The sequence below is a fragment of the Pseudomonas knackmussii B13 genome (genome assembly GCF_000689415.1).
Classification (GTDB): Bacteria; Pseudomonadota; Gammaproteobacteria; order Pseudomonadales; family Pseudomonadaceae; genus Pseudomonas; species Pseudomonas knackmussii.
In genome coordinates, this window is record NZ_HG322950.1 from 3,336,716 (window position 1) to 3,393,684 (window position 56,969).

General features: G+C 64.7%; 55 protein-coding genes, 2 tRNA genes and 1 pseudogene (2 of these 58 running past the window's edge). 48 read left to right on the forward strand and 10 right to left on the reverse strand.

Annotated elements, in window-relative coordinates:
• From PKB_RS15495 to PKB_RS15510, 4 genes are all read left to right on the forward strand, one after another.
• Positions 1-1,898: the 3' portion of a TonB-dependent receptor gene (locus PKB_RS15495; protein WP_052355303.1), read on the forward strand. 703 nt of this gene lie to the left of the window's left edge; 1,898 of the gene's 2,601 nt are visible here — the last part of the coding sequence; the start codon falls outside the window, past its left edge; its stop codon occupies positions 1,896-1,898.
• Positions 1,899-2,008: 110 nt separating this feature from the next.
• Entirely contained in the window at positions 2,009-2,605 is a 597-nt protein-coding gene (locus tag PKB_RS15500) for a biliverdin-producing heme oxygenase (protein ID WP_043253086.1), read from the forward strand.
• 73 nt (positions 2,606-2,678) lie between these two features.
• On the forward strand, positions 2,679-3,092 hold the full coding sequence (locus PKB_RS15505; RefSeq protein ID WP_043253087.1) for a YbaN family protein: 414 nt from the start codon (positions 2,679-2,681) through the stop codon (positions 3,090-3,092).
• A gap of 71 nt (positions 3,093-3,163) precedes the next feature.
• Positions 3,164-3,517, forward strand: a complete 354-nt coding sequence (locus PKB_RS15510) for a YajD family HNH nuclease (RefSeq protein ID WP_043253088.1) — start codon at positions 3,164-3,166, stop codon at positions 3,515-3,517.
• 185 nt (positions 3,518-3,702) lie between these two features.
• Here PKB_RS15510 and PKB_RS30685 read toward each other — a convergent pair whose 3' ends face one another.
• From PKB_RS30685 to PKB_RS15525, 3 genes are read right to left on the reverse strand one after another with little or no spacing between them, the layout of a single operon-like run.
• On the reverse strand, positions 3,703-5,841 hold the full coding sequence (locus PKB_RS30685) for a methyl-accepting chemotaxis protein (RefSeq protein ID WP_043253089.1): 2,139 nt from the start codon (positions 5,839-5,841) through the stop codon (positions 3,703-3,705).
• Positions 5,842-5,880: 39 nt separating this feature from the next.
• Entirely contained in the window at positions 5,881-6,936 is a 1,056-nt protein-coding gene (locus PKB_RS15520) for an AraC family transcriptional regulator (RefSeq protein WP_043253091.1), read from the reverse strand.
• 12 nt (positions 6,937-6,948) lie between these two features.
• Positions 6,949-8,631, reverse strand: a complete 1,683-nt coding sequence (locus PKB_RS15525; protein WP_043253092.1) for an AMP-binding protein — start codon at positions 8,629-8,631, stop codon at positions 6,949-6,951.
• Between the two features lie 478 nt (positions 8,632-9,109).
• Between PKB_RS15525 and pbpG the strand changes: the two genes are divergently transcribed.
• From pbpG to PKB_RS15565, 8 genes are all read left to right on the forward strand, one after another.
• Positions 9,110-10,021 (forward strand): D-alanyl-D-alanine endopeptidase, encoded by a 912-nt coding sequence (pbpG, locus tag PKB_RS15530; protein WP_043253094.1) that lies wholly within the window; start codon positions 9,110-9,112, stop codon positions 10,019-10,021.
• 212 nt (positions 10,022-10,233) lie between these two features.
• On the forward strand, positions 10,234-10,767 hold the full coding sequence (locus tag PKB_RS15535) for a PaaI family thioesterase (RefSeq protein ID WP_043253095.1): 534 nt from the start codon (positions 10,234-10,236) through the stop codon (positions 10,765-10,767).
• Positions 10,768-10,794: 27 nt separating this feature from the next.
• On the forward strand, positions 10,795-11,931 hold the full coding sequence (locus tag PKB_RS15540) for a thiolase family protein (protein WP_043253097.1): 1,137 nt from the start codon (positions 10,795-10,797) through the stop codon (positions 11,929-11,931).
• Between the two features lie 367 nt (positions 11,932-12,298).
• On the forward strand, positions 12,299-13,531 hold the full coding sequence (gene mexE, locus PKB_RS15545) for a multidrug efflux RND transporter periplasmic adaptor subunit MexE (RefSeq protein WP_043253098.1): 1,233 nt from the start codon (positions 12,299-12,301) through the stop codon (positions 13,529-13,531).
• Positions 13,532-13,648: 117 nt separating this feature from the next.
• Positions 13,649-16,840, forward strand: coding sequence for an efflux RND transporter permease subunit (locus PKB_RS15550; protein WP_043253099.1), 3,192 nt, complete (start codon positions 13,649-13,651; stop codon positions 16,838-16,840).
• A complete protein-coding gene (locus PKB_RS15555; protein WP_043253100.1) occupies positions 16,837-18,228 on the forward strand; it encodes an efflux transporter outer membrane subunit in 1,392 nt (463 codons plus the stop codon). The genes PKB_RS15550 and PKB_RS15555 overlap by 4 nt, the downstream gene beginning before the upstream one ends.
• 215 nt (positions 18,229-18,443) lie before the next feature.
• The gene (locus PKB_RS15560; protein ID WP_043253102.1) at positions 18,444-19,898 is read left to right on the forward strand and encodes a mechanosensitive ion channel domain-containing protein; all 1,455 of its coding nucleotides are present in this window, start codon (positions 18,444-18,446) and stop codon (positions 19,896-19,898) included.
• A 58-nt stretch (positions 19,899-19,956) separates the two neighbouring features.
• On the forward strand, positions 19,957-20,703 hold the full coding sequence (locus PKB_RS15565) for a class I SAM-dependent methyltransferase (RefSeq protein WP_043253104.1): 747 nt from the start codon (positions 19,957-19,959) through the stop codon (positions 20,701-20,703).
• A gap of 90 nt (positions 20,704-20,793) precedes the next feature.
• Here the strand turns inward: PKB_RS15565 and PKB_RS15570 are convergent, their stop codons facing one another.
• Positions 20,794-21,519, reverse strand: coding sequence for a 2OG-Fe(II) oxygenase (locus PKB_RS15570; RefSeq protein ID WP_043253106.1), 726 nt, complete (start codon positions 21,517-21,519; stop codon positions 20,794-20,796).
• 124 nt (positions 21,520-21,643) lie between these two features.
• Between PKB_RS15570 and PKB_RS15575 the strand changes: the two genes are divergently transcribed.
• Positions 21,644-22,270: a class I SAM-dependent DNA methyltransferase gene (locus PKB_RS15575; RefSeq protein WP_043253109.1), complete on the forward strand. Its 627-nt coding sequence runs from the start codon at positions 21,644-21,646 to the stop codon at positions 22,268-22,270.
• Positions 22,271-22,369: 99 nt separating this feature from the next.
• Here PKB_RS15575 and PKB_RS15580 read toward each other — a convergent pair whose 3' ends face one another.
• On the reverse strand, positions 22,370-22,711 hold the full coding sequence (locus PKB_RS15580) for a LexA family protein (RefSeq protein ID WP_052355304.1): 342 nt from the start codon (positions 22,709-22,711) through the stop codon (positions 22,370-22,372).
• Between the two features lie 92 nt (positions 22,712-22,803).
• On the opposite strand from PKB_RS15580, the gene PKB_RS29630 reads away from it, so the two are divergent.
• A complete protein-coding gene (locus PKB_RS29630) occupies positions 22,804-23,127 on the forward strand; it encodes a hypothetical protein (protein ID WP_156958039.1) in 324 nt (107 codons plus the stop codon).
• Positions 23,128-23,245: 118 nt separating this feature from the next.
• Here the strand turns inward: PKB_RS29630 and PKB_RS15590 are convergent, their stop codons facing one another.
• A complete protein-coding gene (locus PKB_RS15590) occupies positions 23,246-23,461 on the reverse strand; it encodes a hypothetical protein (protein ID WP_043253112.1) in 216 nt (71 codons plus the stop codon).
• A 243-nt stretch (positions 23,462-23,704) separates the two neighbouring features.
• Here PKB_RS15590 and PKB_RS15595 point away from each other — a divergent pair.
• The 3 genes from PKB_RS15595 to PKB_RS15605 all read left to right on the forward strand — a co-directional run bounded on the left by PKB_RS15595 (position 23,705) and on the right by PKB_RS15605 (position 24,999).
• Positions 23,705-23,791: transfer RNA gene (locus PKB_RS15595), tRNA-Leu, on the forward strand.
• Positions 23,792-24,050: 259 nt separating this feature from the next.
• Positions 24,051-24,461 carry a LytR/AlgR family response regulator transcription factor gene (locus PKB_RS28770; RefSeq protein WP_052355305.1) on the forward strand — a complete coding sequence of 137 codons (411 nt, stop codon included), beginning with the start codon at positions 24,051-24,053 and terminating at the stop codon, positions 24,459-24,461.
• A gap of 184 nt (positions 24,462-24,645) precedes the next feature.
• Entirely contained in the window at positions 24,646-24,999 is a 354-nt protein-coding gene (locus tag PKB_RS15605; protein ID WP_043253113.1) for a hypothetical protein, read from the forward strand.
• A 512-nt stretch (positions 25,000-25,511) separates the two neighbouring features.
• Here the strand turns inward: PKB_RS15605 and PKB_RS15610 are convergent.
• A complete protein-coding gene (locus PKB_RS15610) occupies positions 25,512-25,733 on the reverse strand; it encodes a hypothetical protein (protein WP_043253115.1) in 222 nt (73 codons plus the stop codon).
• A gap of 599 nt (positions 25,734-26,332) precedes the next feature.
• Here PKB_RS15610 and PKB_RS28775 point away from each other — a divergent pair.
• Positions 26,333-28,525, forward strand: a complete 2,193-nt coding sequence (locus tag PKB_RS28775; RefSeq protein ID WP_052355306.1) for a putative bifunctional diguanylate cyclase/phosphodiesterase — start codon at positions 26,333-26,335, stop codon at positions 28,523-28,525.
• 581 nt (positions 28,526-29,106) lie between these two features.
• On the opposite strand, the gene PKB_RS15620 is transcribed toward PKB_RS28775, so the two are convergent.
• The 3 genes from PKB_RS15620 to PKB_RS15625 all read right to left on the reverse strand — a co-directional run bounded on the left by PKB_RS15620 (position 29,107) and on the right by PKB_RS15625 (position 29,881).
• Positions 29,107-29,349: a hypothetical protein gene (locus PKB_RS15620; RefSeq protein ID WP_043253117.1), complete on the reverse strand. Its 243-nt coding sequence runs from the start codon at positions 29,347-29,349 to the stop codon at positions 29,107-29,109.
• 121 nt (positions 29,350-29,470) lie between these two features.
• Positions 29,471-29,605, reverse strand: a complete 135-nt coding sequence (locus PKB_RS30355; RefSeq protein ID WP_277914507.1) for a hypothetical protein — start codon at positions 29,603-29,605, stop codon at positions 29,471-29,473.
• A gap of 202 nt (positions 29,606-29,807) precedes the next feature.
• Positions 29,808-29,881: transfer RNA gene (locus PKB_RS15625), tRNA-Cys, on the reverse strand.
• Between the two features lie 874 nt (positions 29,882-30,755).
• On the opposite strand from PKB_RS15625, the gene PKB_RS15630 reads away from it, so the two are divergent.
• The 30 genes and pseudogenes from PKB_RS15630 to PKB_RS15775 all read left to right on the forward strand — a co-directional run.
• A complete protein-coding gene (locus tag PKB_RS15630) occupies positions 30,756-31,511 on the forward strand; it encodes a hypothetical protein (RefSeq protein ID WP_003460276.1) in 756 nt (251 codons plus the stop codon).
• Positions 31,512-31,630: 119 nt separating this feature from the next.
• The gene (locus PKB_RS15635) at positions 31,631-31,843 is read left to right on the forward strand and encodes an AlpA family transcriptional regulator (protein WP_003460278.1); all 213 of its coding nucleotides are present in this window, start codon (positions 31,631-31,633) and stop codon (positions 31,841-31,843) included.
• Positions 31,844-31,886: 43 nt separating this feature from the next.
• The gene (locus PKB_RS15640) at positions 31,887-32,762 is read left to right on the forward strand and encodes a ParA family protein (protein ID WP_011489277.1); all 876 of its coding nucleotides are present in this window, start codon (positions 31,887-31,889) and stop codon (positions 32,760-32,762) included.
• The gene (locus PKB_RS15645; RefSeq protein ID WP_003460282.1) at positions 32,746-33,003 is read left to right on the forward strand and encodes a hypothetical protein; all 258 of its coding nucleotides are present in this window, start codon (positions 32,746-32,748) and stop codon (positions 33,001-33,003) included. The genes PKB_RS15640 and PKB_RS15645 overlap by 17 nt, the downstream gene beginning before the upstream one ends.
• Positions 32,996-34,636 (forward strand): ParB family protein, encoded by a 1,641-nt coding sequence (locus PKB_RS15650; protein ID WP_043253123.1) that lies wholly within the window; start codon positions 32,996-32,998, stop codon positions 34,634-34,636. Before PKB_RS15645 ends, PKB_RS15650 begins: the two co-directional genes overlap by 8 nt.
• 15 nt (positions 34,637-34,651) lie before the next feature.
• The gene (locus tag PKB_RS15655) at positions 34,652-35,212 is read left to right on the forward strand and encodes a DUF2857 domain-containing protein (RefSeq protein ID WP_011489279.1); all 561 of its coding nucleotides are present in this window, start codon (positions 34,652-34,654) and stop codon (positions 35,210-35,212) included.
• A gap of 3 nt (positions 35,213-35,215) precedes the next feature.
• The gene (locus tag PKB_RS15660; RefSeq protein ID WP_011489280.1) at positions 35,216-36,460 is read left to right on the forward strand and encodes an STY4528 family pathogenicity island replication protein; all 1,245 of its coding nucleotides are present in this window, start codon (positions 35,216-35,218) and stop codon (positions 36,458-36,460) included.
• Between the two features lie 330 nt (positions 36,461-36,790).
• A complete protein-coding gene (locus PKB_RS15665) occupies positions 36,791-37,570 on the forward strand; it encodes a PFL_4669 family integrating conjugative element protein (RefSeq protein WP_011489281.1) in 780 nt (259 codons plus the stop codon).
• The gene (locus tag PKB_RS15670) at positions 37,567-38,094 is read left to right on the forward strand and encodes a DUF3158 family protein (protein ID WP_003460292.1); all 528 of its coding nucleotides are present in this window, start codon (positions 37,567-37,569) and stop codon (positions 38,092-38,094) included. Before PKB_RS15665 ends, PKB_RS15670 begins: the two co-directional genes overlap by 4 nt.
• A gap of 73 nt (positions 38,095-38,167) precedes the next feature.
• Positions 38,168-38,608 carry a single-stranded DNA-binding protein gene (locus PKB_RS15675; protein ID WP_011489282.1) on the forward strand — a complete coding sequence of 147 codons (441 nt, stop codon included), beginning with the start codon at positions 38,168-38,170 and terminating at the stop codon, positions 38,606-38,608.
• Positions 38,609-38,886: 278 nt separating this feature from the next.
• The gene (locus PKB_RS15680) at positions 38,887-40,899 is read left to right on the forward strand and encodes a DNA topoisomerase III (protein WP_011489283.1); all 2,013 of its coding nucleotides are present in this window, start codon (positions 38,887-38,889) and stop codon (positions 40,897-40,899) included.
• A 536-nt stretch (positions 40,900-41,435) separates the two neighbouring features.
• Positions 41,436-43,037 (forward strand): DNA cytosine methyltransferase, encoded by a 1,602-nt coding sequence (locus PKB_RS15685; protein ID WP_011489284.1) that lies wholly within the window; start codon positions 41,436-41,438, stop codon positions 43,035-43,037.
• 244 nt (positions 43,038-43,281) lie between these two features.
• The gene (locus PKB_RS15690; protein ID WP_011489285.1) at positions 43,282-43,839 is read left to right on the forward strand and encodes a hypothetical protein; all 558 of its coding nucleotides are present in this window, start codon (positions 43,282-43,284) and stop codon (positions 43,837-43,839) included.
• 330 nt (positions 43,840-44,169) lie between these two features.
• The gene (locus tag PKB_RS15695; RefSeq protein WP_003290186.1) at positions 44,170-44,382 is read left to right on the forward strand and encodes a hypothetical protein; all 213 of its coding nucleotides are present in this window, start codon (positions 44,170-44,172) and stop codon (positions 44,380-44,382) included.
• Positions 44,383-44,403: 21 nt separating this feature from the next.
• Positions 44,404-44,796, forward strand: a complete 393-nt coding sequence (locus PKB_RS15700; RefSeq protein ID WP_011489287.1) for a hypothetical protein — start codon at positions 44,404-44,406, stop codon at positions 44,794-44,796.
• A gap of 172 nt (positions 44,797-44,968) precedes the next feature.
• Positions 44,969-45,655: a hypothetical protein gene (locus PKB_RS15705; RefSeq protein ID WP_011489288.1), complete on the forward strand. Its 687-nt coding sequence runs from the start codon at positions 44,969-44,971 to the stop codon at positions 45,653-45,655.
• Positions 45,656-45,734: 79 nt separating this feature from the next.
• A complete protein-coding gene (locus PKB_RS15710; protein WP_011489289.1) occupies positions 45,735-46,472 on the forward strand; it encodes a DUF5983 family protein in 738 nt (245 codons plus the stop codon).
• Between the two features lie 97 nt (positions 46,473-46,569).
• A complete protein-coding gene (locus PKB_RS15715) occupies positions 46,570-46,848 on the forward strand; it encodes a hypothetical protein (RefSeq protein WP_003290191.1) in 279 nt (92 codons plus the stop codon).
• Positions 46,849-47,134: 286 nt separating this feature from the next.
• A complete protein-coding gene (locus tag PKB_RS15720; protein ID WP_003290192.1) occupies positions 47,135-47,947 on the forward strand; it encodes a hypothetical protein in 813 nt (270 codons plus the stop codon).
• Positions 47,948-48,090: 143 nt separating this feature from the next.
• Entirely contained in the window at positions 48,091-48,444 is a 354-nt protein-coding gene (locus tag PKB_RS15725; protein ID WP_003290193.1) for a DUF3085 domain-containing protein, read from the forward strand.
• A gap of 145 nt (positions 48,445-48,589) precedes the next feature.
• On the forward strand, positions 48,590-49,432 hold the full coding sequence (locus PKB_RS15730) for a phosphoadenosine phosphosulfate reductase domain-containing protein (RefSeq protein ID WP_011489292.1): 843 nt from the start codon (positions 48,590-48,592) through the stop codon (positions 49,430-49,432).
• 47 nt (positions 49,433-49,479) lie between these two features.
• Positions 49,480-49,947, forward strand: a complete 468-nt coding sequence (locus PKB_RS30010) for an XF1762 family protein (protein WP_242411177.1) — start codon at positions 49,480-49,482, stop codon at positions 49,945-49,947.
• Positions 49,948-50,209: 262 nt separating this feature from the next.
• Entirely contained in the window at positions 50,210-51,127 is a 918-nt protein-coding gene (locus tag PKB_RS15740; protein ID WP_003290197.1) for a DUF3577 domain-containing protein, read from the forward strand.
• 57 nt (positions 51,128-51,184) lie between these two features.
• Positions 51,185-51,874: a DUF3275 family protein gene (locus PKB_RS15745; RefSeq protein ID WP_003290199.1), complete on the forward strand. Its 690-nt coding sequence runs from the start codon at positions 51,185-51,187 to the stop codon at positions 51,872-51,874.
• Positions 51,871-52,302: a hypothetical protein gene (locus tag PKB_RS15750; RefSeq protein ID WP_020207155.1), complete on the forward strand. Its 432-nt coding sequence runs from the start codon at positions 51,871-51,873 to the stop codon at positions 52,300-52,302. Before PKB_RS15745 ends, PKB_RS15750 begins: the two co-directional genes overlap by 4 nt.
• A 96-nt stretch (positions 52,303-52,398) precedes the next feature.
• Complete coding sequence (locus PKB_RS15755) at positions 52,399-52,806, forward strand: hypothetical protein (RefSeq protein WP_003460301.1); 408 nt, start codon at positions 52,399-52,401, stop codon at positions 52,804-52,806.
• Positions 52,807-52,822: 16 nt separating this feature from the next.
• Positions 52,823-53,083 (forward strand): hypothetical protein, encoded by a 261-nt coding sequence (locus PKB_RS15760; protein WP_011489294.1) that lies wholly within the window; start codon positions 52,823-52,825, stop codon positions 53,081-53,083.
• Between the two features lie 76 nt (positions 53,084-53,159).
• Positions 53,160-53,807: pseudogene (locus PKB_RS15765) on the forward strand (hypothetical protein); the annotation flags it as partial.
• A 67-nt stretch (positions 53,808-53,874) separates the two neighbouring features.
• Positions 53,875-54,984: a DUF6094 domain-containing protein gene (locus PKB_RS15770; RefSeq protein ID WP_011489296.1), complete on the forward strand. Its 1,110-nt coding sequence runs from the start codon at positions 53,875-53,877 to the stop codon at positions 54,982-54,984.
• 99 nt (positions 54,985-55,083) lie between these two features.
• Positions 55,084-56,969, forward strand: the 5' portion of a protein-coding gene (locus PKB_RS15775; protein ID WP_038457552.1) for a helicase-related protein. Its footprint extends 394 nt past the window's final position; the window shows 1,886 of its 2,280 coding nt (coding positions 1-1,886); it begins with the start codon at positions 55,084-55,086; its stop codon lies beyond the right edge, outside the window.

The window sequence follows — 56,969 nt, forward strand, 5'->3', positions numbered from 1 at the left end:
AGATCCTCCGTGGCCCGGCCTCGGCGCTGTACGGCAGCAACGCCATCGGCGGCGCGGTGAGCTACTTCACCCTCGACCCGGACGACATCATCAAGGAAGGCAAGGACGTCGGCGCGCGCCTGAAGACCGGCTACAGCTCCGCCGACGACAGCTGGCTGACCTCCGCCACCGTCGCCGGCCGCCACGACGACTTCGACGGCCTGCTGCACGCCAGCCAGCGCAACGGCCACGAGACCGAGTCCTACGGCAGCACCGGCGGCACCGGCCTGAGCCGCACCGAAGCCAACCCCGAAGACGTGCGCACCACCAACGTCCTGGCCAAGCTCGGCTGGAACTACGACGCCGGCGCGCGCTTCGGCCTGACCTACGAGCACTACAAGGACGACGCCGACACCGACCAGAAGAGCGCCTACGGCGGCCCCTACAGCAACGGCCAGCCGGTGATGCCGGCCAGCGTGCTGCCCGGCGGCATGTACCAGTGGCGCAAGGGCAACGACACCATCACCCGCGAGCGCTTCGGCCTGGACCACCAGTTCCTCGTCGACAGCGCCCTGGCCGACCACGCCAAGTGGAGCTTCAACTACCAGACGGCGAAGACCGACCAGAGCACCGAGGAGTTCTACTACCCGGTCACCCGCAAGGTCCTGCGCACCCGCGACACCCTGTACAAGGAGCGCCAGTGGGTCTTCGACCTGCAGCTGGACAAGGCCTTCGAGGTCGGCGACACCGACCACCTGCTGACCTACGGCAGCACCCTCAAGCGGCAGAAGGTCACCGGCTTCCGCGAAGGCAGCGGCACGTGCCTGGCGGTCGGTCGCGGCTGCAGCGCCATTGGCGCACCGAGCGCCAGCGATACTTTGGCGCGCAGCAGCGACTTCCCCGATCCGACCATCGATACCTACGGCCTCTTCGCCCAGGACGAGATCCACTGGAGCGCCTGGACCTTCCTGCCCGGCCTGCGCTACGACTACACCCGCCTGAAGCCGCACGTCACCGAGGCGTTCCTCAACACCGCCGACCAGAGCGGGGATGGCGACGTCAGCAGCGAGGACAAGACCTGGCACCAGCTCTCGCCCAAGCTCGGCGTGACCTACGCCATCGACGACAACTACCTGTGGTACGGGCAATACGCCGAGGGCTTCCGCACGCCGACCGCCAAGGCGCTGTATGGCCGCTTCGAGAACAGCACCACCGGCTACCGCGTGGAGCCCAACCCGAACCTCGACCCCGAGCGCAGCCAGAGCTACGAGACCGGCCTGCGCGGCAACTTCGACGCGGGCAACTTCGACGTCTCGGTGTTCTACAACAAGTACCGCGACTTCATTAACGAAGACGCCATCACCGCCGGCTACGACGAGCTGACCTTCCAGAGCAACAACATCAAGCACGCGACCATCAAGGGCGTGGAACTCAAGGGCCGCCTGGAACTCGCCCCGTTCGGCGCGCCAAACGGCCTCTACACCAAGGGCTCGGTGGCTTATGCCTACGGCCGCAACGACGACACTGGCGAACCAATCAACAGCGTCAACCCGCTGACCGGCGTGTTCGGCCTCGGCTACGACGCGCCCAGCCAGCTCTACGGCGGCCTGCTGAACTGGACCCTGGTCAGGCGCAAGGACCGCGTCGACGACAGCAACTTCTACGCCCCCGACGGCACCAGCAGCCAGTTCAAGACCCCGGGCTTCGGCATCCTCGACCTGACCGGCTACTACAAGCTGACCAAGGACCTGACCCTGAACGCCGGCGTCTACAACCTGACCGACAAGAAGTACTGGCTGTGGGATGACGTGCGCGGCTACGACAGCGTCGGCGAAGCCGCCGTGCTCGCCCCGGCCAACCTCGACCGCCTGACCCAGCCGGGCCGCAACTTCGCGGTGAACCTCGTGTGGGACATCTGACCGCCAATCCACGCCCTGAAGGAGCGGATCTCATCCGCGATGCATCCCTGCGCGGATGTTTCGCGGACAAGGTCCGCTACGAATTACCTGACACCCAAGGAACCAACTCCATGACCAACCTGAACACCCCCGCCCTGCGCTCGCAGCGCCTGAACCAGTCGACTCACGCGCCCCACGAACGCCTCGACCGGGCGGTGAAGGCCCACGACCCGTTCGCCAGCCGCGAGCACTTCACGCCCTTCGTGGTCGCCCAGTACCTGTTCCAGTCGGAACTGCAGGCGCTCTACCAGGACGCCGAACTGGCGGCGATCTTCCCTGACCTCGCCGAACGCTGCCGCGCTCGCCAGGCGCTGGCCGACCTCGCCGACCTGGGCGCGCCCGTCCCGGCGCCGGTGCCAGGCGCGGTGCAGCAACCGAGTCTCGGCGAGGCCCTGGGCTGGCTGTTCGTCTCCGAAGGCTCCAAGCTCGGCGCCGCCTTCCTGATCAAGCGCGTCGCCGTCCTGGGGCTGAGCGAAAGCTTCGGCGCCCGCCATCTCGGTGAACCGGCCGGCGGGCGCGCCGAGGGCTGGAAACACTTCACCCGCACCCTCGACACCCTGTCGCTGAGCGCCGAAGAAGAGGCCGCCGCCGAAGCCGGTGCGTTGGCCGCCTTCGAGCGCTTTGCCACGCTGCTGCAGCACAGCTATGCCATCGCGGCTCGCGCCTAAGGTCGCGATTGACGCGCATCCCGGCAGAAGCCAGGATGCGCCTGTCGTTTTTCCCGCCATCGCCGAAGCGCCCATGCCGTCCCGTTCGCGCACCGTCCGCCTGCTCTATGCAGCGCTCGCCTATACCAGCCTCGGCGTCGGTCTGGTTGGCCTGGTGGTGCCCGGTCTGCCGACCACCGAATTCGTCCTGCTCGCCGCCTGGGCCGCGGCCAAGAGTTCGCCGCGCCTGAGCGCCTGGCTGGACAACCACCGGCTGTTCGGCCCGATGCTCGCCAACTGGCGCAACGGCCGCTCGATCAACCGCCGCGCCAAGATCAGCGCCAGCGTGGCGATGCTCGTGGCGCTGGCGATCATGCTCGCCACCCTGCCCCACGGTTACTGGCTGTACGCGGTCGTACTGGGCATGGCGATCGGCAACCTGTGGATCTGGTCGCGGCCGGATAGCACCCTGACAGCAGAGAACAGCCGCGACGCCGACGACGCATAACCGCGAACGGTTACGCCACGTGCCCTCCGGGCTTATGCTGGAAACCTGTATCCCCCTTTCAGGTTTCCGCCATGACTACCACCAGCAAGGTCGACCAGCTCCTCGCCGAGGCACAGAAGCGCCGCGAGAGCAGCTACCGGGAAAAAGCGCTGAAGATGTACCCGTGGATCTGCGGCCGCTGCGGCCGCGAGTTCTCCGGCAAGCGCCTGAGCGAACTGACCGTGCACCACCGCGACCACAACCACGACAACAACCCCGAGGACGGCTCGAACTGGGAGCTGCTGTGCCTGTACTGCCACGACAACGAGCACCAGCGTCAGGTCGATGCGCACTACCAGGGCAACGACGCCGGCCGCGACAAGGGGCCGAAGGTCACGCACAAGGGGTTGGCAGGGTTGGCGGAGTTGCTGGCGAAAAAAGAATGATCGCCCCCTCCGTCGTTCCCGCGAACGCGGGAAACCAACGAGCAGCCGCGAAGGCCGGGCGGCGGATAACCCGTAGGGTTATTCGCCCTACGTGTCGCACCGAGCGCTCCCTGTAGGAGCGGGCCATGCCCGCGATTCGCGGACAACGTCCAGAAAGAACAAGGCCCGATCAGCGGGCCTTTTCGTTACACGCGGAACTGCCCCATCAACCCCTGCTGATGGTTGGCCAGCTCGTTCAGCGACTGGCTGATCTGCGCCGATTCCTGCGCCTGGCCGGACAGCGATTCGGTGACGTCGCGAATGCCCGCCACGTTGCGGTTGATCTCCTCGGCCACCGCGCTCTGTTCCTCGGCGGCGCTGGCGATCTGCAGGTTCATGTCGTTGATCACGCCCACCGCATCGCCGATGCGTTGCAGCGCGGCGACCGCCTGCTCGACCTGGCTGACGCTGCCCTGCGCCAGCTGGTGGCTGCTGTGCATCGCGCCGACCACTTCGCGGGTGCCGTTCTGCAGGCCTTCGATGACCTGGCGGATTTCCTCCACCGAATCCTGGGTGCGCTTGGCCAGGTTGCGGACTTCGTCGGCGACCACTGCGAAGCCGCGTCCGGCTTCACCGGCGCGCGCTGCTTCGATGGCAGCGTTGAGCGCCAGCAGGTTGGTCTGCTCGGCGATCGCACGGATCACTTCCAGCACCGAGCCGATCTGCTCGCTGCTCGCGGCCAGTCCCTGGACCTGGCTCATCGCCTGGGTCATGTCGGCGGCCAGGCTGTCGATCACTTTCGTGGTCTGTTCGATCACGCTCAGGCCGTCGCGGGTCGCACCATCGGCACCGCGTGCGGCGTCGGCAGCCATGGCTGCGCTGTTGGCCACGTCGTGGGCGGTGGCACTCATTTCCTGGGACGCGGTGGCGACCTGCTCGATCTCGCGGAACTGCTGCTGCATGCCGGCGCTGGTCTGGGTCGACAGCGCGGCCGATTGGTCGGCAGTGGCGCGGGCGTCCTGCACCGAGGCCTTCACGTCGCGGATGATCGGTTGCAGCTTGTCGAGGAAGCGGTTGAACCAGCCGGCCAACTCGCCGAGTTCGTCCTGGCCCTGGTACTTCAGGCGCTGGGTCAGGTCGCCCTCGCCGCTGGCGATATTGCGCAGCATGCCGGCCACGCCGAGGATCGGGCGGGTCACACCACGGGCGGTCAACCACAGCACCAGCAGGGCTACCAACGCCAGGCCGATACCGAAAGCGGTTTCCCAGAGCGCGCCGCTGGTGTTGCGTTCGTCCAGCTCGCCCTGCAGTTTCAGCGACGGCGCCAGCAGCACCTGGCGCGGCACTTCGAGGATCACGCCCCAGTTCTTCGAATCCGGGATCGCCTGCAGCGGCTCGACCATGCGCAGTTGCTCGTCGCCCATCAGCGCCTTGGTTTCGCCGGAAGCTTGCAGGGCGAGGATCTCGCTGGCGCCGGAAAGGGATTTCTCCAGCGGCAGGCCGAGCAGCTTGGCGTCGTGGCTGTCGCCGGCGAGCAGGCCCGCCGGGCTGACGATGCGCACCGAACCCTGGCCGTCGTACAGCTGGCGGCTGCCGTCCTGGCTGAGCTGCTGCAGGCGGCTGAGGCTGATGTCGGCACCGACCACGCCCAGTAGCTTGCCGTCCTGGATCAGCGGGAACACCAGGGTGGTCATCAGCACGCGCTGGCCGGAGGCGTCGTCGAAATAGGGGTTGAGTACGCAGGGCTTCTGGCTCTGCTTGGGGCACTGGTACCAGGTATTGAAGGGCGTGCCGTCGAGCATCGGGGTGGTGTCGGCGATCATCGCCTCGGTCACCGCCAGGCTGCTGTCGCCACTGGCCTTCTGCGCCCAGTAGGCGCCGAAGCGGCCCTTCTCGTTGCTGCCCAGGGTTTCCTGGCCGGCGAAGCGCGCGTCCTGGGCGTCCAGTGCGTCAGGCTCGAAGACCACGTAAAGGCTGAGCAGCGTCGGGTTCGACTTCAGCCCGTCGTGCACCAGTTGCACCAGCTCCTGGCGCAGCACCTGGGGGTCTACGCCATGCTTCGCGCTTTGCGTGCGCAGCTGGCCGACCTGGCGGGTGAACTGGTCGCCGAAGTGGTAGACGTCGGTGAAGAAGCGCTGGATGGTTTCCGCCTGCTGTTCGGCGCGCGCCTGCAGGCGTGCCTGCGCGGCGTCCTCGAGCATGCCCACGTTGGCCGACTTCACCAGTTCCAGGTTGTGGTTCATCCGCAGCAGCGAACTGCCGACCAGCAGCGCCACGGTGCACAACAGGCAGAGCCCGGCCAGCAAGGTGATCTTCCACTGGATGGAGAGGCGTGTCAGAAGCATTGTCGAGGGTCCTTGAGACAAAACGGCGGCATGCGTGGGTTATCGGCCCGACGGCGGTTTTCTGGAGGCCTGTTGCCAGGCATTTTCCGGCTGCATCAACTGGCGGTACTGGCCCGGCGTGGAGCCGGTCCATTTGCGGAACGCTTTATAGAAGGCGCTGGTGTCAGCGAAGCCGAGTTCCTCGGCCAGCTCGGCGAAATTGCCCTCGCCACGGTCGAGCCGGGCGATGGCCAGGTCGCGGCGCAGCTGGTCCTTCAGCGCCTGGTACGACTGCCCTTCCCCGGCCAGCTTGCGGCGCAGCGTCGAGGGCGCCATGAAGAAGTGCCCGGCCAGGGCGTCAAGGTCGGGCCAGCGCTCGCAGCGGATGCTGCGCAGGTACGCCTTGACCCGCGCGGTAAGGCTTTGCGGATCGCGATAGCGCACCAGGATGTTCGCCGGCGCGCCGGCCAGGAAGCGCCGCAGTTCGCGCTCGTCGCGGCGCACCGAGAGCTGCAAAGCCTCGGCGTTGAATAGCAGGCGCGTCTGCCGGCGGCCGAAGCGCAGGTTGTCGCTGAACATCACCCGGTAGTCCTCGATGTACTCCGGCTGCGCGCAGCGCAGGTCGATGGCGAGGATCGGAATACGTTGCCCCACCAGCCAGCAGGCCAGGCCGTGCAGCATGAGGAACAGGGTGAAATAGCAGAAGGCGCGCTGCGGCTCGCCCTCGCCTTCGTCGATCTGGATCGCCGCCACGCCCTCCTGGGTCAGCAGGCGCGGGGTCAGGTCGTCGAAGATCAGGCCGACGAATTCGAGTGCCCGCTGCAGCGCGGTTTCCAGGGTGCCTTCGCGGATCGCCGTGCGCGCCATGAAGTTGAAGCTGCCGGACTTCATGCGCCGGCGGTTCATGGCGAAGAACTCGTCGTCCAGCTGCCGCGCCAGGCGCAACCAGAGCCGCGAGTAGGACTGGATAGAAACGCGCGCGTAGGGTTTGTCGAACAGCTCGGCGGCTATCCCCGCCTCGGCCAGCAGCGCGGACGAATCGAGGCCCTGGCGGACGGAGTCGGCCAGGGCCTCACGGACCAGACGGATGGAGATGGTGCCCTTTTCTATCGGCATGGCGCCTCGCCGTCAGCCTGTCTTGCCAGCGCGCAACTCCTCGATGCTGATCTCGCGCATGCGGAACTTCTGCACCTTGCCGGTCACCGTCATCGGGAAGTCGTCGCAGAAGCGGAAGTAGCGCGGCACCTTGAAGTGCGCGATGCGCGCCTTGCAGAACGCCCGCAGCTCTTCCTCGACCACGCTATGGCCGGGGTGGAACTTGACCCAGGCCACCAGCTCCTCGCCGTACTTCTCGTCGGGGATGCCGATCACCTGGGCGTCGGCCACCGCGTGGTGGGTATAGAGGAATTCCTCGATCTCGCGCGGATAGATGTTCTCGCCGCCGCGAATGATCATGTCCTTGTTGCGCCCGACGATGCGCACGTTGCCGGCGTCGTCCATCACCGCCAGGTCGCCGGTGAGCATCCAGCGCGCCGGGCTGACCGCTTCCATGGCCGCCTGCGGGTTGTTCCAGTAGCCCAGCATCACGCTGTAGCCGCGGGTGCACAGCTCGCCGATGGTGCCACGCGGGACGATGCGGCCGTCGCCGTCGATGATCTTGCTTTCCAGGTGCGGCTGGGTGCGGCCCACGGTGGTCACGCGGATTTCCAGCTCGTCTTCCGGGCCGGTCTGCAGCGATACCGGGCTGGTCTCGGTCATGCCGTAGGCAATCTGCACCTCGGCCATGTGCATCTCGCCGATCACCCGGCGCATCACTTCGATCGGGCAGGTAGCGCCGGCCATGATGCCGGTGCGCAGGCTGGACAGGTCGAATTCGTCGCGGCGCGGGTGGTCAAGCTCGGCGATGAACATGGTCGGCACGCCGTAGAGCGCCGTGGCGCGCTCCTCGGCCACGGCCTGCAGGGTCGCCTCGGGTTCGAAGCTGGGCGACGGGTAGATCATGGTCGAGCCGTGGGTCAGGCAGCCGAGGTTGCCCATGACCATGCCGAAGCAGTGGTACAGCGGCACCGGGATCACCAGGCGGTCGTGCTCGGTGAGGCCGATGCTCTCGCCGACCATGAAACCGTTGTTGAGGATGTTGTAGTGACTGAGGGTCACGCCCTTGGGGAAGCCGGTGGTGCCGGAGGTGTACTGGATGTTGATCGGCTCGTCGAACTGCAGCAGCGCCTCGCGCTCGGCCAGCTCCTCAGTGCTTACGCCGGCGCCTATGGCTTCCAGCTGGTCCCAGCGCAGGAAGCCGGCCGGCGCCTGACTGGCCAGGCTGACCACGCCGCGCAGTTCCGGCAGGCGCGCGCTGGACAGCTCGCCGGGGCGGCAGTCGGCCATCTCCGGCAGCAGCTCGCCGAGCATGCCGTGGTAGTCGGAGGTCTTGAAGGCGTCGGCACAGATCAGCCAGCTGCAGCCGGACTGCTTGAGCGCGTATTCCAGCTCGTTGGTGCGGTACGCCGGGTTGATGTTGACCAGCACGGCGCCGACCTTGGCGCTGGCGAACTGGGTGATGCACCACTGCGCGCAGTTCGGCGCCCAGATGCCCACGCGGTCACCCTGGCGCAGGCCGAGGGCGAGGAAGGCTCGGGCGATGGCGTTCACCGTATCGGCCAGCTGGGCCCAGGTGTAGCGCAGGTTCTGGTGCCGCACGACCAGGGCCTCGCGATTGGCGAAGCGGCTGGAGGTGGCGTCGAAGGCAGCGCCTATGGTCATGGCCAGCAGCGGTTTGTCCTGGCGGCCACGGGTGTAGCTCGGGTGGTTCATGGCGATCCCTTGGTTGTGCTTGTTCTGGGACGTTGCTCGGGGCCGGGCCCACGGCAATGGGCGTGACCGGCCGGTCGGCGGCTTCGGGCCATGTTTACGTTAACGTAAAGGTAAACGCAACCCCGACCCTCTGCCGCCGTTTCATCCAGCATAGACCTTCAAGTTTCGCGCCATGAATTAGAAATCCTTTTTATTTCATATACTTATAATTACATTCGTGCTGCCGACGAACGGTCCGCCTGTCACAGTTCGCGACAAGCGGACGCGGTTTCCACGCTTGCCGACAGCGGCGCGCCGCCGGGCGCCTGGCAGCGTCGCAGCCCGTCTCAAAGTGATACACGCAGTAGCGTACGTAAGCCGTTGAAATTCCATCGGCCGGCGTGTCGCATACAGGTGCGAAGGTGTCGGCCATGGATTAGAATTTCCAGGAAATTACCTACACGGACGTAGCCCCTTTTCCTTACGTGAAATCCACGCCATGAACACACGTCGATCGATACTCGGCCTGATCCTCACCTGTTCCGCTGCCCTCTCCCTGCCTGCCCTCGCCGCCAGCAAACACGAAGCCACCCCCGGCACCCTGGTGCTGGCCTCCGGCAGCGCCCTGGTGGTCGACCTGGACTCGGACAAGGTGATCTATTCCAGCAAGCCCGACGTGGTCCGTCCGATCGCCTCGGTGACCAAGCTGATGACCGCCATGGTGGTGCTTGACGCCAAGCTGCCGATGAGCGAGCCGATCGACGTCAACATCTCGGAAACCGCTGAAATGAAGGGCGTGTTCTCGCGCGTCCACATCGGCAGCATCATCGACCGCAAGCAGATGCTGCAGCTGGCCCTGATGTCCTCCGAGAACCGCGCCGCCGCGAGCCTGGCGCACCACTACCCAGGTGGCAGCGTGGCCTTCGTCAAGGCGATGAACGCCAAGGCCAAGTCGCTGGGCATGTTGCACACCCACTACGTCGAGCCGACCGGCCTGTCGCCGCAGAACGTCTCCAACGCCCATGACCTGATCCGCCTGGTCAAGGCCGCGTACCAGTACCCAGCCATCCGCGAACTGAGCACCACTGCCACCAAGGACGCGCGCTTCAGCCATCCGGGCTATTCGCTGAGCTTCTTCAACACCAATCCGCTGGTGCGCGCCGGCAAATGGGATATCCGCCTGACCAAGACCGGCTTCACCAACGACGCCGGCCATTGCCTGGTGATGGTCACCGTGATGAACGGCCGTCCGGTCGCCCTGGCGCTGCTCGATGCCTTCGGCAAGCGCACCCACGTTGCAGACGCCGCGCGTATCCGCCGCTGGGTGGAAACCGGCCAGGCCTCGCCGGTGCCTGCCGTCGCCCTGCACTACAAGAGCTCCAAGGGTCAGGGCATGCAAGCCGCCGAATGATCCCCGGCGAACGGCGGGCCTGGGCCCGCCGTTCGCGCCTCTCCTCCGACTCCCGCTTCATTCCCCGCTCGAAAACCTGCCGTATCTGCCATCCGTCTTGACGGATTCGCCATTTAAATTACGCACATCATGCCTTGTTTAAATTACGCTCATAATTTAACTTGAAACCTCCGGCAGCGCTGCACCCGCGCTGTCCTATCGGAGGTTTCCCCATGCAAGACCTGACCCGCGACGACAAGATCGCCGCCTGGAACGCCCAGGCCGCGGCCATTCGCGCACGCCTGGCGCCGTCGGGTGTAATCCCCACTACCGAGCTGCGCGCCCGGACCCCGGAAGCCTTCTTCCAGGGCATTAATGACGGCGAGCTGCCGCCCCCGCCGATGAACGAGCTGATCGGCTTCCTCGCGGTGGAATGGGCGCCGGGCCGCTTCGTCTTCCAGGGCACGCCCGAGCGCAAGCACTACAACCCCATGGGCACGGTGCACGGCGGCTACACGGCGACCCTGCTCGACTCGTGCATGGGCTGCGCCATCCATACCCGGCTGGAACCCGGCCTGGGCTACACCACCATCGACCTGCGCATCAGCTACATCCGCCCGATGACGCAGGACACCGGGCCGATCCGCGCCGAGGGCACGGTGATCCACATCGGCCGCAGCATGGCCCTGGCCGAAGGCCGGCTCTACGACGTGGACGGCAAGCTCTACGCCACCGGCTCCACCACCTGCCTGATCCTCGGCCGCTAAACAGGCCCGCCTTTACTGGAGAACTCCATGACTTCCGTCGTCATCGCTGGCTACGCCCGTTCGCCCTTCCACTTCGCCAAGAAAGGCGGCCTGATCGACGTCCGCCCGGACGACCTCGCCGCGCAGACGGTCAAGGGGCTGGTACAGCGCCTGGACCTGGACCCGGCGCGCATCGAGGACCTGATCATCGGCTGCGCCTATCCCGAGGCCGAACAGGGCATGAACCTCGGGCGCATCGTCGGCTTCCTCGCCGGCCTGCCGGAAAGCGTCGCCGGCGCCACGGTGAACCGCTTCTGCGGCTCGTCCATGACCTCGGTGCACTTCGCCGCCGGGCAAATCCAGCTCGGCGCCGGCGAGGCATTTCTGTGCGCGGGCGTGGAGTCCATGACCCGCGTGCCCATGGGCGGCTTCAACATCTCGCCCAACCCGCGCCTGCTGAACGAGTTCCCGCAGGCCTACATGCCGATGGGGCAAACCGCGGAGATCGTCGCCCAACGCTACGCCATCTCCCGCGAAGACCAGGAAGCCATGGCCGTGCGCTCGCATGCGAAAGCCACCCGCGCCCGCGAACTGGGCCTGCTCGCACCCGAGATCGTCGCCATCGACACACCCAACGGCCGCATCGAGGAAGACGGCTGCATCCGCCCCGGCACCAGCGTCGAAGCCCTGGCGCAGCTGAAGCCGGCCTTCGGCGGCAGCGTCACCGCCGGCACCGCCTCGCCGCTCACCGATGGCGCGGCCGCAGTGCTGGTGTGCAGCGAGGATTTCGCCCGCAGCCACGGCCTCGACATCCTGGCGCGCATCAAGGCCATCTCGGTGGTCGGCTGCCCGCCGGAAATCATGGGCATGGGCCCGCTCTACGCCACGCGCAAGCTGCTCGACCGCGCCGGCCTGAGCATGGCCGACATCGACCTGGTGGAAATCAACGAAGCCTTCGCCAGCCAGGCCCTGGCCTGCCTGCGCGAACTGGATCTGGACGAGGACCGGGTCAACCTGCACGGCGGCGCCATGGCCATCGGTCACCCGCTGGGCGCCACCGGCGCGCGCATCACCGGCAAGGCGGCGGCGCTGCTGAAGGAAACCGGCGGCCGCTACGCCATCGCCACCCAATGCATCGGCGGCGGCCAGGGCGTGGCCACCCTGCTGGAAGCGGTACGCAACTGATCTGACGGCCTGTCACGGCTGTTTCGGGGGCCCTCGCGGCCCCCTTTTTTGTGCCCGGTAGGAGCGGATCTCATCCGCGAAAAAACCACGCCGATGTCCACCTTTAGGAGCGCGCCATGCGCGCGATTCGCGGCCATGGGCCGCTCCTACAGGGAGACACCGTGCCATTCAGTTCGCGAGCAAGCTCGCTCCTACAGGTCGCGTGCCGCTTCTACCCCTTGGCCGATAGTCCGCCATCGATTAGTGCGTATAACGCAAAGGCACCTATCACTTCCCGTGATAATCAAAATTCTCTCGTTCGATTAGCGACTTAGAGCCCTCGCCAGCAGACTCCGCCCATTAAAACCAAAATTGCCGGAGCCTTCCCATGGAGCGTCCACTGAACACCTTGCGTATCCCCCTCGCGCTGGCCGCCGTGCTGGTGCTCAGCGCCTGCGGCAAAGCGCAGGACACCGCCCAGTCGATGCCCGCGCCGAAAGTCAGCGTGGCCGAAGTCATCGAACAACCGATCAACGAGTGGGACGAGTTCACTGGCCGCCTTGAGGCTCCCGAGTCGGTCGAACTCCGCCCCCGCGTTTCCGGCTACATCGACAAGGTGACCTTCCGCGAAGGCGCCCTGGTGAAGAAAGGCGACCTGTTATTCCAGATCGACCCGCGTCCCTTCCAGGCCGAAGTGCATCGTCTGGAGGCCCAGCTGCAACAGGCCAAGGCCAACCAGGTTCGCACCGCCAACGAAGCCTCGCGCGGTGACCGCCTGCGCGCCACCAACGCGATTTCCGCCGAACTGGCCGACGCCCGCAGCGCCGCTGCCACCGAAGCCCGCGCGCAGGTCGCAGCGACCCAGGCCGAGCTGGACAACGCCCGCCTGAACCTGTCGTTCACCCAGATCACCGCGCCCATCGACGGCCGCGTCTCGCGCGCCGACGTCACCGCCGGCAACCTGGTCAACACCGGCGAAACCCTGCTCACCACCCTGGTCTCCACCGACAAGGTGTACGCCTACTTCGACGCCGACGAGCGCGTCTACCTGAAGTACATGAAGCTGGCCCGCTCCGGCGGCCCCAACGCCCGCGGCGCGAGCCCGGTGTACCTCGGCCTGACCGGCGAGGACGGCTTCCCGCACCTGGGCCAGCTGGACTTCCTGGACAACCAGGTCAACCCGGCGACCGGCACCATCCGCGGCCGCGCGGTGTTCGACAACAAGGAAGGCCTGTACACCCCCGGCCTCTATGCACGGCTGAAACTGGTCGGCTCCGGCACCTACCCGGCGGCGCTGATCAAGGACGAAGCGGTCGGCACCGACCTTGGCAAGAAGTTCGTCCTGGTGGTCGGCGCCGACAGCAAGGTCGCCTACCGCAGCATCGAGCTCGGGCCGAAACTGGAAGGCCTGCGCATCGTCCGCAGCGGCCTGGCCAAGGGCGACCGCATCGTCGTCAACGGCCTGCAACGCGTACGCCCCGGGGCCCAGGTGGAAGCCCAGGGCGTGCCCATGGCCAGCCCCGATACGCTAGCCGCCCTGGCCAGCCAACTGCAGGCGGTGGAAGCCGCCAACCCGCAGAAGGTTGCCGAGCAATCGTCGGGCAAGCCCAACCGCATCTGACGGCAATGCGCCCCTGACGGGGCTCCACGAGAACGCAGTACCCGGCCCTGGCCCCATCCAGGGCCACGGGTGACCTTTGTCCAGGGTTTCGCGCCGCAAGCGCATCAGGAACGAACCATGAACTTCTCGCAATTCTTCGTGCAGCGGCCGATATTCGCCGCCGTGCTCTCGCTGATCATCCTGATCGGCGGGGCCATCTCGCTGTTCCAGCTGCCGATCAGCGAATACCCGGAAGTGGTACCGCCCACCGTGGTGGTGCGCGCCAACTTCCCCGGCGCCAACCCCAAGGTGATTGGCGAAACCGTCGCCGCGCCGCTGGAGCAGGCCATCACCGGCGTCGAGAACATGCTCTACATGTCCTCGCAGTCCACCGCCGACGGCAAACTGACCCTGACCATCACCTTCGCCCTGGGCACCAACCTGGACAACGCCCAGGTGCAGGTGCAGAACCGCGTAACGCGCACCGAGCCGAAGCTGCCGGAAGAGGTCACGCACATCGGCATCACCGTCGACAAGGCTTCGCCCGACCTGACCATGGTCGTGCACCTGACCTCGCCGGATAAGCGCTACGACATGCTCTACCTGTCCAACTACGCCATCCTCAACATCAAGGACGAGCTGGCGCGCCTGGACGGCGTGGGCGACGTGCAGCTGTTCGGCATGGGCGACTACTCGCTGCGCGTGTGGCTCGACCCGAACAAGGTGGCCGTGCGCAACCTGACCGCCACCGACGTGGTCAATGCCATCCGCGAGCAGAACCGCCAGGTAGCCGCCGGCGCCCTGGGCGCACCGCCCTCCCCAACCGCCACCAGCTTCCAGCTGTCGATCAACACCCAGGGTCGCCTGGTCACCGAGGAAGAGTTCGAGAACATCATCATCCGCAGCGGCCCCAACGGCGAGATCACCCGCCTGAAGGACATCGCCCGCGTCGAACTCGGCTCCAGCCAGTACGCCCTGCGTTCCATGCTGGACAACCAGCCGGCCGTGGCCATCCCGATCTTCCAACGTCCCGGCTCCAACGCCATCGCCATCTCCAACGAGGTGCGCGCGAAGATGGCCGAACTGAAGAAGACCTTCCCGCAGGGCGTGGATTACTCCATCGTCTATGACCCGACCATCTTCGTCCGCGGCTCCATCGAGGCGGTGGTGCACACCCTGTTCGAAGCGCTGATCCTGGTGGTGCTGGTGGTCGTGCTGTTCCTGCAGACCTGGCGCGCCTCGATCATCCCGCTGGCCGCCGTACCGGTGTCGCTGATCGGCACCTTCGCGGTGATGCACGCCTTCGGCTTCTCGCTCAACGCGCTGTCGCTGTTCGGCCTGGTGCTGGCGATCGGCATCGTGGTGGACGACGCCATCGTGGTGGTGGAGAACGTCGAGCGGAACATCAGCCTTGGCCTCACGCCGGTCGAGGCGACCAAGCGCGCCATGAAGGAAGTGACTGGGCCGATCATCGCCACCGCGCTCGTGCTCTGCGCCGTGTTCGTGCCGACCGCCTTCATCTCCGGCCTCACCGGGCAGTTCTACCGCCAGTTCGCGCTGACCATCGCCATCTCCACGGTGATCTCGGCGTTCAACTCGCTGACCCTGTCGCCGGCGCTCTCGGCCGTGCTGCTGAAAGGGCACCACGAGCCGAAGGACCGCTTCTCGGTACTGCTCGACAAGCTGCTCGGCAGTTGGCTGTTCCGCCCGTTCAACCGCTTCTTCGACCGCGCCAGCCATGGCTACGTCGGCACCGTCACCCGCGTGCTGCGCGGCAGCTCCATCGCCGTGCTGATCTATGGCGGCCTGATCGCGCTGACCTGGCTGGGCTTCTCCAGCACCCCGACCGGCTTCGTGCCGCAGCAGGACAAGCAGTACCTGGTCGCCTTCGCCCAACTGCCCGACGCCGCCACCCTCGATCGCACCGAGGAAGTGATGAAGCGCATGTCGGACATCGCCGGCAAGCACCCGGGCATCGAGCACACCGTGTCCTTCCCCGGCCTGTCGATCAACGGCTTCACCAACAGCCCGAACAGCGGCATCGTCTTCACCCCGCTGAAGGACTTCGACCAGCGCAAGGGCCCGGGCATGTCGGCCAACGAGATCGCCGCCGAACTGAACAAGCAGTTCGCCGACATCCAGGACGCCTACATCGCCATCTTCCCGCCGCCGCCCGTGCAGGGGCTGGGGACCATCGGCGGCTTCCGCGTGCAGGTCGAGGACCGTGGCGGTCTGGGCTATGAGGAGCTGTACAAACAGGTGCAGAACGTCCTCGCCAAGGCCCGTGCGACGCCCGAGCTGAACCCCATGTCGGTGTTCACCAGCTACCAGGTGAACGTGCCGCAGGTGGATGCCGCCATCGACCGTGAAAAGGCCAAGACCCACGGCGTGGCCATCAGCGACATCTTCGACACCCTGCAGGTGTACCTGGGTTCGCTGTACGCCAACGACTTCAACCGCTTCGGCCGCACCTACCAGGTCAACGTCCAGGCCGACCAGCAATTCCGCCTGGAGCCCGAGCAGATCGGCCAGCTGAAGGTGCGCAACAACCGCGGCGAGATGGTTCCGCTGGCGACCTTCATCAAGGTCAGCGACACCTCCGGCCCCGACCGCGTAATGCACTACAACGGCTTCATCACCGCCGAGATCAACGGCGCGGCAGCCCCCGGCTACAGCTCCGGCCAGGCCGAGGCGGCGATGGAGAAACTGCTGAAGCAGGAACTGCCCAACGGCATGACCTACGAGTGGACCGACCTGACCTACCAGCAGATCCTCGCCGGCAACTCCGCGATCTACGTGTTCCCGCTCTGCGTGCTGCTCGCCTTCCTGGTGCTGGCCGCGCTGTACGAGAGCTGGGGCCTGCCGCTGGCGGTGATCCTGATCGTGCCCATGACGCTGCTGTCGGCCATCGGCGGGGTGATCCTCTCCGGCGGTGACAACAACATCTTCACCCAGATCGGCCTGATCGTACTGGTGGGCCTGGCGTGCAAGAACGCGATCCTCATCGTCGAGTTCGCCAAAGACAAACAGGAAGAAGGCATGGACCGCGTCAGCGCCGTACTGGAAGCCTGCCGCCTGCGCCTGCGGCCGATCCTGATGACCTCCATCGCCTTCATCATGGGCGTGGTGCCGCTGGTCCTGTCCTCCGGCGCCGGTGCCGAAATGCGCCATGCCATGGGTGTCGCGGTGTTCTCCGGGATGCTCGGCGTGACCTTCTTCGGCCTGCTGCTGACGCCGGTGTTCTACGTGCTCATCCGTCGCTTCATGGAAGCCCGCGAAGCGAAGAAACAGCAACGCGCCACCCTGAACCACGAGGCTAGCCACGCATGAAATTGAAAGTCTTCGCCCCGGCGCTGCTGGCCCTGAGCCTCAGCGCCTGCATGGTCGGCCCCGACTACAAGCAGCCGGACACCGCGCCGGCGCAACTCGACACCAGCGGCGCCAACCTCGACCGCGGCCGCTTCGAGGACGCCTGGTGGAAGCAGTTCGACGACCCGGTGCTGTCGCAACTGGTCGAGCAGGCCATGAAGGACAACCGCGAGCTGCGCGTGGCCTACGACCGCGTGGTGGCATCGCGGGCGATCCGCGACGACGTCGCCAACGATCGCTACCCGACCGTGACCAGCCGCGCCTCCTCGCAGATCGGCAAGGGCCAGGTGCCCGGCGAGACCGAAGACCGGGTCAACCAGGAGCGCTACGACCTGGGCCTCGACATGATCTGGGAAGTCGACCTGTTCGGCCGCGTGCGCCGCGAGCTGCAATCGGCAGACGCCACCAGCCAGGCGATCCAGGCCGACCTGCAGCAACTGCAGGTCAGCCTGATCGCCGAGCTGGCCGACGCTTACGGCCAACTGCGCGGCGCTCAGCTGCGCGAAGGCATTGCCCGCGACAACCTGAAGAACCAGCGCGAGTCGCGCGACCTGACCATTCAGCTGCGTGACAACGGCGTCGGCAACGAACTGGACGTACAGCGCGCCGAAGCCCGCCTGGCCGCTACCGAAGCCACGCTGCCGCAACTGCAGGCCGAGGAAGTGCGCCAGCGCAACCGCATCGCCACCCTCCTCGGCCAGCGCCCGGACCAGCTCTCGGTGGACCTCTCGCCGAAGCAGCTACCGGCCATCGCCAAGGCCCTGCCGATCGGCGACCCGAGCGAGCTGCTGCGCCGTCGCCCTGACGTCAGCGCCGCCGAACGCCGCCTGGCCGCCGCCACCGCCGATGTCGGCGTGGCCACGGCGGACCTGTTCCCGAAAGTCAGCCTCGGCGGCTTCCTCGGCTACACCGCCGGACGCGGTTCGCAGATCGGCTCCTCGGCGGCCAGCGCCTGGGGCGTGGCCCCGAGCATCACCTGGGCCGCGTTCGACCTGGGCAGCGTGCGGGCGCGCCTTCGCGCCTCCAAGGCCGACGCCGACGCCGCGCTTGCGACCTACGAACAGCAGGTGCTGCTGGCCCTGGAAGAGTCCTCCAACGCCTTCAGCGACTACGGCAAGCGCCAGCAGCGCATGCTGGTCCTGGTGCGCCAGTCCGAAGCCAGCCGCAAGGCGGCGGAGCTGGCCGGCGTGCAGTACCGCGAAGGCACCCTGGACTTCCTCAACCTGCTCGACGCCGAACGCGAGCAACTGGCCGCCGAAGACGCCCAGGCGCTCGCCGAAGTCGACGTGTATCGCGGCATAGTCGCGATCTACAAAGCCCTCGGCGGCGGCTGGCAACCCCAGGCCTGACATTTCCACCCTGGCCACTCTCCGGCCATTGGCCCTGCGGTTAGTCGCTGCCGACCGCGGGGCCTTTTTATTTCCGCCGCGCGTCGATACCGCCCGCGTGGATGTTCCTCTGCAGGAGCGAGCTTGCTCGCGAACCGGAGTCCCGCCGATTTACCCCGCGAAACCTCCCGCAACCTGTGCCATCTTCTTGGGACCCACACCCAAGGACCCACCCGATGCAAGCCCTGCTCACCGCGCACCCGCTGTTCGTCGCTCCTTTCCTGTTGCTCCTCGACCTGCTGCTCTGGCGCCTGCTCGACGCACAGCGGCCGTGGTGGCGGGTGGCGCTGCGCCTGGGTTTCTTCCTGCTCTACAGCCTGCTGCTGTTCAATGCCGGGATCAGCCCGCTGCAACAGGCGCCCTGGCCGGAAGACCTGCCCAGTCACCTGGTGGCGACCTTCCTGCAGATCATGTGGTGGTTGTTCGGTGCGCGCTGCCTGACGGTGCTGATCGGCGCCTTCCTGCTGCAACGGGTCGGTCATGCCGGGCGCTTGCTGCAGGAAGTGATAGGCGCGCTGATCTTCCTCGTCGCGGTGATCGCGGCGGCTGGCTACGTTCTAGACCTGCCAGTGAAGGGCCTGCTGGCGACCTCCGGCGTGGTCGCCATCGTCCTCGGCCTGGCCCTGCAGAGCACGCTGAGCGACGTGTTCTCCGGGATCATCCTCAACACCACCAAGCCCTACCAACTGGATGACTGGATCAGCATCGACGGCACCGAGGGCAAGGTGGTGGAGATCGACTGGCGCTCTACCTACCTGCAGACCGCGCAGGGCAGTCTGGCGGTGATCCCCAACTCCCTGGCCGGCAAGGCCAAGCTGCTCAACCTCAGTCGACCGGCCAACCTCTATGGCGTCAGTGTGACGGTCGAGATCAGCCCGCTGGTGCGCCCGCGCACTGTGCTGGATGCCCTGCAACGCGCCCTTGGAGGCTGCCGCGCGCTGCTGCCGGAACCGGCGCCGAGCGTGGGCATCCGCAAGTCCACTGGCAGCGGCGTGGAGTACGAGATGAGCGGCTACGTCGCCTCCATGGGCGAGAAGCGCGAGGTGCGCAACCAGCTTTACGACCTCGCCTTCCGGCACCTGCAAGCAGCCGGCATCGTCCTGCTGAGCAACGCCGAAGCGCTCGCCACCCGCACTGAATTGCCGCGGGCGCGAAGCCTGCTCGGCGAGTCGCCGCTGTTCGCCGCGCTGACCGACGAGGAGAAAGACGTCCTGAGCTCGCACATGCACGCGCAGCCCTTCAAGGCCGGCCAGGTATTGCTGGAGATCGGCGAGGTCAGCGAGGACCTGCTGATCATCGAGTCCGGGGTGGTCAGCGTCACTCTGCCGCGCAGCGACGGCAGCATCGAAGCGGGGCGCATGGGCCCCGGCGAGATCATCGGCGAGGCCGGAGTGCTCTCGCGCAGCGGCTGGCAGGCGCGCTTCAGCGCACTGAGCGACGGGCGCCTGTACCGTATCCCCGGCGACGCCCTGCAGCCCTGCCTGGAGGCCCGCCAGGAGATCGCCGAGGCCATGGCCCGGCTGCTCGACTATCGCCAGCAGGCCACCGCCGCGCTGCTGGTCGAGGCCCCCGTCCGCCCGCGTCGCCGCGGCTTGCTGCAGTGGCTATCGGGCCTTCGTCACCACGCTTGAGGCTGCGGTCCGGCAGCGGCAAGATGATCGCCCCGCCCTGCCCTCCAGGAGCCGCGACATGACCGACACCCGCCACCTGTTCACCCAGCAGGCCGACGCCTACCGCAACGGCCGCCCGACCTACGACCCGGCATTCTTCGCCTGGCTCGCCCAGGTGGCGCCGGGTACCGGCCTGGCCTGGGATTGCGGCTGCGGCTCCGGCCAGGCCAGCCTCGACCTGGCCCGGCACTTCCGGCGCGTGGTGGCTACCGACATCAACACGAAGCAGCTGGAACAGGCGCCGCGCGAACCCAACATCGACTACCGCTGCGAACCGGCGGAAAGCACCTCGCTGCAACCGGCGAGCGTGGACCTCACCCTGGTGGCCCAGGCGCTGCACTGGTTCGACATCGAACGTTTCTATGCCGAGGTGCGCCGCGTCTCGCGCCCAGGCGCATTGCTGGCGGTGGTCTCCTACAACCTGCTGAACATCGAACCGCAGCTGGATGCGCTGATCCGGCATCTCTATCACGAGGTCGTCGGCCCTTACTGGGCGCCGGAGCGCAAGCACGTCGAGACGGGCTACGCGACCATTCCCTTCCCCTTCGAGCAGGTCGCTACGCCACCGTTCGCACTCGAAGCCGAGTGGGACTTCCAGCGCCTGATCGACTACCTCTGCAGCTGGTCGGCGGTGGCCAGCTATCGCCAGGCCACCGGGCAGGACCCGGTACAGGAGCTGCGCGCAAAGCTGCAGGCTGCCTGGGGCAACGAACCGACCCGCAAGGTCAACTGGCCGCTGACTATCAAGCTGGGCAAAGTGGCCTGAACTGCGCATGACCTCCGCGTAGGAGCTGACCCTTTTTCGCGATCCAGCCAGCAGGCCGGCCCTGCATTCCTTCGCGGATGGGACCCGCCCCTACAAGGCATCGTGAAAGATCACCCCGAGCGTGAAGCGCTCACCCCAGAGCAGGCGGCTCACCCCGTGGCGCATGTTCACCCGGTAGTCTCCCCGAGCCCCACGCACCGGCCGCTGCGCCACGGCAAACACCACCGCATCGCCGCGCTGCAGCGGCACCACTTCCGCTCGTGACTGCATGCGCGGACGCTGCTCGGTAAGTACGAACTCCCCTCCGCCGAAGTCCTCTCCTGGTTGCGACAACAACACCGCCACCTGCAAGGGAAATGCGCACTCGCCGTAGATGTCCTGGTGCAAGCAGTTGTAGTCACCGGCACCGTAGCGCAGCAGCAAGGGAGTGGGTCGCAGTTGCCCGGCCGCATGGCAACGCTCGACGAACTCGGCATGCCGGGGCGGATAGCCAGGCGAATCGCCGAGCTGCTCCTGCCAGCTATTGGCAATTGCGGAAAGAGGCACATACAACGTCTCGCGTAGTGCCTGCACCAGCCCTGGCAAGGGATAGTCGAAGTACTTGTACTCCCCCTGGCCGAAGTTGTGCCGGGCCATGACTACACGGCTCCGGAAGACCTCATCGCGTACGTACGACCCACTCAGCGCGGCACACTGACTCGCATCCAACAATGAAGGAATCTGCGCATACCCACGCTCATCGAGCTGTCGTGCCAGCTCGTTCCAGTCCAGCGCGGCGATGCGCGCAGTCCACGCCACTTGGGCAGTTTCGGTCATCGAAGAAGAGCTCCTGGCGGTCAGGCTGAAAGTCTAAGCAGGCCCCCATCACAACCGCGCCCCGTTACCGGCTTTCAAAACGGCACGGGTAGAATGAGCCTCCACTCCGCCAGCACGCACTGCCATGAGCCTCGACCGCCAGACCCTGCAGAACATCAGCCGACTGACCCTGGAGCACTACCAGTCCACCGCGGAAGCCTTCCGCGAAGGCACCCGCGACCATGACGTCAGCCAGAACATTGCCGCTCTGCTTCGGCATATCCACGGCGAAGCACCCTTCGCGATTCTCGATATTGGCTGCGGCCCGGGGCGCGATCTGCGGACCTTCAAGGCACTGGGCCACGAACCGGTAGGGCTCGATGGCTGCCCGGACTTCGTCGAGATGGCCCGCTCTGAAAGCCACTGCGAAGTATGGCGGCAAGACTTCCTGGCGCTGGACCTGCCGCCGGCGCGCTTCGATGGCATCTACGCCAACGCCAGCCTTTTCCACATTCCCTTGCAGGAGTTGCCTCGGGTGCTCGGCCAGTTGCACGCGGCACTGAAACCGAACGGCGTGCTGTTCTCCTCCAATCCGCGAGGCAACAACTCCGAAGGCTGGAATGGACCGCGCTATGGCTCCTATCACGACTGGGAACACTGGAAGAGCCTGCTCGAATCCGCGGGCTTCAAGGAGTTGGAGCATTTTTACCGCCCCGCCGGATTACCTCGCGAACAGCAACCCTGGCTGGCCAGCGTCTGGCGTCGCACCTGATTGGCGGCGGGTACTCGACGGCAGAGCGGCCGCTGGTGCAATTGATCGATCAGACGGCAACCCCCGAATGAGCGCAGACACCCATTCAACCACTACAGGTTAATGCGGCTGCGCCAGGCGGTGCAGGTTCCAGCGCACCACGCCCCAGATCGACATCTCGTCGCCTTCTGCAATGTGGATGGGCGGATAGCGGTCATTGGCCGGCAATAGGGCGAAGCCGCCATCGATGATGTCCAGACGGCGGATTAGAGGCTCGCCATTCACTGCAGCCACCACCACCTCGCCGGCATCCGCCAGCAGCGAGCGATCCACTACCAGCAGGTCGCTGTCGTGGATTCCGGCCCCGGTCATACCATCGCCATGTGCGCGCACTATGTAGGTATGTGTGCCCTGCAGGCCGAGCAGGTCGTCCAGTGATTGCAGGCGATTCTGCTGGAGCATGGCGGGATCATTGGCAAGTGGTGTTGTAGCAGCGGCATGTGGCATGGCTGGTTGCCTCCTGATACTGTATATCCATACAGATACCAGAATGCATGCAGCTCGGCAAGGCCTCTGCACACTACAGCGACAGGCATTCCACGGCGGGTGATCTATCCTTGCCGTTGGGGGCGAGGACGTTCGATATGAATCCTGGCACGTTTGTCACACTCCTGATCTTTAGCTGGCTGATGCTGGCAGGAGTGACATTATGGGCGCTGCTGCGCGTGCCTATGCGCAGGGCTCGGTTGCACCGCCTGCATGGCGAACAGGAACAGCAGCGAGCCACACCCAGCGAATCCTTGTCGGCAACCGACGCCAGTCCGCATGGCGTGGTCGCGCGCAAACGCCATTTCGGCAAACCGCTCTGGAGCCGCTGAGCGGCGCATGCAGGAACTGGCGGCGCAGCCGTCCCTCTTCCATCCCTGCTTGAATTTCAGCAATCGGCGCGACCTGTTCGCGCCGATATCGCATGTGCCCAACTCGTCGCCGTGGCTATCAGGCCAGTCGAATGGCTGCGCCGGAAACCTCGTCACGAAGCGAGCGCAACTCGGCAGCGTCCTGGTGCAGGTCATGAATCGCGTTGAGCAAGCGTTGACGCAGGAGTTCGTCGCGAACCTGGTCGACTGCACGCATGACCTCGAGCGCAGTGGTTTCATTGTGGCTGGCTACCGCGTCCAGCAGTTTGCGGATGTTCCGGGGAGGACGTTGCATGTCTTGGGACCCTTTAAAAACTGCGGGAACCCTAGGACATCAATATTTCTCAGAAATTTCAGTCAGTTGCGATCTGACGAACGGCAGTGCAGAGGTTCCCGGATGGCCCGTACGGATGCGGTCCGGAGTGGACAGCCGTCACAGAGGAATTCCCTGCACGATCAATCCCTTGGCTCCAGATGCCTTGGCTTTACCGGCTTTCGCCGACTCGGTATAGTCACGCCCCTTGATGCACCCTCCCCGGCTCGGATGGTGAAATTGGTAGACACAGCGCACTTAAAATGCGCCGGCCCAACGGTCTTGCGGGTTCGAGTCCCGCTCCGAGCACCATGTCACGCATCCCTGGCGTGATCGCCCGCCTCGCTCCGGCCCTCAGAATTAGTCGTAATTAGAGGCTATTCGCCATCATCACCCCCTGACTACCATGGCTCCACGCCTGGCTGAAAGGATGCGGACCCGGCGCAAGGCTGCCTCCCGCACGGCGGCCTTTTTCATTTCCCTCTTTCACCCCCCCCAATTTTCCGACTCCTCGGCAACGATTTCTTCACGTGCCGGCGGCGATGATTGCCGACAAAAAGGAGTAGCCTGAATGAGACAACGCATCGCCACGCGCGTAGGTCGTTCCCTGGTGGTAGTCGAAACCAAGGACATCACTCACTTCAGCGCCGAAGAGAAATACGTAACCGCCTTCACCAGCAAGGGGCAGATTCACTTCGAGGCCACGCTGAAGGACCTGGAAGTGGAGTTCGCCGAGGAATTCGTGCGCATCCATCGCAGCCACCTGGTGCGTCGCAGCCTGATCACCGGACTGCGCTGGAAAGCCTATGCCGTCAGCATCGGACTTGCCGGCACCAGCATTCGCCTGCCGCTCAGCCGCAACCGAGCAAGCTTCATCAGGGAGTTGCTGAATGCCGCCCCTGCGAATGCGCAATCCATCGGCATGGTCTCGCACATCGCCGAACCCTCAGCGACTTCCGCACAGCAACACGCCGCTCATTGAATTCGGATGTGAAGGGTTTCACTCCCCGGCTAACAACAAGTAGCTGGCGGCAGGGAACCCCCTGCAGAATTGCCGGTCTGAGTTCGCCGGATTCCCCAGCACGCGCCTCGCTCGACCATTCGGCCCACTAGCCCTGCGCTGCTCTAACACCACAATCGATACTCCCCTTTCAGAGGTTCGCAACATGCGTAAAGTACTTCCCGTCCTCGCCTTCAGCCTGCTCGCCGCCGCCCAAGGTGCCATGGCCGGCAGCGGCACCCAGGCAGCAGTCGGTGGCGGTCTGGGCGGTGCCCTGGGCAACGTCGTCGGCCAACAGCTCGGCGGCAGCACCGGCGCAGCCCTCGGCGCTGGCCTGGGCGGCGCAGTAGGTGGCGCGGCCACCGCGAAGAAAGGCAAGAAAACCCAGGCAGCCATCGGTGGCGGTCTGGGTGCGGCCGGCGGCTCGATCCTCGGCAACAAGCTGGGCGGCAGCACCGGCGCGGCCATCGGTGCTGGCCTGGGCGGCGCAGCCGGCGGCGCCATCGGCGCGAAGAACTAAGGACGCACTCGACGCCTGCGGGCGGTAGCGTGTCCCACGAAAAAGCCCCTTGGATGTTCTCCAAGGGGCTTTTTGCTGGTCACTCGAATCATGGCGGGATCACCCCGCGCGACGCATCCGCGCAACTACCATCCCGGGACCTTGTGCTGGGCCGAAATCGCCAGGCAGCTGAATAGGTACCCTCCTACCACCGTCACAGCGATCGCGACGGCACACCAGAACTTCACTTTCGACACGGACTCCTCCCTGAGCTCTGCATGCGCGCAGAGCATACTGACCGACTCCCTGGCTGTCCCTCGCTTTCGAGTATCGCCTTCGGTACAGATATGCCAACGAATGCCTGCTGGAACGAGGCGTCCAAAACGGCTGCCCGACCGCAAACATTCGCGCATGTATATTTATTTCGCAAGTCGAATAGTGGCAATATGCCCCGCCCTCTTGCTGAGGACACTGCCGGCCAACGCAAGGATGCACAGGCCGGCTTTCAGCCGATCATCTCGCGCGGCAGGCACTTAGAGCCCCACTGAAATCACCCCGGTACGGACCTGTTCGGCAATGCCGATCAGACGCTCGGCATCCTCTTGCAGAAAGTTGGCCATCCTCAGCAAATGCTCGGCCTGAGATTTCGGCAACTGCGCGGCGGCTCGCTCCAGGTCGACCGCCAGCCCCTCGTGCCGGAAAGCCATGTTCAGCAACTCGCGCCGTAACTGCTGGCTCGAACTGTTCAGGCCCATCGCGAACCCTCCTGATGCGGTCGAAAATCTCAGCATAGTTGCCGGAGCCAGGCTCCACGCCCTGCGCTGAAATCGATCTTCCCGCCCCATCGTACGTGCAATGCGAGCTGCGCACCTTCAACTACTTGGCAATTGGACACACCCAAAGCAACAGCAGGGTTGCCGGCACGTCCGTCACCCTCCAGCCGCTGGTTACCCACCCAAGCGGCAAAGCGTATCCGCAATGCTCATCCGCACGAAAAGCGCGCGCCCTAGCGACTGGATTGACGCGGGTCAAAATACGGCAATCCGCCATTGATAGGATGCACCCGCACAGTGCAGAAAGGATGCTCGAAGTGTAGGACTGCGCGCCCCCGCGGCGCGGTCCTTCCCCCCTTGATCCCGTCCCCATGAGGTCGGCTTCGACACTGATTTCAGTTCCAACTCGTCGCATGCCCAACGTCACAGAAGACTCAAGGGGAATCGCACTGCTGCCTGCATTCGGGCAAATCCAGCAAAAGGCTCGTCTGCGCCATGGTCTTTACCGAGAGCGAGCTGTACATTAGCCAACCCTTGTCGGTCACGGACGAGGCCCCGTTGTCCTGCCCATATCTGGAACGATGAAGCCGACAAGCGACCTGGCCCCGACCACCACGCAAACCTCCCGCGCCGACCGCGACCACCGCACAGGCCTGATCCTGTCCCTGCTGCTGGGCCTGGTGCTGGCTGGCGTCCAGTTCGCCCAGCCACAGCTGCACGACGGCGCCTTCTGGCTCCCGGCGTCCCTCCACGCGATCTGTGAGATTTTCGCCGTCACCGTCGCCGTGCTGGTGTTTGCCGTCACCTGGCATAGCTATCGTCCGGCGCAGCCAACCAACCTGCTGCTCCTGGGCTGCGCATTCCTCGCCATCGCGCTGCTGGACCTGGCCCACGCCCTCTCCTATCGCGGCATGCCGGACATGGTCACGCCGGCATCCCCGGAAAAGGCGATCAACTTCTGGCTGGTATCGCGCCTGTTACTGGCGCTGACACTTCTGCTGATGTCGCTGCGACCGTGGCGCCCCCTGCGCAGCTACCGGTCACGCCTGCCGATGCTGCTCGCCACCCTCGGGCTGGTCGCACTGTTCTGGGTACTCGGCCTGGGCTTTCCGGATGTCTGGCCGCATACCTTCGTCAACAGCCATCTGACGCCTTTCAAGATCACGGCCGAGTGGATCATCATTTTCCTGCTTGCCGTTGCCGCTCTACGCTTTCTCAGCGCCTGGCGACACGGCCTGCCATACGCTGCCGGCAACCTGATGGCGGCTGCGCTGATTTCGATCCTTGCCGAGCTCTGCTTCACCGCCTACAACAACGTCCACGACATCTACAGCCTGCTCGGCCACCTGTACAAGGTGGCTTCCTATTGCCTGATCTACCAGGCGGTGTTCGTCGCCAGCGTACGTGAGCCTTACGAGCGCCTCGCGGTGGCCATCGCCGACCGCCAGGCAGCAGAGCAGCGCATCGAAGTGATGGCGTTCCACGACAGCATTACCGGTCTGCCTAACCTGGCCCTGCTGCAGGACCGTACCCTGCAGGCGCTGGCCGCCATGCGTCGAGACGACACCTGCGTCGGCCTGCTGTTTCTCGATGTCGATGCCTTCAAGCTGATCAACGACTCCCTGGGCCTCGAGCCGGGCGACCGCCTGCTACGCGCCATCGGCCAACGCCTGCTCCACGGCCTGCCGGAAAGCGCAACCCTGTGCCGTTATGGCAGCGACGAATTCGCCGTGCTGTTGCCCGGACTGAACGGCCCCGAGGCGATGGCGGAAGTGCCCCAGCGCATTCTCGACCTGATGGCCACTCCGTTCGAGATCGATGGGCAGCTCATTCCCTGCTCGGTCTCCATCGGCGTAGCGCTGGCCCCTAACGACGGACACGAACCGAACAGCCTGCTGCGCAACGCCGAGAGCGCCATGTACAAGGCCAAGCAGGCCGGCCACCGGACCTGGCGATACTACGACGCGGCAATTGACAGCGAAGTGAGCGAGCGCCTGCACCTGCTCAACAGCCTGCGACAGGCAATCGAGCGTAGCGAGCTGCAGCTTCACTATCAGCTGCAATTCGAGCTGGCGAGCGGAGAAGTCGTCGCCGCAGAGGCCCTACTGCGCTGGCAGCATCCGGAGCTCGGAGCAATTTCGCCGGCTCGCTTCATCCCGATCGCCGAGGAAAGCGGACTCATAGTGCCGCTTGGCGAATGGACACTGCGCCAAGCCTGCCGGCAAGCCGCCCAATGGCGCACCGCGGGCATCGGAGTACCTCGCGTGGCGGTAAACCTGTCACCCCTGCAGTTGCATCATCATTCGCTGGAAGACGCAGTTCGGCGTGCCCTGCAAGACGCCAGCCTGCCAGCCTCGGCGCTCGAACTGGAACTGACCGAATCGAGCCTGATAGCCGATACCGCGCAAGTCCTGCATACCTTGGAAAGCCTCAAGCGCCTGGGAATCAAACTCTCCATCGACGATTTCGGCACCGGCTACTCATCACTGGGCTACTTGCGTCGCCTGCCGGTGGACACCCTGAAGATCGACCAGTCCTTCGTCCGAGCCATGGCTACGAGCACCGATGGCACGGCCATAGTCGAAGCAATCATCCAGATGGCGCGCTCTCTCGGCCTGGACACCCTCGCCGAAGGCGTCGAAGACCAAGCCACCGCTAGCCAGCTGCAGCAGCTGGGTTGCCAGCTGGCGCAAGGCTATTTCTTCGCTCGCCCGGTCCCGGCCAGCGAAATCCTGACGATCCTTACCAGGCACGAAGGCTTGCGGGGCGCCTGACTTGATGCCTGCATATCGTGCGAGAGAGCGGAAACCGACCAGAAGTCACTCGGCAAACGCGCGCGGTACTTGTTCGGGCTAACGCCGAGCTGCGGAAGAAAGTCGCGCTGCAGGCTATCCAATTTCGTGCAGCCACTTCTGCGATGAATTTCGCCTGGACGCAATTGCGCTTTCAGTCCCGCCCACCCTGTAAGCGGCAGGAAATGAAAAAGCCCAGCACAATGGCTAGGCCTTGGGATTCAAGTAGGCGGCCGGCGCTGGTCTCCGGCTTACAAGGTTTCTCAGGCTTCCCGCGGAAAGGTAGTCATCCTTTCCACTTCACACGGCATAAGGGGCGGATCGTGTCTTGCTAACCGTGTACCCTTCGGAACGTGCCCCACGTTTCCTTGCTATCCGTTTGCGCATCAGTCTGCGTTCTCGCCTACTGAAATTCAGCGTAGCAAAGCACTTCGCCCGCGGGCGGGTGTTTTTAGACCGATTGCCTTTTGCCGGGTGCGGCGCTGGATGAAAAAGCGCTAACCCAAATGGCTGAAGCCATAAGCAAGGGAGTTCAGCAAAGCAAAGTGCGCACTGTCGCAGAATCAGCCCGATTTGATTCCGTTGTCGTGATCGTAGCCACCGCCGCCGATCAAGGACTCCTCGTAGTGCGCCTTCAATGCCTCGGCCGCCATCAGGGCCTTGCATTGCAGCTCCCAGAAGTCGATCCGGACGTCCTCTTCATCCAGGTCAGGGCCGGACTCCAGGAAGTCTACGATCGCGCGGAATGCCAATTCGGCATCCTTCGAAAGATGCCCGGCCTTTTGCCAGTAGTTTTCGCTTGCCATGACTTGAGCCTCCTGGATCTGGGGAGACTATGTTAGGCACGCGGCTGGCTGCTTCGCCAGCTCAGCCACAGTTGCGCCTCCAGCGCACCAGGCCGCCACAACCCCGCTAACTTGGTCGCGGTTAGAAGTGTGGACTGAGGCTCATGAACAGCAACGCGGAAACGAAAACGCATGCGCTGGCGGCCGAAAGCACGCCCAGTGCAACCACTGCTTCTTTGCTGTCGACCAGATCGGCGAACGTGGACAGAACTTTCATGATCAGGCTCCTCAGACATTAATCTTCGATGCCCTTGAATTCTCTCCTGGCGTCCTCGGTGCCCACCTGACAAGTGTCAAGGTTTCACACCCTACCTGCTGAAGCCGGAATAGTGGAAACGATCTGAAATTAGCGGAAACCGCCGGCTTTCTGGCAGGCAAAGAAAAAGCCCCGTAGAACTTAATCTACGGGGCTTTTCTGTTGGAGGCTGAGGTCGGAATCGAACCGGCGTTCACGGATTTGCAATCCGGTGCATAACCACTCTGCAACTCAGCCATGAACTGGGTGGAGAACCACCTTTGTTCTTTTGATCTTTCGCCTCAGTTGCTGGCGAAGGATCTTAATTTGGAGCGGGAAACGAGACGTTTACTAGGGCAGTAAGTCGTTGATTCCCAAGCTCTTTCTTCGCCGAGGTGGCCAGCGAAGACCTAGATTGTAGCCTATTTTTTCGTCCCCGCCAACAAAGATCGTCCAAAGAGTTCCACTGGCATCCATAGACCCACACCCAGCACACCAGACCCGCAGTCGTCACAACGTCATCGGCGACGGTCTCGAACTGGCCGCCCGTGCCCCTGCTCTCAGTTCCCGCATCCGCTTCCGCGATGACGCCCAGGCCGATCCTCTCGGTGCCGGCCCAGTTCGGATGCCATCTACGAGCCGCATGCAACGCGCATTGCATTGCCCGTCTGCGCAAGCAAGTCACGCAGGAAGAACGCGCACCCTAGCCGTGGCGCGTCAGCACGCGATTCTTTATCGGTATATCAGGATGCCAGGGCGGGTATGACAGGCGTGGATTCGCCCAGTTTTCCTAGACCTTGGACAACGACCACCATCTCGTCGCGCCTTGTGAAACCGCTGGCATATAAGGCCATACCGAGACAGATTTGCAGAATCCGCAACTTATTACGACGCTGATAGCGTGAGCGTCACTGTCGAGCCTACGTCCCGATGCTCGACCTTCTAGCGGCCGATGAATTTTTGCACATTGGGCACATGACAGCCACCGGTAAAAGCGCACTGGTGAGAAGTGCTCAAGCACCCATAACGGACCGGGCCTCGGGGCTCGTTTCCTACACAGACAACTGCCCGACCACGGGGTCGGCGTCAAAGGAGTCGGCCATGTAGTTCTTCTCCTGGAAGGAGACGGAGCATGCACGAGAACAAGAATGATGCACCAACATCAAAGGTGTTCTACCGCCCGATCGAAGCGTCCATCCGCTGGGCTGGGCTGCTGCGATACGAGCAGGTGATCCTGGCCTCGGTTTTATCGCCAAGGAATCTGCCACAGTCGTTGGATTGCCCGCGCTGGGGCGAACTGCGGCTATACACCGACCGAATCTACGACGGCATCCTCAATGGGGAACTGCCCTTCGGGCAGAACGGCATCACAACACGCGATACCGCACTGATCGAGTCCCTTGATCTGACGGTTCGCCACGTCGATCTGAAGCGATGGATGCGCCAGCACTACCCCGAGCAGCGGCCCGGCTTTCTCTTCTCTCGCAGCGAACGCATCGCCCATCCCGTCATCTCCCTGGAGACCGGCCAAGCCATGCTGGTCGAGCGATTGGCCCTCAAATCCGCTCTGGAGCAGTGCAAGCGCCAAATGCGCGAGCTGCAAGAACAGCACGACGCGCTACTCAAGCAGTCCACGGTCATTCCCGCCTGCGCGCAATGCCCCATCAGCGACCGGGCCGAGGCCACCTACCTCCACATCATCGGCACCATGCTGGAACTGATGCTCGGCCAATCTCCGTCGGGCACACCGTATTCCAGTTTCAATAGCCAGGAGGCTATCGCTACCGCGATGATCGCGCATCACGGCGAACTCATGGGCATTACCGATCGCACGCTGCAAGCCAAGTTTGCACAAGCCCGCCGCAAGCTGCGGGCCGCCGTTTCCTGATATTTGCAAGCCCGAATCTGCGGTCACGGAAACCGCATTTACGGTGGCCTGAGACAGAAGTCGACATTTGAATAGGTGTCACGCCAACAAACGCCACTGAGCGTTCAGGAGTGACCGCCATGTCGCAGATACCTGTACTACCGCCCAACGAGCGCCGCATCTTGCGTCTCGATGAAGTCGAGGCCAAGTCCGGCTTCAAGCGTGCCCACATCTACAACCTGATGCGTGCCGGCAAGTTCCCCCAGGCGCTGCGTCTGGGCGTGCGTGCAGTGGGCTGGGATTCGGTCGAGATCGACCAGTGGATCGCCGAACGTCTCAACAATCGCACCTGAGCGGCTCTCCCTCGGAATTCCCTATCCCTAGACGGAGAGCGCCATGCAGGTTGTATCCATCATCTCGACCAAGGGCGGCGTCGGCAAAACGACCACCGCAGCCAACCTCGGCGGTCTTGCCGCCGACGCGGGCTTGCGCGTACTGCTGCTCGACCTCGACGTGCAGCCCACGTTGTCGTCCTATTACGAACTGGCCCACCGCGCGCCCGGTGGCATCTACGAGCTGCTGGCCTTCAACGAGCGCGATCTCGACCGGCTCGTGTCCCGCACGAGCATCGCGGGCCTGGACCTAGTGCTCTCCAACGACCACCGAGGCGAACTGAACACCTTGCTGCTGCATGCGCCGGACGGGCGCCTGCGGTTACGCCATCTGTTGCCGGTGCTGGCGCCTCTCTATGACCTGCTGTTGATCGACACCCAGGGCGCGCGCAGCGTCTTGCTGGAGATGGCCGTGCTCGCGTCCGATCTTGCGCTGTCGCCCGTGACCCCGGAAATCCTCGCGGCCCGCGAGTTGCGGCGCGGCACCATGCAGTTGCTGGAGGACATCGCGCCGTACCGACACCTCGGCATCGAACCGCCGCCGCTGCACCTGCTCATCAACCGCGTCCACCCCGTGTCCGCCAACGCGCGGCTGATCCAGCAGGCCCTGCGCGACCTGTTCCAGGAGCATGCTGGCATCCGTGTGCTGGCTACTGACGTGCCGGCTATCGAAGCCTATCCGCGCGCTGCGACCCGCGGCCTGCCGGTGCATCGCGTCGAGTACCGACAGCCACCGGGCAGAGTCGCGCCAGCCGCTCTCGACACCATGCGCGCCCTTGCCAGCGAGTTGTTCCCGCAATGGCAGGATCAATTGGCCTTCGTGTCCGGCCGCCAGCAGCGTCCTTCTGAGACTGGGAGGCAGCATGGCAAGCGCACATGAACTGGCCCGCGGCCACAAGCGGCTACGCGTCCTGATCGAATTTGCGATCAGCGAAGGCTGGCACGTCAAACGCACACCGGGTGGACACCTCAAGTTCACCAAGGTCGGCTGCGCCGCGATCTACACCAGCTCGACCGCGAGCGACCACCGGGCGACCCTCAACGCCCGCGCGCAGATCCGCCGTGCCGAGCGCCAGGCCCAAGCCCAGGCCGCGAGCGTAAAGGAATGCGGCCATGGCTGATATGAGGTCCCAGGACATGGCTGGCAAGCTGCTTGCCGCCGGGTTCGAACGTAGCGGTCCATCCGCCACCGCCTTGAGCGACCCGATTGTCGACACGCCGATGGTCGTGACGTTGGACCAGTTGCGTCCCTACGATCACGATCCACGCAAGAAGCGCAATTCCGCCTACGAGGAAATCAAGGCTTCCATCCGTGAACGCGGCCTGGATGCGGCGCCGGCCATCACGCGCCGTCCAGGCGAAGATCACTACATCATCCGCAACGGCGGCAACACGCGGCTGGCGATCCTGCGTGAACTCTGGTCGGAGACCAAGGACGAGCGATTCTTCCGCATATCGTGCTTGTTCCGCCCCTGGCCCGCACGTGGCGAGATCGTCGCATTGACCGGGCACCTTGCGGAGAACGAGCTACGCGGCGGCCTGACGTTCATCGAGCGAGCCCTCGGCGTCGAGAAAGCGCGTGAGTTCTACGAAGAGGAAAGCGGCACCACGCTGAGCCAGTCCGAACTGGCTCCCCCCCCCGCCCCCCAACAGCAGTCGCACATCAGCCGCATGGTCGATGCGGTCCGCTATCTGCTGCCCGCGATCCCGACCGTGCTCTATGGCGGATTGGGCCGCCACCAGGTCGAGCGGCTATCGGTCATGCGCAAGGCCTGTGAGCGCACCTGGGAGCAGTACGCCAAAGGCCGCTCTCTTCCTCTGGATTTCGACGGCTTCTTTCAGGAAGTGCTGTCGCAATTCGACACGCAGGCTGACGAGTTTTCGCCGCAGCGAGTGCAAGACGAGCTGATCGGCCAGATGTCCGAATTGCTGGGCATCGACTACGACGTCCTGGCGCTGGACCTGACCGAATCGGAGAGCCGTCACCGTGCGTTGGTCAGCGACCCGACGCCGCCATCGGCGCCGCCCGCATTGCCTGAGCCTGGGGCCATCGCGCGATCGCCGGTTGAATCAGCACCATCCACTATCACGCCTGCACCACGTCCAGGCCATGCAGCGGCCGCGCCTACGCGGCGCGAGGACGACACGGCCCCGAGGGAGGCCTCCGCGGCCAGCCCTACGGCAGGGGTCGGCGATTTGCTTCAGGAGCACATCATCTCCCCGGCACCAACGACGGAGCGGCTCCAGTCCATCCAGCGCATGGTCGCCGATCAGTTAGGCGACGCGCTACCGCCCGATTTCTCAGCCAACGTATTGCAGTCGATTCCAGTGCAGGCCGGTGGCCTCTATCCCATCTCGGACATCTGGTATATCGACCCTGGACTGGATACGCCCGATCGGCTACGCATCCACATCGCGCAGTTCGCGCGCGAGATCGCAGGCGAGGCCGAGCTGGACGAGTACGTCGCGGATCGTCCCGATGGCATCGGGTTCGCGTGCCGCGCCCAGGCACGGCCTTCGTCGCCCCTGGGACGCGCCGTGCTCGCGCTGCTGGTTTCTCTGGCCGGTCAGACGCCGGCCGACGTCGGCTTGGACAGCGGGCAAATCGTCACCGACCTGCCGGCACTGCTGCACGGCCAGGACGATGCGGCCTTGCGATTGAGCGACACCGCGCTGGTCAAGCTGTTCCGACTGCTGCGGTTGGCCCGACGCCTCCTGGACCTGGAAGCCGGCGCTGTCGGTTCTGGGACCTGAACGAGGGTTGCCAGCATGTCCGCACCGAACCCACTCAATCAGGCCGTCCTCGCCCAGGCGCTCTACGACCTGCGCAACGGCCAATTGCGTCGATGCAAGGCGATGGGGTTCGGGGAGGAAGAGTTGGATGCGCTCAAGCATCCAGCGCTCATCAGCGTATTGGCCAATGCCAACGTCTCCTGGTGCTCTGTCTCCGTGAACCGCGAAGTGCTCCGACGCTTGCTCAAGCAGGCGCAGGACGTGGAGAAGGAGATCGCCACCGTCGATCGCATGCTGCGCCTGGGCGCCAGTACGGAAATGGTGAGTCGCTTCTACGGGCTTACGCATCAGGAAGTCGCGCTACGACGCGAAGTTCTCGGTCTGCCCAAACGCAAGGGGCGCCATCCGGTTCTGGACGAGGAGCAGGACACGGAACTGTGGCGGCGCTGGAAGGCCGTGACCAGCAGCAGGAATGTCGATCTGGAGGACGAAACCTCGGTCCTTGATGCGGCAATGGACCTCGCCGAAGGCATGGAACTGCCGCTGTCGGTGGTCTGGGCTGCGATCAAAGGCTGGATCGATCAAGGATTGGGTTGAGTTATGGCCGTGGATGACTCAGCACCACGAGCATCACGCCATGGCCCCGTCGCCCTCGCTGATCTGTTCAACAGCGCGCTGAAAGACCTTGCGCCCAAACCCCGGGCGCCCGCATCCGCACCTGCATCTGCACCGTCGCCTGGGTCAACATCTGGTGACGGTTTCCTTTTCAGCGGCAATCGTCACGAGAGCGTGCCGCGGCGGCTCTTTCTCGACCGACGCCTGACACCGCTGGAGCGCAATGCGTGGCAAGTGTTTCGGATGATGCTCAACGAGGATGGCGTCACTGCGTTTCCGACATATGAGCAACTTCGGCCATGGCTCGCGTCAACACCCTGCGCTGGACAAGCCTCCCACGAGACCGTCGCACGCGCGCTGACGCTGTTGCGCCTGACACGCTGGTTGAGTCTCGTGCGGCGCAGACGCGACCCCAAGACCGGCCGTATTCTCGGCAACCTCTATGTTCTGCACGACGAGCCCTTGACTCCATTCGAGGCGATGCAGCTCGACGCAGACTACTTGCAGCTCGTCAGCCAGGCTCTGGGCCACTCGGCCAAGGCCGTTCAGGTCGTGGGTCTGCACACCCTCAAGGAGATCGCCGAAGACCCGTTGCTGTCCGGCCGCACGCTGCCCTCGCGGCTGCAGGTCCTTGCCGAACGCCTCGCCAGCCAGGGCATCGGGACGCAAGAGAGTTATCCACAGGAGGACATGGTTCACGATTCCGAAGAAGGGGCTCCAAGCCTTCTTCGGAATCCCGAGCACCCGTCTTCGGAATCCGAAGCAGGGCCGAAACCCGCGTCAGACGGCTCTCTTCGGAATCCGAAGCAGGACCGTACTGTACGTAGTAGTCGTATTAATGAAGTACGTACTACCGCGCGCGAGCGTGGGCAGGTGCGCGCGATGCAAGGTGTCCGCTTGCCTGATCGCTTCCTTGGTTTGAAAGAAGAGCAGCAGGCCGGGGCGATGGTGGCATTGCAGCAGGTCGATGTCCCGCTGCGTCAGGCCGTGCTGGACGAATGGGCCGATCGTTGTCGCGGCAACACCATCCGCAACCCGGCCGGCTACCTGTTCGGCATCATCCAGCGCGCCATCCGTGGCGAGTTCAACGCGTGGGCCAAGCAGGCTGGCGCGACAGCACCCCCCACCGCCGCGCGAGATGCGCCGTCTGAGGCACCACGCAATGTGGTTCCACCCGAGGTGGCCAAACAGCACATCGAACGGCTGCGTGACCTTCTGCGCAAGAGCTGATCGTTACGAGCGGCATGGTCATGAAGCAGACATCCGTGGCCGTCAGTAGAGCTATCCCCAGGGGATAGATGTAATGCAAGGCGTAACGCCGACAGGTACGGCCCGGTACTTTCGTCCACCGCACTGCGATGGCGCCGGTTTCAGGAGCGACGCTGACATTCGCGCGAACAGTGCTCCATGGCGTTTGATGGAGCTATCCCCTGGGGATAGCTCGTGCCTCGGGCTGGCACTGCCATGACAACCGGGGACTGATTCATTTCGGTTTGTTGACTGACTGCCTTCCGTTGCGTGTCGATCCTGACGGCTCCTTTTCCACAGCGGGCGGTCACCATGGCAACCAACGAACCTTTACAACTCAATCTCGGCTCCTTGCGCAGCGCGATGTCGCTGACGCTTCACACCCACCACGCCTCGCGCATCTGGCATGGGCGTGCCGCCGCTGAGGGGCGGCCGGGCATTGTCGGGCTCAACGGCTACATCGCCGTGATGAACAAGATGAAGCGCGGATCGGAGCAAGACGACCCGTACAGCGACTGGTGGATGTTGCGCATCGAGGAAAAGCTCGACCAGACCAAATCCACGCTGCAATCGCTGCGCGAGCAAGTTGACCAGGCGCTGGCCGGCGTACCCGCAGCATTGAGCCTGGGCGAAAACCTCAACGTGCAGCCGGTGAAGCTCCCCTTATTTGTGAACGCGCAGCTCGGCTTCGCGGCGGTCTATCTCCTGGCCGACTACGACGACATCGCCCGCAAGTTGATCCTCGCCCATCACACCGCGCTGATCGATCGCTCGACATTGGAGCGATGGCTCAACGAAGGCGCCCACGCGCTGCGCAGCCTGTTCAGTCTGGCGCAGCAGTACCGCTACTCGGGCTGCACCCGGGACGACTTCGCGGCCAAAAATGCCGCAGCACGGGCGGCGCTGGAGAAGTTCGGCGAACTGCCCCAGGAGGTGCTCGAAGGCACACGCCGTTCGAAGTTTGCGCCGCCCATCGCGCGCCGTGGCCTGCAACAGCGCAGCGATGGTTCTGCCGCAGCGCCTCCGTCCGGCGATGAAGCCATCACCGCCGAGCCATCCGAAACCGCAGCCGGTGAGGACGAACCGGCATGAGCGATCTGAACCAACCGATCCGCTACTTCCGGGGCCTGCAACAGGAAGCCTTCATGCGGCTGGAACACGCGGCCTCTCTAAAAGGCCTTTTAAAGCCTTTTAAAGGTAAAGGGGACTTCGAGGCCTGGGCCAGCCAGTGCTTCGCCATGCGCGACGAACTGATTGGCTTGGCGCAGCGACAGGTGCTGCAACAGGCAGTCGGGCATCCCTTCCACCTGCTACCCATCGAGCTGGCCCAGCAGACAACTGGCGCGGGAACGACGTTCCTTCGCTGGCGCAAGCACGACCGCTCGGCCATGGGCGTAGCCCTGTGGCAGGAGCTGATGGCGAGCACCAGCACGCCGGCCAACCTGCTGGCCGACCTGCACGCGATCGAGCTGCAGCGCATCACGTTGAACATGCAGATCAGCCTGCTGCACACCTTGGGCAGGCAGGCGCAGGAATGCGCCAGCAAAGCGGCCGAGGCAGACAACGCCTACCTGCGCCGGCTCACGTCCACCCCACCCGCAATGCGCGATCGGTGATTGCGCCAGCCATCCCAGCACGCGCCCGGCGCCGACGAGGCACGGGTATTTCAACCACCACGGAGATCACACCATGAGCACGCATTTTTCTGGCGAAGGCAACATCGGCTCGCCACCGGAGTACCGCGAATTCCCCAATGGCAACGACGAGCCCACCCGCCTGCTGCGCCTGAACGTCTATTTCGACAACCCCGTTCCCAAGAAGGATGGCACCTTTGAGGACCGTGGCGGCTTCTGGGCGCCGGTGGAAATCTGGCACCGCGACGCCGAGCACTGGCAGCGCCTCTACCAGAAGGGTATGCGGGTGCTGGTGATCGGCCGCATGGAGCGCGAGCCTTGGACGGACAACGAAGATCAGCCACGCGAGACCTGGCAAGTCAACGCGCGCAGCGTCGGCATTCTGCCGTACCGCATCGAGTCTGTGGTCCTCAGCCCGAAGCCACAGGAGGCAGAACCGAAGCCGCAGGCCGACCAGGAATCGACCGCGCCGAAAGAGACGAAGCGCAGGAAGTGACCCGGCACGGAGGGCGGCTGCCGCGGTGCTTAGCCGCCCTCCATGTGCCGCGAGCTATCCCCAGGGGATAGCTCCATCAACGTCCACTGACTTCCACGCGTACCCGCGAATCGCCGCTCCCGACCCGCATACCTCCGGCCACTCGCCATCCCCGCACAAGCCCTTCCATCCGTGAAAGCGGTCGCCGCCGCGTGCCGCTTGTTTGCTGCTGCTCCTGGTGGTGCTCGGCATGCTCGATCCCAGCAACTCCATGAACCACGGGAATCGGATGGACGGATATGCGGCTGTTCTTGTGCGAGAAGCCCTCCCAGGGCAAAGACATTGGCCGGATTCTCGGCGCCACGCAGCGCGGTGAAGGCTGTCTCAACGGTTCCGGCGTCACTGTCACCTGGTGCATCGGCCATCTCGTAGAAGCCGCTGCGCCCGAAGCCTACGACGAGCAGTTGAAGCGCTGGTCCATTGAGCAGTTGCCCATCATTCCCCAGAATTGGCGGGTCGAGGTCAAACCGAAGACCGCCACGCAATTCAAGGTCGTCAAGGCGCTTCTGGCGAAGGCGACCCAGCTTGTCATCGCCACCGATGCCGACCGCGAAGGCGAGTTGATCGCTCGCGAGATCATCGAACTGTGCGGCTACCGCGGCCCCATCGAGCGGCTATGGTTGTCGGCACTCAACGATGCGTCCATCCGCGCCGCACTGGGCAAGCTCAGGCCATCGGCCGAGACGCTGCCGATGTACTACTCGGCGCTGGCACGATCGCGGGCCGACTGGCTCGTGGGAATGAACCTCAGCCGCCTGTTCACCGTGCTCGGTCGACAAGCGGGCTACGACGGCGTGCTGTCGGTCGGCCGCGTGCAGACACCGACGCTCAAGCTCGTGGTGGACCGCGACCGCGAAATTGCGGCCTTCGTGTCCGTACCGTACTGGGCCATCGACGTGTCCCTGTCCGCAAGCGGCCAGTCTTTCACCGCGCAATGGGTTCCGCCCGATGCCTACACCGACGACACGGGCCGCTGCCTGCAGCAGCCGGTCGCACAGCGGGCCGCGCAGCAGATTCGCGGCGCGGGCAGCGCGCAGGTGGTGTCGGTCGAGACCGAGCGCGTGCGCGAAGGCCCGCCGCTGCTGTTCGACCTGGGCACCTTGCAGGAGGTTTGTTCCAAGCAACTTGGGCTGGACGTGCAGGAAACCCTGGAGATCGCCCAGGCCCTGTACGAGACGCACAAAGCCACGACGTACCCGCGCTCGGATTCCGGCTATCTGCCCGAAAGCATGTTCGCCGAGGTGTCCACGGTTCTCGACAGTCTGCTCAGGACCGATCCCTCGCTGCGCCCGATCATGGACCAGCTCGACCGCTCCCAGCGCTCGCGTGCATGGAATGACGGCAAGGTCACGGCGCACCACGGCATCATTCCGACGCTCGAACCAGCGAACCTCTCGGCCATGAGCGAGAAGGAGTTGGCGGTGTACCGGCTGATCCGGGCGCATTACCTCGCGCAGTTCCTCCCTCACCACGAGTTCGATCGCACCGTGGCGAACCTAGCCTGCGGCCAGCAGAAACTGGCGGCCACGGGCAAGCAGGTCGTGGTGAAGGGCTGGCCCCTGGTACTGACCGAGCCTCAGCCCGACGAGGACGGCGACGCTGCGGCGCGCAGCCAGGTGCTTCCCGCGCTGCGCGAGGGCTTGGCATGTCTGGTGGCCGACGTCGATCTGAAGGCGCTCAAGACGCTGCCACCCAGGCCGTACACGCAGGGCGAACTTGTCAAATCCATGAAGGGAGTCGCCAAGCTGGTGACGGACCCGCGCCTGAAGCAGAAGTTCAGGGACACGGTCGGCATCGGCACCGAAGCGACGCGAGCCAACATCATCAGCGGCCTGATCGCACGCGGCTATATCGTGAAGAAGGGGCGCGCCATCCGCGCATCCGATGCTGCTTTCACACTGATCGACGCCGTGCCCGCGGCGATCGCCGACCCTGGCACTACCGCTGTCTGGGAACAGGCGCTCGACATGATCGAAGCTGGACAGCTTACGCTGGACGTATTCATCGGAAAGCAGGCTGCATGGATTTCGCAGTTGATCGCGCAGTACAGCATCGCGTCCCTGTCCATCAAGGTTCCCCAAGGGCCGGCATGCCCGCAGTGCGGCGCACCCACGCGTCAGCGCAGCGGCAAGAGCGGCCCGTTTTGGTCGTGCAGTCGTTACCCCGACTGCAAAGGCACGCTGCCGGTCGAATCCGGCACGTCCAAGCGCGGTGCCTCGCGCCCGCACCGCAGCGGCCGCCAAGGTTCCTGACCCGACCCCGTTCCCCGTGAGCCGTGCCCGCCATCGGCGGCGTGGCCCTTGTCCCGCACGCCCTGCGGGACGCCCAGCGCGCAACGCCTTCTTGATCCGTGCGCGCGTCCCGCCTGGCCGCTCCGGCCACGGGACCTGAAGGTAGCTTCTCCGCGAACCGCATCCCGCGCGTTCTGCTGATCTGCATTTCTTCCGCCCACTGCGAAGGGTCTCCCGATGGCTTGTCGAACTGCACGAGCCACCCGGAGACCGTTCGTGGTCAGCGGTATTCGGTGCCGGTGCCCGCCGGCGCAAAAACGGGCTCCCTTTGTGCGCGGATGTGCGCCAGACGATGCCGGCCCCAGCCACGACATGGGCCGGGTGTGATTGCTGACAGCAGACGGTTTTAGCGACGACCGGGCCTGCCAATCAGCCCACGGGTGGTTCCTCTTTCCTCCCGAGCCGAAGGCCGCAGGGCCTTCGGCGCCTTTCTCCTGCCCATCAATGTCCCGGCCCCCCGCCCAACGGCCCTGGGCCACACGAACAGGAGACCCGACATGAACCCCCATCCTTGCCCCCCAACACACGGCAGGCCGCGCAACGCGCCGCTGCTCTACGGCAGCGTGTGCAGCGGCATCGAGGCCGTGAGCCTCGCCTGGCAACCCCTCGGCCTCGAAGCTGCGTGGTTCGCTGAGATCGAGCCGTTCCCGAGCGCCGTGCTCGCCCATCGTTACCCCCACGTGCCCAACCTGGGCGACATGACTGCGATCGCCCGCCAGGTGCGCGCCGGCACCGTGCCGGCGCCCGACATCCTGGTCGGCGGCACACCGTGCCAGTCGTTCAGCGTAGCCGGCGCGCGCCAGGGACTGAATGACCCGCGCGGCGCCTTGACCCTTGCCTATGTGGAGCTTGCAAATGCCATCGACCAAACCCGCCACCAAGACCGCCGCCCGTCGGCAACCCTCGTCTGGGAAAACGTCCCCGGCGTCCTCAACGACCGCAGCAATGCCTTCGGGCATTTCCTGGGCGCACTGGCCGGAGAAGGCTGTGCGCTCCAACCGCCAGGGGAAAAATGGGCGCACGCAGGTTGTGTGTCTGGACCCCGGCGCCGCATCGCCTGGCGCGTGCTCGACGCTCAATATTTCGGTGTCGCCCAACGCCGCAAGCGTGTGTTTCTTGTGGCAAGTGGTGGAGATGGCCTCGATCCCGTCGAAGTACTTTTTGAGCGCACAGGCCTGCTCGGGGATTCTTCTGCGGGCAGCGCGCCGTGGCAAGAAGCTGCCCGTGCTGCTGGATCGGGTGCTGAAGCAGCAGGCGGATACGCAGGACTGAAGCAGCCCTACGGCACGGTCACGATGACCTTCGGATTCAGTGGCGGCACCGGCCCCGTCGATGTGGCGGCATGTCTCATGGCCGCAGGCCCCAAGCACGACATCCGCACGGAGACGTTCATGGTGCAGTCGATCGCCGGCAGCATCGCCCACACCCTCGACACTGCCAACGGCGGCAAGGGCAGCAGCGAAGACGGTACGGGCAAGGGTGTGCCGATCATCGCTTTCACCGCGCAGGGCAGCGGCGCGGATGCCACGATGGATCGGGCTCCGACGCTGCGTGCAGGTGGGCACCGCAACAGCCATGCGAACGCCGGTGTCGTGCCCGCCATCGCCTTCGCGCAGAACAACCGCGGCGAAGTGCGTTTCGAGTCGGGCCATGGGCAGGTAGCTTGCACCGTCCTTTCCAACGGCAAGCCGGGCTATGGCGTGCCGATGGTGGCCTGCGTTGCCCTGCGGGGACGGCAGCAGGGTCTTACCGCGGAACTGGGCGGCGGCGTATCGGACGCACTGCGCACCAGCGGCGGCGGCGCTGACAAGCCCCATGTGCTGGCACCCGACTTCGAGGCGCATTTCCGTTACGACTGGAGCGAGCCCGGCCCCGGCGACTGGTCGCACTGGCGGGTGCGGCGGCTAATGCCCGTGGAATGCGAGCGGCTGCAAGGCATGCCCGACGACTACACGCTGATCCCGTACCGCGGCAAGCCCGCCGCGGATGCTCCGCGCTACAAGGCAATCGGCAATTCCATGGCGGTGCCGTGCGTTGCGTGGCTTGGCCAGCGGCTGGTGCAGTGCCTGCACAAGACGGGATCGACAGCTCCGGATTGATGCACGACGTCGCCAGCGGGCCACGCCATTCTTCCTCCTGCATTGCCGACGTGTCGGCAGCAGCCAGCAGCCGGGGTGTCCAGGCTGCCGTGGGTTCTACCCGCGCCACCCACCAGTTCGCCTCGGCATCTCACCGGCGAACGCTGCCCACCGGGGCATCGATGCCTCTTTTTTTCCAACCCACGGGATGGCCGCCACGTCCCGTCGGGGGCATGTCGCCACCCGGTCGATTTCAGGACTTCCCATGGATAACATCACCAAGCAAGACCGCATCACGCTGAAGAACCTCAAGGTGGCCGACTTCGCCAGCGAGGAAACGATGTGCTTCAGCGCCACCGTCGTGTTCGACGGCACTCCCATCGCCGAGGCCCGCAACGACGGCCACGGCGGCTCGACGTTCGTCCACGCGCTCAATGGCAAGGCGGCGCTGCTGGCGCAGGCCGAAGCCTTCGCCAAGGGCCTGCCGCCTGCACCGCTCGACCTCGGCCACGAGGGTGAAGACCCTCATTACATCGACATGACGCTCGACTTCCTGATCGATGAACTGGCCGATGCCATGCACGCCGAGCGCAAGGTGCGAGCCGCGTTCAACCGCGACATCGGCAACAAGGTGCTGTTCATCAAGGACGGCAAACTGCTGTTCATCAAGGGCATCAAGCTCAAGGCCATCGCCGACCGCAAAGCGTATTTCGCTTCGCTGCGCGCCCGACAGGCCCAACCCATCGTCATCCTCGCCGAGCTTCCGCCCGAGCAAGCATTTGACCTGTGGAAGCAGCATGTCCTGGGCGACAAGCCCGCCTGACCCAGCGCCGACGCCCCCTCCTGACAGCCCCGCACTCGATGCGGGGCTTCTTTTTTTCGGTGCCCATCAATCGGGGCTGGGCCGGATGCCGTTTTCCAACTGACGCAGCGCGGCCCGCGCACGAAGCTGCCCGCATGTTCGCTGATTCGTCAGCACATGCCAGCAGCCAGGGTTTCAGGCTGCCGCGGGTCTCTCCCGCGTTGCCCACCAGTCCGCATCGCATCAAGTCTGCGGACGCGCGTCCCCGTGACGTCGATGCTTTTTATCAACCGCGTGCGGGAGCTGCCATCCCGTGAGGGACGAGGCCCCGCTTTTCCAAGGAGCCCGTCCATGTCCCAGCAAGCCTCTTTCGGCCAACTGGCCCTGACCTACTGCGGCAAGTTTCTGCCGCTCGAAGTCCTGCAAAGCGCCGCCGGTCACTACATCGGCACGCGCGATACCGAAGGCCCCGTTTCGCGGGAATCCCGCGAGTACTTCCGCAGCTATGCCGCGGCTCAACGTGCCCTCGAAAGAGGCGGCTGGTCCCAGCTCGCCATTCCCTGATCCAACTGGAGGAATCACGTCATGAACCAGCTACTGCCGCGGGAAATCGTCGATCAGATCATGCGGGAAGAACAGCATTTCGCTGCCGCGCCCCAAGCCTTCTTCGAGGCCTGGAAGCGCGGTGTCGAGATCGCTGGCCCCGAATGGTTCGGTGACGGCACCCGTGAAGGTCTGAACCAGGCCAAGAGCAAGTGGGATCTGCGTCCCAACATGCTGCAGCTCAACGATGCCCTCGGCGTCCTGAGCAGCGGCGAACGCATGTTCCTGTCCGCCATGGTCAGCTTCTACAACGCGCGCGAGGGCGGTGCCATGCTCAAGCGCTGCCACTTCAACGGACTGTCGGACTTCGACGGTCTCGATCTGCAACGCCGCAAGGTCATCGCCGACCTGCTGGTGAACTACAACGGCTGGTGAGCCGGTCCCCGGCGCACCACTGCTTTTCGTTCCCCCCGAGAGGGACATGCGCCCACAAAGCCATGTTCCTCAATTTCTTCGCCATCGCCCAGCGCCAACGGCCTCGGGCTATTACTTGCGGATGCCACCGTCCGCATGGGCTGGCTCCGCTCACTTCTCGAAAGGAGCCACCATGGCAAACAACTACTACGAGGGCACGGGCGTTCTCATGCTTGATCGTGTTACCCCCGTCATCAAGGCGCTGTTCGGCGTCTTCGCATTGGATGAAAGCTATCCCGGCAACGGGCATGCCTACATCGCCAGGATCGCCGAGACCAATTATCCGCAATGGTCGAATGTGCTGGGCGGCCTGGAAGACCTCGCAGCGCAACTCGGCATACCCATGCCCGACGACGAAGGCTTGTCGATTCCTCCACTGCTCGAACTGCTGGCCGTGCACTTCGGAGCCGACCAGGATCAGGAACTGCAGAACCTGATCGAACAACACCAGTTCGAGGACAGCGCCGATCTGGAGGCCTTACTTCTGATCGCAACCTGCTTCGACGACGGCCATGACCTGACCGCCATCCAGTTCGAGGGCTGCTGGTATTGCAGCAAGCCAAGGCTGTTCGAGTTCGGCGGCAGCGGCTGCTACCTGAGCCGCGAGGTCCAGGTCTTCAGAACGTCCTCGCAGGCACTCCAACTCGGCGACCAACTGCGCAAAGCCATTAAGGCCAGCGACATCGAAGAGGCCTCGGCGTTGATCGCACTGGAGGCCGCCAATCTGCTCGCGGGCATCAACGACGAGCATTTCCGCCTGAATGTGCGCCATCGCATCGCCGAACGGCTGGCCCAGACGCCAACGATCAGTGCCGACTGACGCATTTTCTCTTTTCAACCCACCGGGTCCAATTCCCGGTGGCGGGGATTGGCTCCATTATTCAATCTGGAGAAATCCCATGTCCCAAAATCCCAATCCCTTTGTCCGCGGCTACTGGAATCTGAAAATCGTCCGCACGCTGTCCATCAGCTACGAGGACGGAAGCCCGCATGTGTGGCGAGCCATCCACGTGAGCCAACAGCACCTCTCCGATGAGGAACTGGTTTCTTCCCCCTGCATCGTCACCAGCGAGTTCGCGGTGGTCAGGAATGGCACTGAACCTGTCAGCGCCGAACTGATGGCCGAATGCAATGCTGTTGAAGGCGTCAGCGGCGAAGGCGTAGTTGGTGCCGTGGTCTATGCCATTCATGGCGACGACTTCGACGGCCGCCCGATCCACGTCGGTGACACTTATTCGGCCGAAGCCGCGCGAGACGTGGTGCAGCGGTTGAGTTTCGAGACCGGCTATTACAGCCGATGCTGGGAAATCAGCAGCGCGCACATCAGCCGGAAAACCGGCCAGTACCTCGCCAACCTGGCAGACCTCGCCACGCCGGAGGCCTTTCTGTTCATCGCCTTCCGGGTTCCGTACAGCCCGGCGATCGGCGTCAAGCTGATTTCCACGCCCTGGACGGACCAGAACCTGGAGCATGCCGAGGGCATCGGCGCGGAGCAGCTTCGACAAGAGCACCGGAACAAGGGCATGCCGGACGACCTGGCGAACATCCTTGAACTGGCTGGCCAGGCCGATGTGCGCATTCTCATCCTCGACGCTGATGCGCCCGCGCTACTGGGCTTGCCGCTGGCCGAGTCCTAGCAGTCGCGCCACGCACCATTCTTCCTCTTTGTTCTCCCCCATGTCAGCCCGTCTCCCACCCGGAGCTGGGCTGATCCATTTTCATAGGAGCAACCTCATGTTCCCCGACCTCATCTCGCATGCACCCGACTTCGAGCACCAGCTCGGAGCCTGCGTCAACGCCATGAGCCAGGACGACGCCATCGGCCAGATCCTGGTATTCGAGCGCACGAGAGGCATGCTACACATGCGCCATATCGCCAGCGCCGACCTGGTGGACAGCGACATTGACGACTACGAAATGGTCGTCTTCGACGGTGGCAACACCAGCGGCGACACGTGGAAGCACGTGTTCTTTCCACGTCAGCGCGAACACTATTTCGTGTACGAAGCCTGATCCATCCAGCCCCTTTCGAGGGGCTTTTTCTTGCCCGCAGCGCAGGAAACCGGGTGCGGCGCGGTGCCGTTTCATGCGGGTGAGCCGCCCATTCCGAGGCCATCCTTGCCCCATGTTCGTCGGCGTTGCCGACACATGCCCAGACAGCCGAGACCTTCAAGGCTGCAAGTGCGGGAAACCGTGCTGGTCTTTTTTCTTATCGGACGTTCCGCGTCCATCCACGCCACCCACAAGGGATCTCTCCCTTGCGGGCGGGAATCCCTTGTCCTTCCTCAAGGAGATTCCCATGGACCGTTCCCTCATCAAATCCATGATGCCTTCGCTTGTCGCAGGCCATGTGCCCCGCAACGTGCGGTCGTTCAAGTACCGCGTGTTCGATGATCAGCCGCAGTCCTCGACGCTGGGCTTCGCCATCGATCCCCAGCCCTTCGACGGCAAGGTGGTCGCGGCGACTGACGATGCCATCGTCGTCAAGCTCAAGCCATCCGAGTTCGCCGTGCTCGATCCCAACCTTGTCACCTCTGTTCCCAGCGAAGGCGCCAAGGTGCGTGTCCAACCCTACGCACGGCGCCGTTTCGACGGCCTGCGCGCGGACACCCCGGAAGAGCGCACGGAGATGACGTCCGACGGCATTCCCTACACCGTCAAGACGCACATCCTTGGCTCCGCGCCCGCCAAGCTGCCCATCCCCAAGCCGCAGTGCATGGAACTGGGCCAGCTCATCGAACAACTGGAGGAAATGCCGGCGCCCGATGGCTTCCGGCGGATCACCCACATGCTGGTCGATGCAGGTGCACGGGATTTCACCTGGGTCGATCCCAAGCCATCCAAGATCATCGAGACGCCTCCGGCGATCAGCTTCACGACCTCGACCGCGAAGTTCAAGGGTCGCGTCACGGTGCTGTACGACCGCGGCGGCGACGCCTACGTGGTGGAACTTCACCGCGATGGCGAATTGGTCGATCGGTACGACGAGGTGTATTTCGACATGCTTGGCGCAGTGTTGGAGCGGCTCATCGACGATGGTCGCTGGCGCCTGATCGACGTGAGCGTGATCGACACCAAGGCTCCCCGGCAGCGCCAAGCGGTGCCGGCATGACGCCTCGAAACGAAGCCAGGCAACTCCACGACTGACCCGAGGTTCCCGCCACGGCGGTTCAGTCCATCCGGCCAAGTGCCGCACAGGCTCTCCATCCATTCGGTGGAGAGCCTTTTCTCTAATCCGTACAGGAGATTTCAACCATGTCACTGCGATTCAAGGGCGCCGACCTGCGCCCTGTGTTGACCGAAGCGATCGCCAACCAGTGCCGAGCCGTCCTCGTCAAGGACCAAGGCGTGTACATCCTCGCCGAGCGCGGGGAACGCCGCCCGGACGGACGCCAGAAGTTGCTGGCCTATGCAGTCGGCTGCGACCCGGATACCGATCCGTTCGATGACTGGTGGTTCCTCGCCCAACGCGAGCTGGGCGGCGACGACTTCGCCGAGTACTTCGACCCGAAGGACGGCGTATTCACCCGCATCTTGCACACAGCGGACGATCTGATGCTGTCGGCCACCGCCACCCACTTGTCGTTGGAGGTCGTGCCTCCCGTTTAAAGCAGCAGCACGTCCTGCTCAGCCCCCGGTTCCCCGGGGGCTTTTTTCCTCCGCACAGCGGCTATGTCCCCGCGTGCGCGCTCGTCTCCGGCCGCCAAGGCCTGCCTCGCCGGCCAGCCCGCCGGCATGCCACTGGAGACGACGCATGCACGACCCGTTCAAGATCACCCAGCCCACCTGCATCAGCTTCAGCGGCGGGCGCACGAGCGCCTACATGCTCTGGCGCGTGCTGCAGACCAATGGCGGCCTGCCTGCCGATACCGAGGTCTGCTTCGCCAACACGGGCAAGGAAGTCGAAGCGACCTTGCGCTTTGTGCGCGATTGCGCCGAGCACTGGCAGGTGCCGATCCGCTGGCTCGAATACGTGCCCATGGAACCGGGCTTCGCTCTGATCGACTTCGATCGGGCCAGCCGCCAGGGTGAGCCGTTCGAGGCGCTGATCCGCAAACGCCAGTACCTGCCCAATCCCGTTGCGCGGGGCTGCACGACCAGCCTGAAGATTCGCCCGATGCACCGCTTCCTGCGGCATCAGGGATGGACGGACTGGGACCAGATGATCGGCATCCGCGCCGACGAGCAGCGACGCGTCTCCAAGATTCGTGCGCGCGGCCACTCCACCGAATCGACCCACGAGACCATGTGCATGCCGCTGGCGGATGCCGGCGTCACCGTGCGCGACGTGAGCGCGTTCTGGCAGGCGCAGCCGTTCGACCTCGACCTGCTGACGGTGAACGGACGCACGCTCGAAGGCAACTGCGACCTGTGTTTCCTCAAGCCGCGTGGGCAGCGCCTGGCCCTTATCAAGGCCCGGCCCGAGGCCGCCGTGTGGTGGATTCGCATGGAATCCCTGAACCTCGCGAGCAAGCCCAGCGGCGCCCGGTTCCGCGCCGATGGCCCCAGCTATGCCGATCTGGCGCGCTTCGCTGCCGACCAGGGCGATCTGTTCGATGGCGCCGAGGAAGCCATTGCCTGCTTCTGCGGCGACTGATGCGCATGGACAGGCCATTGATCGCGCCACGGCTGCAACTCCTGCCCGTGTCGCTACGGGTCGCTAATGGCTTTGTACAGGACCACCACCGCCACCACCGCCCGGTCCAAGGGGCGAAGTTCGCCCTGGCCGTTGCCCCGCGCGGCAGCGATTGCATCTGCGGTGTGGCCATCGTCGGTCGCCCGGTCGCGCGGCACTTGGACGACGGCTGGACCCTCGAAGTAACGAGGCTATGTACCGACGGTGCGCCGAACGCCTGCAGCAAGCTCTATGGCGCCGCTTGGAAGGCGGCCAAGGCCCTCGGCTACACGCGGCTGATCACCTATACCTTGCCCGAGGAAGGTGGTGCCAGCCTGCGCGCCGCCGGCTGGCGGCTGGTCGGCACGCGCGGCGGCGGCGCTTGGAGCCGTCCCAGCCGTCCCCGCGCCGACACCCCCGACCACCTGCGCGGCCCCAAGTGCCTGTGGCAGGCATCGGGCGGCGTGGACAAAGGGAAACGTCTGGGTGCCGATTGATTGCTGTCGCGCGCGCGGAGCCCGGCCATGCTGCCCCCATGCCTGCTGACGTTGTCAGCGACATGCCAGGCAACCATCGGTCATCGAGGTTGCGGCGCAGTTCCCACTGCGTGACCGAGCCAGCTCGCACCGCATCCGTCCGCGAGCGGCCACCAGTCTCTGGTGGCGGATGCTTTCGCCTTATCAACCCACCGCGGGGTTACGCACCTTCCCCGCATGCGTGGGCCTGGTGTGTCTCCGCTTCTTCCAATGGAGATTCACCATGAACACCACTTCCAACGAGAAATCATACTTCGACCTTCACACCTCGGGCATCGGCTACATCCAACGTGCCCGCGAAGTGCCTGTCCGGGGCGGCCGCCGTGCGCAGCCCTTCCTGGCATGCACCATCGCCGCACTGGTCGGTTCCGCCAAGGATCCCAGTTACCGCTACTTCGACGTCAAGGTCTCGGGTGCCGAGGCCAAGAAACTGGTCCAGCGCTACATCGGCGTTGACGATCCCAAGCAGCGCCCGCTGGTGCGCTTCCGCCTCGGCGACCTGTGGGGCGATGCGTACATCCGCGACAAGGGTGAGCACAAGGGCCAGGCCGCCGCGTCCCTCAAGGCGCGACTGCTCAAGGCCGAGCCGCTCGACCGGGCCGAACTGGCTTCGATCAAGCAGCACGAGCTGATCACCCGCGGCATCGGCTACCTCAGCCGTCCGAAGGACGTCACCCGCAAGGATGGCGATCCGTTCCTGTCGTGCAGCGTCGCGGCGCTGGCCGGGCCTGTCGGTGAACCGGAATATCGGTACTTCGACACCATCGTCGCTACCCCTGAAGCCGAGCACCTGGTTCGCCGGTGCGTGCAGGCCATCGAAGGGGACCGCAAGGTGCTGATCGCCTTCCGTCTGAACGACATGAAGATCGATCCGTACATCCGCACCAAAGGCGAGCGCGCCGGGGAACCGGGAGCGAGCCTTGAATCGACGCTGGTCCACATCGGTCTCATCAAGATCGACGGCACCCAGGTCTATCCGACGAGCCAGGCGCAAGCCGAGGCGCCGCAGGCCGAGGACGCACCCGCGCCCGAAGCCGAGGTTGCCGCCGAAATCGCTGCCGACCAATCTGCCGAACCCGCCGAGCGCGAGCCGGAAGGTGAAGCCGAGGAGCAGGAGCCGGAACTGGCTGCTTCGTTCTGATCCGGCATGGCCCCTCACGGGGCCTTGCCTTTTTCCTATTTCCCAAGGAGAACCATCATGGCAGCCACATCGGCACCTACGAGATCAGTCCTGCCCATCGTCGTCCCGGGCCAGCTCACGTTGCGGACCATCCGCGGCAAGAACGGCCCGTTCACGGTCGGTCGTCTGACCACCCCCATCGGCGAGTTCGCCGTCAAGGACGCGGAGCTGGAGCAGTACCCCGAAGGCAAGTACGACGGGGAATTCGTCATTCGCTATATCTTCGCCAAGTCCTATCCGGTCGCGGGCGGCGCGCGGTTTGAAGTTCGCGCCAACCTCGACGGTATGACGCTCAACGGCATCGACAAACTGAGCCGTGACGAGGCCCGGAGCTTCGCCACCCAGGAGGTCGATCCCCTTGACGAAGAGCAAGGGACGCAGCCTGCGGCAACGCCGGCCAAACCTGCCAAAACATCCAGGCCCGCCAAGCCCGCACCCGTGCTGGCGTCTGCGGACCCGCTGGTCGATACCACGCCCTTCGGTGTGGATGCGCCGACACCCGCTGCGGCTGCTGCCCCCGGCAGCACCGAAGATGGCGACGCTGCACTGTTCGGCCTGCTGTGGCCGCTGGGAGAATCCGTAAAGCTGGATTCGACCATCGACCGCCGCACCCTGCGCGCGCAGATCGTTCGCCTGGGCGAACTTGGCTACGCGCTGGACTTCAAGACCCAGGAGTGGAGCCGCCAGGCCGAACTGCAACCTGCGTGATCGCAGACGCCGCATCCGCGGTGTTCTTCATCCACCCGCCGGGGTTCTTTCCCCATGCGGGGGAGACCCTGGCCTTTTCTTTGGAGGTCTCCATCATGTCCAACATCGCTTCAGATACCCACCGTTCCGCACTGGATGAAACCGCGTGGCGGGCTGTCTGCGAGACGGCTGCCAAGCAAGCCATCCATGGCTGCGGACAGTCTCACGACTGGTACGTGGAACGGTTCAGTTCAGAAGTTGACGCGCAAGTACATCGGTTACCCGAGCATCAGCAGGCATATGCCCTGCAGATAGCAGAGGAATACGGGGACTACGCAACACCCGCCGAAAGGCAGGAGACTCAGGACTGGAATGCCGAAAACGGCATTTGCATGCACGGCATCGATCGGGATTGCTGCCCGGCCGGTTGCGGTGATCTTGAGTACTGACACGCGACTTCATCGCTGCTAACGCGGCATTCCATCACCCGCTGGGGGTTCTCCCCCGCGGGGAGGCCTCCGGCTCCACTTTTCAGGAGGCCTTTCATGGGCTGGTATTTCTCCCCCCAATCGCGATCTGAACTGATCGCGGAACTGATCGCACCGCAAGAGACCGAGCGCGCCAGCGTCAAGGTCATCGCCCACGCGCTGCGTGGCAACGTCCTCTGGTCCGTCGCGGAAGTGACGGCCAAGGTCGAAGGCGTGCATCGTGATCTCGCACCGGGTCAATCCCTGCGCTACATCCGCTGCGATCTGCTTGAACGCGGCGGAAGCCAGTGGGGTTACAAGCCACTGGAAGAGTCCATGCACCCGTACTACTACTCGTGCCCGCTGTCTTATCTGGATCTCGCACCGGAGCAGTCCGCCGAATGGCGTGCAGGCGTTCGCGCCCACCACGCGCGGCGGCGCACACCGACGGCTTCCACGGCACCCGCCGCAGCGCTGTTGGTCTGAGCCAGGAGGAACCGACATGGACCCGATCCTGGCTGCGCTCCCGCCCGCGTTGTTGAAGCTCGTCGAAGGGAGTCTGTCCAACGACGAAGTTTCTTCCGACGAGGAAATGCTGGCGTACTTCATCAGCGACGGCCTCACCGAGGATCAGGCGCGGCGGGCACTGACCTACCGCGACCAGTACCTCAACAACATCTACCTGGACGGCTTCACGCCGATTACCGCGGTGGACAAGGCACTTCACTTCAACCCGCACACCCGGCAGTTCGAGCCGGACTGAGCGGTTTTCTTCCACCCCTTGGGGCAGTACTTGCCCCAGCGGGCGGTGCTGTTCCCGTTCATCCGAGGACACCACCATGCCCGCAGACACTTCTTCCACCACGCTTTACCGCATCGACGAATGCCCCGACGTGATGGCCGACGCTTGCGTCGGCGATGACCAAGGCAACCTCGTCTTCCTCTCGATCTGGGCGCGGGACACCGCCGTCCAGCAGTTCCTCGCTCGCCTGACCCTCGGGCGCGACGAGCAGGGACTGGACCAGTTCCACGTCATCACCGACCAGGGCGGCAGCGTCCCGGTGTTCATCGGCAACGTCGATCGTCTGGAAAAGCGCATGACTCGCGCCTACCGACGAACGCTGTTCGGATCGCTCTCCAACGTGTGGCTGTTCGATCGCCGCTGCGTGAAGCCCGACAAGGCCAACGCCAGCGCGCTCGCACTGCTGCCACGCGGCAACGCCCACCGGCTTGACCGCATGTGGACGCTGGTGCGGGACACCTGCCCGTTGCCGCTGCTCGATCACTGGCGCGAGACCGTGCTGGAACTGCTGCAAACCCGCGAGATGCTGGCCCGCCTTCCGTTCGCCCTCGGGCCACTGGAAGGTCATCGGCTCGCCATCGACGTGCCGGCGCTGACCCTGGCGCTGGGCACCTTGATCCGCAGTGACGTACTCACCGCCTATCCCTATCCGGCCAAGATTTGGACGCCGGAAGCGGTAGCGGCTTTACCCACCCCCGGAAGCACGCCTCTGCGTGCTTCCGCCTTTCATCCCCGCCAACCAGGAGACTTCCATGGCCCTCATGTTCCCGCGGCTCGCCCGCAATTTCGTGAAAAACGGATACTTCCCCACGGATGAACCCACGCTCGAAAGAGCCCTCAACGCACTGATGCCCAGCGACGGGTCGATGTGCATCCTCGATCCCTGCGCAGGCGAAGGCGTGGCGATCGCCGAAGCTGCTCATGCCCTCGGGCGCGAGCAGGTAAAGGCGTTCGCGGTCGAGTTCGACGCCGAGCGGGCACGCCATGCCCGCGGCCTGGTCGATCATTGCCTGCATGCGGACCTCATGGACGCGATGATCTCCAAGCAGTCGTTCGGGCTGCTCTGGCTCAACCCACCGTATGGCGACCTGTCCAAGGACGTCAACGGCAATATCGGTTATCAGGGACAGGGCCGTGCCCGCCTCGAAAAACTGTTCTATCAGCGCAGCCTGTCGCTGTTGCAGTACGGCGGCGTGCTGGTCTTCATCGTCCCCGGCTACGTGCTCGACGCGGAGCTGGTCGGCTGGCTGACGCGCCACTACACCGACCTGCGGATCTACCGAGCGGTGGAAACGCAGTTCAAGCAGGTGGTGATCTTCGGTCGCAGGGTGCGTCAGCGCGAGCAGGCACCCGATGGCGTCAAGGCCGTGCGCAATCTGCTGCTGCAGGTTGGGCTTGGCGAAGTCGAAGCCGAGGAACTGCCGAGCGATTGGCCGTTCCTGCCGTACATCGTCCCCGCCAGTCCGGCCGAGCCGGAGCATTTCTTCCGCGTGACGATGGAGCCGGAGCAGTTCGCCGATGAGGTTGGTCGGCTGCAAGGCCTCTGGCCGTCGCTGGACACGCACCTGGGGGCCGCGCAGCAATCGCTGCGTCCACCGGCGCGTGCCTTGTCCCACTGGCATCTCGCCCTGGCTCTGGCCGCGGGCGCGATCTCGGGGGTTGTGCGCTCCAAGACCGGGCGCGTGCTCGTCGTCAAAGGTGACACCCACAAGGACAAGACGCTCCAGCGGGAATTCACCGAACGCGAAGACGGCTCCATCGCCGAGACCCGCATCCTCACCGACAAGTTCGTGCCTGTCATCCGCGCGTGGGACATGACGCCTAGCTCCGCTACGCGGGGCGAGGTGTTGACCATCCGCTGATCGCTTTTCACCGACGGTTCGCCGTCTTTTTTCCCACCACGGGGCATGCCATCGCCCCGTCGGGGGTGGTGCATGCCCCATTTTCTTTGGAGCATCACCATGTCCCTCGATCTCGAAACCACCACCGCCGAAGCCACGTCCGTACAGGGCGAACTGCTCGACGCGGAATCTTCCCCACTGACCCTGAGCCTTCAGGATTTCGTCGGTGAGTTCGGCGACGAACTGCTCGACGCCCTCAACAGCGCCAACCCGCCGGTCTATTCCGGCGAGCCGCAGGCGCACCGGCAACTCATCGTCGCCAGCCTCAAGCGCAAGCTGTTCCAGGCCCAGGCCGAAGTCGTCCATGCCGCCGCCGAGCTGCTGATCGACCGTGGCGAGCGCGCCGCGATCGTCAATGGCGAAATGGGCTGCGGCAAGACGACCGTCGGCATCGCCACGGCCGCCGTCCTCAACGCCGAAGGCTACCGCCGAACCTTAGTTCTTTCGCCACCTCATTTGGTTTACAAGTGGCGGCGCGAGATCCAAGAGACGGTGGCAGGCGCCAAGGTCTGGGTGCTCAACGGCCCGGACACGCTGGTCAAGCTCATCAAGCTGCGCGAGCAGATGGGTGTGCAGCCCACGGGCCAGGAGTTCTTTGTCCTGGGGCGCGTCAGGATGCGGATGGGATTCCACTGGAAGCCTGTCTTCACCACGCGGCGCACTCGCCATGGCGACGTGGCAGCGTGCCCTGACTGCGGTACGGTCATCACCGACCTCGACGGCGAGCCGGTCAACCCGGTGGCGCTCCAAGCCGAGGAATACCGCAGGAAGTGCAGCCATTGCGCCGCGCCCCTGTGGACGCTGATCCGCCCGCGCAGCCTGTCCGGCAGCGACCAGTCCTCGGCAGTGCTGAAAGCCCTCAAGCGCATCCCGACCATCGGGGAAGTCACCGCGCAGAAGCTGATGCAGAAGTTCGGCGACGGGTTCCTGGCGTCGATGCTGGGCGACAACATCCACGAGTTCATCAACCTCATGGATGGCAACGGCGAGCTGGTTTTTTCCGATCGTCAGGCCACGCGCATGGAACGTGCGATGGCCAACATGGAGTTTGGATTCGGTGAGGGTGGCTACCAGCCGTCCGAGTTCATCAAGCGCTACCTGCCACAAGGCACGTTCGACCTGCTCATCGCCGACGAGGCGCACGAGTACAAGAACGGCGGTAGCGCCCAAGGCCAGGCCATGGGCGTGCTGGCGGCGAAGGCTCGCAAGACCTTGCTGCTGACCGGCACGCTGATGGGCGGATACGGGGACGATCTTTTCTATCTGCTGTTCCGCGCCTTGCCTGGGCGGATGATCGAAGACGGCTACCGCCCGACCACGAGCGGGAGCATGACCTCGGCCGCGATGGCGTTCATGAGGGACCACGGGGTCCTCAAGGACATTTACTCCGAAAGCGCCGGCACGGCGCACAAGACGGCCAGGGGCACCAAGGTATCGGTGCGCACGGTCAAGGCTCCCGGCTTCGGGCCGAAAGGGGTCTTGCGGTGCATCCTGCCGTTCACGATTTTCCTCAAGCTCAAGGACATCGGTGGCAACGTCCTGCCGCCGTATGACGAACAGTTTCGTGAAGTCCAGATGGACGTGGCGCAAGCCGCGGCCTACCGTGACCTGGCGGGTCGGCTGACCGCGGAGCTGAAACAGGCTCTGGCGCGACGCGACACGACGCTGCTGGGTGTGGTGCTCAACGTGCTGCTGGCCTGGCCGGACTGCTGCTTCAGGTCGGAGACCGTGGTGCATCCGCGCACGCGCAACACCTTGGCGTTCGTCCCGGCTCAGTTCAACGAGTTCGAGGTGACGCCGAAAGAGCGCGAGCTGATCGACATCTGCAAGGAAGAGAAGGCGCAGGGCCGGAAGGTCTTGGCCTACACGGTCTATACCGGCACACGCGACACCACGTCGCGTCTGAAGATGCTGCTGGAGCAGGAAGGCTTCAAGGTCGCGGTGCT

Coding starts and splice junctions, on each gene's coding strand:
- PKB_RS15540 (WP_043253097.1), top strand. CDS start 10,795: ATGACTTCCGTCGTCATCGCTGGCTACGCCCGTTCGCCCTTCCACTTC.
- mexE (WP_043253098.1), top strand. CDS start 12,299: ATGGAGCGTCCACTGAACACCTTGCGTATCCCCCTCGCGCTGGCCGCC.
- PKB_RS15675 (WP_011489282.1), top strand. CDS start 38,168: ATGAGCACGCATTTTTCTGGCGAAGGCAACATCGGCTCGCCACCGGAG.
- PKB_RS15610 (WP_043253115.1), bottom strand. CDS start 25,733: ATGGGCCTGAACAGTTCGAGCCAGCAGTTACGGCGCGAGTTGCTGAAC.
- PKB_RS15605 (WP_043253113.1), top strand. CDS start 24,646: ATGCGTAAAGTACTTCCCGTCCTCGCCTTCAGCCTGCTCGCCGCCGCC.
- PKB_RS15590 (WP_043253112.1), bottom strand. CDS start 23,461: ATGCAACGTCCTCCCCGGAACATCCGCAAACTGCTGGACGCGGTAGCC.
- PKB_RS15715 (WP_003290191.1), top strand. CDS start 46,570: ATGTTCCCCGACCTCATCTCGCATGCACCCGACTTCGAGCACCAGCTC.
- PKB_RS15650 (WP_043253123.1), top strand. CDS start 32,996: ATGGCTGATATGAGGTCCCAGGACATGGCTGGCAAGCTGCTTGCCGCC.
- PKB_RS15670 (WP_003460292.1), top strand. CDS start 37,567: ATGAGCGATCTGAACCAACCGATCCGCTACTTCCGGGGCCTGCAACAG.
- PKB_RS15500 (WP_043253086.1), top strand. CDS start 2,009: ATGACCAACCTGAACACCCCCGCCCTGCGCTCGCAGCGCCTGAACCAG.
- PKB_RS15690 (WP_011489285.1), top strand. CDS start 43,282: ATGGATAACATCACCAAGCAAGACCGCATCACGCTGAAGAACCTCAAG.
- PKB_RS15560 (WP_043253102.1), top strand. CDS start 18,444: ATGCAAGCCCTGCTCACCGCGCACCCGCTGTTCGTCGCTCCTTTCCTG.
- PKB_RS15535 (WP_043253095.1), top strand. CDS start 10,234: ATGCAAGACCTGACCCGCGACGACAAGATCGCCGCCTGGAACGCCCAG.
- PKB_RS15745 (WP_003290199.1), top strand. CDS start 51,185: ATGGCAGCCACATCGGCACCTACGAGATCAGTCCTGCCCATCGTCGTC.
- PKB_RS15660 (WP_011489280.1), top strand. CDS start 35,216: ATGGCCGTGGATGACTCAGCACCACGAGCATCACGCCATGGCCCCGTC.
- PKB_RS15630 (WP_003460276.1), top strand. CDS start 30,756: ATGCACGAGAACAAGAATGATGCACCAACATCAAAGGTGTTCTACCGC.
- PKB_RS15770 (WP_011489296.1), top strand. CDS start 53,875: ATGGCCCTCATGTTCCCGCGGCTCGCCCGCAATTTCGTGAAAAACGGA.
- PKB_RS15705 (WP_011489288.1), top strand. CDS start 44,969: ATGGCAAACAACTACTACGAGGGCACGGGCGTTCTCATGCTTGATCGT.
- PKB_RS15575 (WP_043253109.1), top strand. CDS start 21,644: ATGAGCCTCGACCGCCAGACCCTGCAGAACATCAGCCGACTGACCCTG.
- PKB_RS15565 (WP_043253104.1), top strand. CDS start 19,957: ATGACCGACACCCGCCACCTGTTCACCCAGCAGGCCGACGCCTACCGC.
- PKB_RS28770 (WP_052355305.1), top strand. CDS start 24,051: ATGAGACAACGCATCGCCACGCGCGTAGGTCGTTCCCTGGTGGTAGTC.
- pbpG (WP_043253094.1), top strand. CDS start 9,110: ATGAACACACGTCGATCGATACTCGGCCTGATCCTCACCTGTTCCGCT.
- PKB_RS15700 (WP_011489287.1), top strand. CDS start 44,404: ATGAACCAGCTACTGCCGCGGGAAATCGTCGATCAGATCATGCGGGAA.
- PKB_RS15725 (WP_003290193.1), top strand. CDS start 48,091: ATGTCACTGCGATTCAAGGGCGCCGACCTGCGCCCTGTGTTGACCGAA.
- PKB_RS15695 (WP_003290186.1), top strand. CDS start 44,170: ATGTCCCAGCAAGCCTCTTTCGGCCAACTGGCCCTGACCTACTGCGGC.
- PKB_RS15740 (WP_003290197.1), top strand. CDS start 50,210: ATGAACACCACTTCCAACGAGAAATCATACTTCGACCTTCACACCTCG.
- PKB_RS15550 (WP_043253099.1), top strand. CDS start 13,649: ATGAACTTCTCGCAATTCTTCGTGCAGCGGCCGATATTCGCCGCCGTG.
- PKB_RS15510 (WP_043253088.1), top strand. CDS start 3,164: ATGACTACCACCAGCAAGGTCGACCAGCTCCTCGCCGAGGCACAGAAG.
- PKB_RS15505 (WP_043253087.1), top strand. CDS start 2,679: ATGCCGTCCCGTTCGCGCACCGTCCGCCTGCTCTATGCAGCGCTCGCC.
- PKB_RS15645 (WP_003460282.1), top strand. CDS start 32,746: ATGGCAAGCGCACATGAACTGGCCCGCGGCCACAAGCGGCTACGCGTC.
- PKB_RS15525 (WP_043253092.1), bottom strand. CDS start 8,631: ATGAACCACCCGAGCTACACCCGTGGCCGCCAGGACAAACCGCTGCTG.
- PKB_RS15755 (WP_003460301.1), top strand. CDS start 52,399: ATGGGCTGGTATTTCTCCCCCCAATCGCGATCTGAACTGATCGCGGAA.
- PKB_RS15760 (WP_011489294.1), top strand. CDS start 52,823: ATGGACCCGATCCTGGCTGCGCTCCCGCCCGCGTTGTTGAAGCTCGTC.
- PKB_RS30685 (WP_043253089.1), bottom strand. CDS start 5,841: ATGCTTCTGACACGCCTCTCCATCCAGTGGAAGATCACCTTGCTGGCC.
- PKB_RS15665 (WP_011489281.1), top strand. CDS start 36,791: ATGGCAACCAACGAACCTTTACAACTCAATCTCGGCTCCTTGCGCAGC.
- PKB_RS15655 (WP_011489279.1), top strand. CDS start 34,652: ATGTCCGCACCGAACCCACTCAATCAGGCCGTCCTCGCCCAGGCGCTC.
- PKB_RS15730 (WP_011489292.1), top strand. CDS start 48,590: ATGCACGACCCGTTCAAGATCACCCAGCCCACCTGCATCAGCTTCAGC.
- PKB_RS15555 (WP_043253100.1), top strand. CDS start 16,837: ATGAAATTGAAAGTCTTCGCCCCGGCGCTGCTGGCCCTGAGCCTCAGC.
- PKB_RS15640 (WP_011489277.1), top strand. CDS start 31,887: ATGCAGGTTGTATCCATCATCTCGACCAAGGGCGGCGTCGGCAAAACG.
- PKB_RS28775 (WP_052355306.1), top strand. CDS start 26,333: ATGAAGCCGACAAGCGACCTGGCCCCGACCACCACGCAAACCTCCCGC.
- PKB_RS15680 (WP_011489283.1), top strand. CDS start 38,887: ATGCGGCTGTTCTTGTGCGAGAAGCCCTCCCAGGGCAAAGACATTGGC.
- PKB_RS15580 (WP_052355304.1), bottom strand. CDS start 22,711: ATGCTCCAGCAGAATCGCCTGCAATCACTGGACGACCTGCTCGGCCTG.
- PKB_RS15620 (WP_043253117.1), bottom strand. CDS start 29,349: ATGGCAAGCGAAAACTACTGGCAAAAGGCCGGGCATCTTTCGAAGGAT.
- PKB_RS30355 (WP_277914507.1), bottom strand. CDS start 29,605: ATGAAAGTTCTGTCCACGTTCGCCGATCTGGTCGACAGCAAAGAAGCA.
- PKB_RS15570 (WP_043253106.1), bottom strand. CDS start 21,519: ATGACCGAAACTGCCCAAGTGGCGTGGACTGCGCGCATCGCCGCGCTG.
- PKB_RS15685 (WP_011489284.1), top strand. CDS start 41,436: ATGAACCCCCATCCTTGCCCCCCAACACACGGCAGGCCGCGCAACGCG.
- PKB_RS15710 (WP_011489289.1), top strand. CDS start 45,735: ATGTCCCAAAATCCCAATCCCTTTGTCCGCGGCTACTGGAATCTGAAA.
- PKB_RS15720 (WP_003290192.1), top strand. CDS start 47,135: ATGGACCGTTCCCTCATCAAATCCATGATGCCTTCGCTTGTCGCAGGC.
- PKB_RS15635 (WP_003460278.1), top strand. CDS start 31,631: ATGTCGCAGATACCTGTACTACCGCCCAACGAGCGCCGCATCTTGCGT.
- PKB_RS29630 (WP_156958039.1), top strand. CDS start 22,804: ATGCAGCTCGGCAAGGCCTCTGCACACTACAGCGACAGGCATTCCACG.
- PKB_RS15520 (WP_043253091.1), bottom strand. CDS start 6,936: ATGCCGATAGAAAAGGGCACCATCTCCATCCGTCTGGTCCGTGAGGCC.